This window comes from Salinivibrio sp. VYel1 (assembly GCF_009377945.1).
In the GTDB taxonomy this organism is placed as follows: Bacteria; Pseudomonadota; Gammaproteobacteria; order Enterobacterales; family Vibrionaceae; genus Salinivibrio; species Salinivibrio siamensis.
The window spans coordinates 1-57,509 of the sequence record NZ_RSAM01000016.1 but is presented as its reverse complement, the minus strand read 5'-3'; the positions used below and the strand labels follow the sequence as shown (position 1 = coordinate 57,509).

The window sequence follows — 57,509 nt, the reverse complement described above, 5'->3', positions numbered from 1 at the left end:
ATCAGCTTGAGGACACCATTGTACTCTTTCACCAATTTCTCAAGTGACTCGCCGTGCATCGCTGGCGCATCTGGGTTCACGAACAATGACGCATTCTCCAACGCCAATGCCACCTGATACTGCTCCATCGCCTCGTCATCTTTGATGTATTGCTCTTGCTTGCCCTTTTTCACTTTATAAAGCGGTGGTTGAGCAATATAAATATAGCCTCTCTCAATCAGCTCTGGCATTTGGCGATAGAAGAAGGTCAGCAGCAAGGTACGAATATGCGAGCCGTCGACATCCGCATCGGTCATGATGATGATGCTGTGATAACGTAGCTTGTCCGGATCGTACTCTTCCCGGCCAATCCCGCACCCCATTGCCGTGATCAGTGTCGCCACTTCTTGCGAGGACAACATCTTATCAAAACGGGCTTTCTCGACGTTGAGGATCTTACCTTTGAGCGGCAAAATCGCTTGGTTCTTACGGTTGCGCCCCTGCTTGGCTGAGCCGCCTGCAGAGTCACCCTCCACAATGTAGAGTTCAGATAGCGCCGGATCTTTTTCCTGGCAATCGGCAAGCTTGCCGGGAAGGCCAGCTAAATCCAACGCGCCTTTACGACGCGTCATTTCACGTGCTTTACGTGCCGCATCACGCGCACGGGCAGCGTCAATGATCTTGGTACACACTACTTTCGCATCGGCAGGGTGCTCAATGAGAAAGTCTGATAAGTGGCTGCTCATGGCGGATTCAACCGCCGATTTCACTTCCGATGACACCAGTTTGTCTTTGGTCTGGCTGGAGAACTTGGGATCCGGTACTTTCACCGAGACCACCGCGGTCAAGCCTTCACGGGCATCATCGCCAGACGTCGCGGCTTTGGCTTTTTTGGAATAACCTTCTTTGTCCATGAAGCTATTGAGCGTACGTGTCAATGCGCCACGAAAACCCGCAAGGTGAGTACCACCATCGCGCTGCGGAATATTGTTGGTAAAGCAGTAGATGTTTTCTTGATAGCCATCGTTCCACTGCATCGCCACTTCAACGCTAACCCCGTCTTCCCGAGTATGCTCAAAGTGGAAAACGGATGGGTGGATGGAGGTCTTCTTGTTGTTGAGGTGTTCGACAAACGCGCGGATGCCCCCTTCGTATTTAAAGTGATCCGCTTTGTCTTCTTCGCGCTCGTCAATTAACTTGATGGAGACACCCGAATTAAGGAAAGACAACTCACGCAAGCGCTTGGCAAGCACGTCATAGTTGAAGTTGATATCAGAGAAAGTCTCTTCACTTGGCCAGAAACGAATACGGGTACCGGTTTGGTCGGTCTCACCCATTTCAGCCAGCGGTCCTAGAGGCTCACCGTGCGCAAAATTAAGCTGGTGAACATGGCCATTACGCCAAATAGTCAACTCGAGTTTTTCTGACAAGGCGTTGACCACCGATACCCCCACCCCGTGAAGGCCGCCAGAGACTTTATAAGAGTTGTCATCAAACTTACCGCCGGCGTGGAGGACGGTCATGATCACTTGTGCGGCCGATACACCTTCTTCCTCATGAATATCGACCGGGATACCACGACCATCGTCGCGAACCGATACCGAGCCATCCTCGTGGATGGTCGCCACGATATCATTACAATGTCCGGCCAGTGCTTCATCGATCGAGTTATCGACCACCTCAAACACCATGTGGTGCAGGCCGGTACCATCGTCGGTATCGCCGATATACATTCCCGGACGCTTACGCACGGCATCCAAGCCCTTCAGTACCTTGATACTCGATGAATCGTATTCGTTGGACATTGAGTTACTCTCGCTTATTTATCCTGCGTTAATTTTGCCATGTTCCACATGAAACATCTTACTATTTTCGTCGCAAATTTCCGCGACTTGATCGGCACTAATGGCGCTAACAAAAACCTGAGCCCCAATGCGGGTCAACTCACTGGCCAATAGTGCTCGCCGGCGACTGTCTAATTCGGAGGCAAAGTCATCGATTAAGTAGATACAAGCGATACCTTGCTCCTCGCTATACAACTGGCCTTGTGCAAGCCGAAGTGCACATACCATTAATTTTAACTGTCCGCGCGATAGCACATCATCGACTGGCGTACCTGCCACCTTGATGCGCAAATCGGCTTTATGCGGCCCTGATACCGTGTATCCCATTTGCTGGTCGCGCTCAAAGTTCGCCGCCAACAATGCCTGATAGTCTGCGCCTCGCTCCCATCCTTGATAAAAACGAAACTGGATGGAAAACTCGGGAAGAAATGCTTGGCATAATGCGGTCGCTCGCGCGGAAACCGCATCAACGTAAGCCTGACGCCATGCGCTGATTTGTTCGGCAAGGCGTGCTAGTTCCGTATCCCATACTTGGATATCGCCATAGTGGCGCGCTGTTTTCAACGCGGCGTTGCGTTGCTTCGTTAGGCGCTTCACTCGTGTCCAAGCTTCAAAAAAACCTGGCTCAGAATGAAACACCCCCCAATCGATAAACGCACGACGAAACTTGGGCCCATCGGTTAATAACTCAAAACCTTCAGGGGTGATCAATTGCAATGGCAGCACTTTGGCCAGGGCCACCAGCTTTTGCCCTTTTTCTTGACCGATTTTAACATCTGCACTGCCGTCTCGGCGCTTTTGAATGCCGACCGGAAGCAAGATCCCATCTTGCGTTTTTACTCGACCATGTACCGTAAGATTGGGTTGCTGATGACGAATCACTCGGCTGTTAAGCACGCTACGAAAGGAGCGCCCATGACCGAGAAAGTGGATGGCTTCCAATACACTGGTTTTACCACTGCCATTGGGGCCAATTAAAAAGTTAAAGCCTGACGACAACTCAATATCGCAGGCTTCAATATTTCGAAAGTCGTGGACGACCAGTCGTGATAGCGCCATAACCTAGAGGCGAATTGGCATCACAACATACATGGCGTCTTCGCGATCGCAGTCCTCAATCAAGGTACTGCCCACCGCGTCTGTCATCGAAAAACGCACCTTGTCACAACGTAAAACATTGAGCACATCGAGCACGTAACTAACATTAAAACCGATTTCGATTGGCTCACCTTGATAGTCGACTTCCAAAAACTCTTCCGCTTCTTCTTGCTCAGGGTTGTTGGCGGAGATACGCAGCTCGCTACCTTCAATATTCATTCGCACGCCGCGAAATTTCTCGTTCGATAATACCGCGGCTAATGACAATGCTTGCTTGAGCTCAGCACAGTCGACCTCAAGCGTTCGGGAAGTGGATTGTGGCAACACACGCCGATAATCAGGAAAGCGTCCATCAACCAATTTAGAGGTAAAGGTCACATTGCCCACCACCGCACGAATATTAGACGCGCCAATTTGGATATTCACCGGGTGCTCGCTATCATCGAGCAAACGCGCCAACTCACTGACGCCTTTACGTGGCACAATCACTTGTTGTGCGGGCAACGCCTCTTCCATGGATAAATGACACACCGCCATCCGGTGGCCGTCCGTCCCAACGGTGCGCAGCGTATGCCCATCGGTTTCGAATAAGAGTCCATTGAGGTAATAGCGTACATCTTGGTTCGCCATCGAAAACTGCGTGGCGTCAATCAGATGACCCAGCTTGCTTTGCGGTACTTGTAAGCTCACTTCGGCATGCCAGTCTTCGATGTTGGGATAATCTGAAGCCGGTAAGGTCGATAATGTAAAGCGGCTTCGTCCCGCTCGCACCACCACGCGGTCACCTTCTTGCGCCACAGTGATACGAGCTTCGCTATGTAAGCCTTTGATGATATCCATAAACTTACGCGAAGGCACAGTGATCGCCCCATCAAGATACTCACCGTCCAGCGGTGCGGTGGCATTGAGCTCGACCTCCATATCGGTCGCCGTCAGCTTGAGTTGCTGCTCCGACACTTCAATCAATAGGTTACTTAAAATCGGCAAGGTACTACGCCCGCCTAGTGCCCCAGTAACTTGCTGAAGTGGTTGAAGTAATTGCTCACGCGTAAGAGTAAATTTCATAATTAGGACGACAACGTTCGAATCAGGTTAGAGTAGTCTTCTTTAATATCGTGACTTTCTTCACGCAGCTGCTCAATCTTACGACAAGCATGCAATACGGTGGTATGGTCACGACCGCCAAATGCATCACCAATTTCCGGTAAGCTGTGGTTGGTCAGCTCTTTTGCTAGCGCCATCGCCATCTGGCGGGGTCGCGCCACCGAGCGAGACCGACGCTTAGACAACAAGTCTGCCATCTTGATTTTATAATATTCAGCCACGGTTTTCTGGATATTATCAATGGTGACCAACTTTTCTTGCAAGGCGAGCAAATCCCGCAACGCTTCTCGGACGAAATCGATGGTGATCGCACGACCGGTAAAGTTGGCATTGGCGATCACGCGGTTAAGCGCCCCTTCAAGTTCACGCACGTTAGAACGTAGTCTTTTCGCGATAAAAAAGGCCACTTCATCAGGCAAACGAATGGCATGATCTTCCGCTTTTTTCATTAAAATCGCCACCCGGGTTTCCAGCTCTGGCGGCTCAATCGCGACGGTCAGCCCCCAGCCAAACCGCGATTTTAAGCGGTCCTCGACCCCGTTGATCTCTTTGGGATAGCGGTCGGAGGTGAGAATGATTTGCTGGTTACCCTCAAGCAACGCATTAAAGGTATGGAAGAATTCTTCTTGCGAGCGCTCTTTGTTGGCAAAGAATTGGATATCATCAATCAATAGCGCATCGACACTGCGGTAATAACGCTTAAACTCTTCGATAGCATTATTTTGCAGCGCTTTCACCATATCTTGCACAAAGCGCTCTGAGTGCATGTACACCACGCGCGCATCCGCTTTGCGATCAGAAATGGCATTACCCACCGCATGCAACAAGTGCGTTTTACCTAAGCCCGTTCCGCCATAAAGAAAAAGGGGATTATAGGCCGCCCCCGGGTTATCCGACACCTGACGCGCGGCTGCCAAGGCTAACTGGTTCGATTTACCCTCAACAAAGTTATTGAACTTGTGTTTGGGGTTGACGTTGGAGCGATGATTAACATCCGATTGCACCGGTGAGGGAGCAGGCTCCCACACTCGTCCTTGCGGCGGCGCTGGCGCCGCTTGTTGCGGAGCGGGCGCAGCAGCAGGCCCGGCAGGGGCAGCTTGTGGCGTTGCGGCAACCGGTTTGCTCCCCACCTCAAAGCGCAGCATGGGTACGTCGACACCACAAAACTCGTTCAGTAATTGATTAATTTGATGCAGATACTTATCTCGCACCCAATCAAGCACAAAACGGTTTGGGGCAAAGAGGGTCAACGTATTGTCATTGAGCTCGGCTTGAAGTGGCCGTACCCACATACTGAATTCTGTCGCAGGTAAATCATCTTGAAGACGTTCAAGACACTGCAACCAAAGCGATGATGACACGTTTGACTCCACGCAGTTGTACCGAAAAGAGAAAGGTCACAATGGTACTCCTGTCGCGCCCAGATCGCTACCCACAAGATCCCGAAATCAGTGAATAAGATCCGAGTTATTCACATAGATCCCACAGAAATACGTGAGATCGCCACAGCAAACCCATGTTTTACTCACAAGAATAGGATCAGATTGGCCAATGATCCTGTTCTTTCCTTGTGCATAATTTTGATCAATGTGGGGTTTATCCCAGGAATTACACGACAACTTCGGTGAATAAGTTATTACTCATAACAAGAAGGTATTTCTCGCCTGCCACTGCCACCCTCTATATTACGCACCTTATCAATATCGATGTGGTTACTACGGAGCTTTTCATGACTAAATGGTTCATCAACGCCCTGCTCAGCGTGAGCATGATTCTCACTGCCCCCGCCTTTGCTTCTGAAACAGTAAAAGTGGGCATGTCTGGCCGCTACTTTCCGTTTACGTTTGTTAAACAAGACCAGCTACAAGGTTTCGAAGTCGATTTGTGGGATGAGATTGGCGAGCGCAACGACTACGATGTGGAGTATGTCACCGCTAACTTCTCAGGACTGTTTGGTCTGTTACAAACCGGCCGTATCGACACCATTTCAAACCAAATCACCATCACCGATGAGCGCCAAGCGAAATATCTATTCACTGACCCGTATGTGGTGGACGGCGCACAAATCACGGTTCGTAAAGGCAATGATGCCATTAACTCGGTCGCCGATCTGAAGGGTAAAACCGTGGCCGTTAACTTAGGCTCGAACTTTGAACAACTGTTGCGTGAACACCCAGCCGCTGATGATATCAACATCAAAACCTACGAAACCGGGATTGAACACGATGTGGCCTTGGGTCGTGCTGATGCCTTTATTATGGATCGCCTCTCCGCGCTACAATTGATCAAAGAGTCAGGTCTGCCCCTACAATTAGCTGGACAACCTTTTGAAACCATTGCTAATGCATGGCCGTTTGTCGACTCAGAGCGTGGTCAACGCTTACGTGATGAAGTCAATGCTGCGCTAAACGCGATGCGTGAGGACGGCACCTTGGCGGATATCTCAACCAAATGGTTCGGTGGCGATATCACTAAAAAGTAAGTGTTTACTTTCATTTAATAAGCCCGCGCAGGCGGGCTTTTTTGTTTAAAGGTCAATCATGGCGTTCGATTTTGATTACATGGCCTCCTTGTTTCCCCTGCTGCTGCGTTATTTGGGGATCACCATGGAGATGGCTGTACTGGGCCTCATCTTCGCCCTCGCCTTGGCAGTGGCGATAGCCTTGATTCGCGTGTTTCGCATCCCTGGGCTCAATGGTATTGCACAGATCTTTATTAGCTTCTTCCGTGGCACCCCGCTATTGGTGCAACTGTTTCTACTTTATTACGGTCTCCCTCAGGTCATCCCCGCCTTAGTGGGAATGGAAGCCTTTACCGCCGCAGTGATCGGAATCAGTCTGCATTTTTCTGCGTACATGGCCGAGTCAATCCGCGCCGCCATTACCGGGGTGGATCGCAGCCAGATGGAAGCCAGTCTGGCGGTGGGCATGACCACCCGCCAAGCGATGCAACGCATCATCTTGCCGCAAGCGGTGCGTATTGCCCTGCCATCGTTGATGAACTACTTCATTGATATGATTAAAGCCACGTCACTCGCCTTTACGCTCGGGGTCGCGGAAATCATGGCACAAGCGCAAATGGAAGCGTCATCCAGCTTCAAGTTCTTTGAAGCTTACTTAGCGGTGGCACTCATCTATTGGGCCGTGGTTGTGGCATTAACACGCGTTCAGTATTGGGCAGAGGCACACCTTAATAAGGCGTATCAACGATGATAAAGATAGAAAAGCTAAAAAAAATCTATCAAGGCGTTGCGGTGCTCGACGGCATCGACCTCACTATCGACCGAGGCGAAATAGTTTGCATTATTGGTCCTAGCGGCACCGGTAAATCGACCTTATTGCGTTGCATTAATTTTCTCGAGCGTGCCGAGCAAGGGATCATCGAAATCGGGGAGCAACGCGTTGATAGCGGCAATATGGCCACCCGTAAGCAGGATATTCTGGCGTTGCGGCGTCAAACTGGCTTTGTTTTCCAAAATTATGCGTTATTTGCTAACCTCAATGCTCGTGACAACATTGCCGAGGGGCTGCGCACCGTTAAGGGATGGGCGAAAGACAAAGCCCGTGAGCGTGCCCAGCAAATTCTCGATGATATTGGGCTTGGCGATAAAGGGGATCATTACCCGGCCTCTTTATCGGGTGGACAACAGCAACGGGTTGGCATCGGCCGGGCGATGGCGCTGGAGGCTGAGCTGCTGCTGTTTGATGAGCCCACGTCAGCCCTCGATCCAGAGTGGGTTGGCGAAGTGTTGGCGTTGATGAAAAAGCTCGCCACTCGCCACCAAACCATGCTGGTGGTCACCCATGAAATGCAGTTCGCTCGCGATGTGGCGGATCGGGTGGTATTTATGAACGACGGCCATATTATTGCCCAAGGGACACCGAATTGGTTATTTAACCAATGCGACGATCCCCGTTTGCATAAGTTTTTGAATCAAGTCGGGATCGCTCCCTAGTCGACGATCGCTTGGGGATCGATCCTTGCGATCTGTGCCCAAGTGCTTATAATTCACCGCCCGGAGTGGCGTCGGTTAGTGATTGACTAATCGTTAGTCAATGGCTACAATCCGCCCTCTTTGTTGAGAGGCGTCGGAGTCAAGCCTAGTGCTACCCTCCCACGTCGGGTTAACAAACCTAACACTGATCAGTAATAAAGGTAGAAACCATGAAACGCACTTTTCAACCTTCAGTTCTAAAGCGTAAGCGCACTCACGGTTTCCGTGCGCGCATGGCGACTAAGAACGGCCGTAAGGTCATTGCCGCTCGCCGTGCGAAAGGCCGCAAGCAGCTTTCTAAATAATCCGCAGTGATTTGTGAATAAGCTCGCTTATCCTCGGGAGTTACGTCTGCTAACTCCCGAACATTTCAGTGCCGTCTTCCAGCAACCGCATCGCGCCGGTTCGCCGCACTTAACTATACTCGCCAGAAACAACCCACTCGGCCATCCACGTCTCGGTCAAGCTGTACCGAAAAAGCAAATCAAACTTGCTGTTGATCGCAACCGCTTTAAACGTGTGGTCCGCGAAAGCTTTCGTTTACGTCAACATCAACTGCCGGCGAAAGACTTTGTGGTGATCGCGAAAAAAAGTGCTAACAACCTAAGCAATCAAGCGCTGCGAGACGAATTGGACAAGTTATGGCAACGTTTGTCGCGACCGCCGCGCAAAAAGCGCTCATCGCGCTGATTCGGGGATACCAACTGGTTATAAGTCCACTTATTGGACCACGATGCCGGTTTACACCAACCTGCTCTCACTACGCCATCATGGCGATTCAATCCCATGGTGTGATAAAAGGGTGTTGGTTGGCAGGCAAACGTCTATTAAAATGCCACCCTTTGAATGATGGCGGTTACGATCCTGTGCCGCCTTGCGACCACCATAACAGAGACAATTAACAATGGATTCCCAACGCAATATCCTGTTGATTGCCCTATTGTTCGTTTCTTTCATGCTTTACATGGAATGGAACAAACCAGACTCCCCGCAACCGCAGGGACAGGGCGTTGAGCAGCAGCAAACCACTCACAGTGACGTGCCAAGCAGCAATGACGGTGATACCACGTCTCTTGATGCACAGCCTGTCTCTGACAAGCTTGTCACCATCAACACTGACGTTTTAACACTGAAAATTGATACGCAAGGCGGTGATGTTGTCCACGCCGAGCTCCCGCAATATGATGCGGAGCTGGATTCTGACAACGCCTTCACGCTGTTGCACAGCAAACCTGATCATACCTTTGTGGCACAAAGCGGCTTAATTGGTGCCAACGGCATCGATACGGCAGAGGGACGCGCACAATACCAGGTGACGCAAAACAACTTCTCGCTCTCGGACGATCAAGACACCCTACGGGTGCCAATGACGGTTGAGAAAGATGGCATTACCTACACCAAAACCTTCGTGTTTGAGCGTGGTAGCTATGCGGTGGATGTTGAACACACTATCAACAACCAAACCGATGCCAACGCCAGTGTCACTATGTACACCCAGCTTAAGCAAAACTTGCTGGACGATGGCGGCAGTTTGACCATGCCGACTTATCGCGGTGGCGCCTACTCCACCGACGACAAGCGTTACGAAAAGTACAGCTTTGATGATATGCAAAGCAAAAACCTGAACGTGACGTTTGACCAAGGTTGGGCCGCGATGATCCAGCACTACTTTGCTACCGCGTGGATCCCACGGGCGGACAATAATGTGCTGAGCACCCGTACCACGGCTCAATACGGTTATATCCAAACCAAGACCCGCGATACCATTGCCGCTGGCACCAGCAAGACGCTGACAGCAACCTTATGGGTCGGTCCGAAACTGCAAGAACAAATGGCCGCGGTGGCACCAAGCCTGGATTTGGTGGTCGACTACGGCTGGCTATGGTTTATCGCTAAACCGCTGCACTGGTTGCTCTCCACCATTCAAACCTTTGTGGGGAACTGGGGTCTGGCCATCATCATGCTAACCTTCATCGTGCGTGGCGCCATGTACCCGCTCACTAAAGCGCAGTACACCTCGATGGCGAAAATGCGCATGCTGCAGCCTAAACTGCAAGAAATGAAAGAGCGTATCGGTGACGATCGTCAACGCATGAGCCAAGAGATGATGGAGCTCTATAAGCGTGAGAAGGTCAATCCGCTTGGCGGCTGTCTGCCATTGGTTCTGCAAATGCCGATCTTTATTGCCTTGTACTGGGCACTGATGGAGTCGGTAGAATTGCGCCATGCGCCATTCTTTGGCTGGATTCAAGACTTGTCGGCACAAGACCCATACTATGTGCTGCCGCTGTTGATGGGTGCATCCATGTTCTTGATTCAGAAGATGAGCCCCACCACGGTCACCGATCCGATGCAGCAGAAGATCATGACCTTTATGCCTGTGGTCTTTACGTTCTTCTTCTTGTTCTTCCCATCCGGTCTGGTTCTATACTGGCTGGTATCGAACGTGGTCACGCTTATCCAACAGACACTGATTTACAAGTCGTTGGAGAAAAAAGGCCTGCATTCACGCTCGTAACTCAGGCCGCGTCACGTAATAATAAAAAGGCGACCCGGTGGTCGCCTTTTTTGTCGTTTATGGCCTAAAGGCCTGTAATTCAAATAAAGAGTGTGCACTATGGCTCAAACCGACACTATCGTGGCACAAGCCACTGCAACTGGCCGCGGCGGCGTAGGGATTGTCCGCGTGTCTGGCCCGCTCGCCCATGAGATTGGTACAAAAATGACGGGACGTGATCTGGCGCCTCGTCGTGCAGATTATTTGCCCTTTCTCGACCAAGAGGGTCAACCTATCGATCAGGGCATTGCTTTATTCTTTAAAGGCCCTCATTCGTTCACAGGCGAGGATGTGCTTGAACTGCAAGGCCATGGTGGCCCAGTGATCATGGACATGCTTATTCAGCGCATCAGTGCCTTTTCTGGGGTGCGTGCCGCACGACCCGGAGAGTTCTCCGAACGCGCGTTTTTAAACGACAAACTGGATTTAGCCCAAGCTGAAGCCATTGCCGACTTGATTGATGCCAGCTCCGAGCAGGCCGCCCGCTCGGCCTTGCAATCGCTGCAAGGGGCCTTCTCTAGTCAGGTGAATGCGCTGGTGGAAAAAGTGATTCACCTGCGTATTTACGTTGAAGCCGCAATTGACTTTCCCGATGAAGAAATCGACTTTCTCTCTGATGGCAAAGTCGCCAGCGATCTCACGCAGATTATCGAGCACCTCGCCACATTGCGCAAAGAAGCCAACCAAGGGGCGATTATGCGTGAGGGAATGAAAGTGGTGATCGCAGGCCGCCCCAACGCCGGAAAATCAAGCTTATTGAATGCCTTATCAGGGAAAGATAGCGCGATTGTCACGGATATCGCCGGTACGACTCGGGATGTCTTGCGTGAGCACATTCATATTGACGGTATGCCTTTGCACATTATTGATACGGCAGGGCTACGCGATACCGCTGATGAGGTCGAACGTATTGGTGTCGAGCGGGCATGGGATGAAATTGAGCAAGCCGATCGCGTCTTGTTTATGGTCGATGGCACCACTACCAACGCCACTCATCCTGCGGAAATTTGGCCAGACTTTGTTTCACGTTTACCTAAAGCGATGGGCATGACAGTGATCCGCAACAAAGTCGATATGACCGGCGAGCCAATGGGACACGATAGTAACCATGATCCCGCACTCATCCGCTTAAGTGCCAAAACGGGCGACGGCATGGACGCATTACGTCAGCACCTCAAAGCCTGTATGGGCTACGCCGGCGGCAGTGAAGGCGGATTTATGGCGCGTCGCCGTCACCTCGACGCGCTTGCTAATGCCGCACATCACTTGGACATCGGTCAGGCGCAGCTAGAAGGTTATATGGCCGGCGAGATTTTAGCAGAAGAATTACGCCTCACTCAGCAACACCTCAATACCATCACCGGTGAGTTCAGTGCCGATGATTTGCTGGGGAAAATTTTCTCTTCATTCTGCATCGGGAAGTAATTATCCCCAACCTGATCACGGGATCCTTCTACTAAGGATCCCTTGTAATACCTCGTCTGATCCCCTTTATCCTCATTATTCGATCGTAAGTTATCCACGTAGTTTTCACCATGATCAGCTACGCTTTAACGAGGTGTGGATGGAGGTACTATGCTGGCAAGTTTTAACCCGATCTTATCAATAGGCCTGAGTGAACATAATCAACTGATGCGGCATCAGATCCGCATGACCAATCTACTCACGGTGATCTGCGTGGTTGGCACGATCATTTTCTCCACCATGTACTGGCTTGCTTTCCAAACCCCGATCGCGGCTTGGCACAACGTCAGTTACGCCTTTTTGTACGCGGCAACCTGGCTGTTGATGTGGTCAGGACGCTGGTATATCGCTCGGTACTACCTTTTTTTCATGTTTTTTGCCCAGCAGTTCATCATGTCTTACTGGGTGTTTGCGGCACAAAGCCAGAACGAACTCTTGTTACTGGTCTCGCCCACTATCGTCTTATTGCTGTTTGACCCCAATGAGCGTCTGGCGCGTTACGGGCTATCACTGACAGCCATCGGCTTAATGTTTTCCATCCAGGTATTACCCACACCCGACCCCTTGGTGAACCTTTCCACCCTAAACAGCAAAACCATTTACCTTAGCGTTGTCCTGATATTTATTGCCTTATCAGTGATTTTAATGGACTTTTATCTCCATGATCTCTACACCCTCAACCGGCAGGCACGGCAGTACATTCAGCGCGAGCCCCTAGCGCAAACATGGAATGCAACCCAGTTTTATCGCCGACTGAGCACGGAGTGCCAATCATCGACCGACAAGCCGATCGCAATCCTTTGCATTAATATTGATCATTTTCAGCATTTTAATACGCAACATGGCCACTCTATTGGTGATCAAAGCTTACAGTTCCTGGCCGGCCTACTTCATCGTCATCTACCACGCGATGCCCTACTTAGCCGCACTCACGCCGATCAGTTTTTAGTCATGCTAAAAGAAAATGATTGCGCCGATGCCCCAAAATGGGCGGTTAAATGTTATCACGCCATCGCAGAGACCCCCTTTACCTTTCATGGCGGCGCCCATGCATTCACCGCCTCGATAGGCATCGTTCAGCACTTTTCCGGAAACGGTCAAGCGATCGAGTTAATTGACCAAGCCTGCCAAGCCATGACGGAGGCGAAACAAGCGGGCGGCAACCAATGTGTCTGTCAACTTAGCCAGATGACGGCTAGCCAAGCGGTTTAAGCGGAGATTGACTCCTTGAGGTAAGGTCGAAATACTAGGGATGAATACCTTAACGATGAGGAAAGCATGGCAACTATCACTATTATTACCGGCAGTACCCTAGGTGGCGCTGAGTATGTCGGCGATCATCTCGCAGATCTCTTGCAAGCAAAAGGCCATCACCCTCAAGTGGTCAACGAGGGGCTCATTGATGATGTGCTCGGTGCCTCTACCCTATTGATCGTCACGTCAACCCATGGCGCAGGGGACTTTCCAGACAGCATCGCTCCCTTAATGGAACAACTGATCACCGAGCGCCCGATGCTACGCGACGTTCACTATGGCGTGGTCGGGATTGGGGACTCGAGCTACGACACGTTTTGCGAAGCAGGCATGAAAGCAGACGCGTTATTACAAGACTTGGGCGCAATCAAAGTCGGTGAGCGCATTGATATCGATATTCAAGCGCATCCGGTCCCAGAAGATGAAGCCGAACGCTGGTTAACAGACTGGGAACCACAACTTCACGCGCTCAAGTGAACAAAAAACAACCAACCTAACTGTGGATAACTAAGGAATAACCCAGTGATCTTCCTTTAGTTATCCATTTAATACTTTTCAACCCCTGCCCCCTATGTGGATAAGTACCCATTTTGATCCCAGGTGATACAGGATCGGATCCAAGGCCACCCACAGAAAGTGATCGTTTCAAGATCCTTGATCTCTATGATCTTTTTTTAGTTATCCACTAAGATCCCTTTCCCTAATAGTAGATCTAACAAAGGATCTATATAAAGATCTTATATATATAAAGCCAATGCGCTCTAACGATCCGGATCAAGGTTTGGTTCCCTGTTGGCAGAAAAAGCGCTAGAATGTCGCCCCTTTTGCTTAGTTCATGCGCAAACACTTAACCAGGTTGAGGCTTTAATCATGTTTTACCAGGATCACTTTGACGTCATCGTTGTGGGTGGTGGCCATGCTGGTACCGAAGCGGCACTCGCTGCTGCCCGGATGAATCAAAGAACACTGTTGTTGACCCATAATATCGACACCTTGGGACAGATGTCGTGTAACCCCGCGATTGGTGGGATCGGGAAAGGACACCTGGTAAAAGAAATTGATGCCCTGGGTGGTGCCATGGCGCAAGCCACCGACAAAGGCGGGATCCAATTTAGAACGCTGAATGCATCTAAAGGACCGGCGGTACGCGCGACACGAGCTCAAGCTGATCGCGCACTTTACAAAGCGGCGATCCGTCATACCTTGGAGAACACGGCAAACCTTTCTTTGTTTCAACAAGCGGTGGTCGACCTGATCGTCGAGCAGGATCGTGTTACAGGCGTAGAAACAGAAATGGGGCTGAAGTTCAGCGCGACCACGGTTGTGCTAACGGTCGGAACCTTTTTGGGTGGGAAAATCCATATCGGTATGGATAATTACGCCGGTGGACGTGCCGGTGATCCGCCGTCAAACAAACTTGCGGATCGCTTACGTGCATTACCGTTTCGCGTTGATCGACTGAAAACCGGCACACCTCCGCGCATTGACGCACGCTCGGTCGATTTTTCAGTGATGCAAACCCAACATGGTGATACCCCTTGCCCGGTATTTTCATTCATGGGAAATGTCCAGCAGCATCCGCAACAAATCCCGTGCTATATCACCTACACCAATGAAAGAACGCACGACGTCATCCGCGAAAACCTTTCTCGTAGTCCGATGTATTCTGGCGTGATTGAAGGTATTGGGCCGCGTTATTGTCCGTCGATTGAAGACAAGGTGATGCGGTTTGCCGACAAAGACAAACATCAAATCTTTGTGGAACCAGAAGGATTGACCAGCAATGAGTTGTATCCGAATGGCATCTCCACCAGCTTGCCGTTTGATGTGCAAATGGGCATTATCCAGTCGATCAAAGGGTTTGAAAACGCCAAAGTGATCCGCCCTGGCTATGCGATCGAGTATGATTTCTTTGATCCTCGCGATCTCAAACAAACGCTAGAAACCAAATTTATCGACGGGTTATTTTTTGCGGGACAAATCAACGGCACCACCGGTTATGAAGAAGCCGGGGCGCAAGGTTTGCTCGCTGGGTGTAACGCGGCATTACAAGCTCAAGGCAAAGAAGGCTGGAGCCCACGTCGCGATCAAGCCTATATGGGCGTGTTGATCGACGATCTCTCCACCATGGGCACCCAAGAGCCTTACCGCATGTTTACCTCTCGTGCCGAGTATCGATTACTATTGCGCGAAGACAATGCTGATATGCGCTTAACCGAAAAAGGGCGCGAGCTTGGTTTGGTCGACGATGCTCGCTGGGCGCGTTTTAATCAGAAAATGGAAAACATGGAGCAAGAGCGTCAGCGCCTGCGTGGGACTTGGATCCATCCACATTCGGACGATGTTACTGCGCTTAACGCTATGCTGAAAACCTCCTTAGCACGTGAAGCCAATGGCGAAGATTTGCTGCGTCGTCCCGAGCTGCGTTATCAAGATATTGTGGCGTTACCGACCTTTGGGCCGGCCCATCAAGACACGCAAGCCAGTGAGCAAGTGGAGATCCAAGTGAAATATGCCGGTTACATCGACCGTCAGCAAGATGAAATCGCCAAGTCGCAGCGTCATGAACATACGACACTGCCAACAGACCTCGATTATGAGCAAATCAAAGGCTTGTCCAATGAGGTGAAAGGGAAGCTTGCCGATGCACGCCCGGAAACCGTGGGCAAAGCGTCTCGCATTTCTGGTGTGACACCCGCTGCCATCTCTATTTTGCTTGTGCACTTGAAAAAACAAGGCATGTTGAAGAAAGGGGCATAAATGGAATCACAACTACAACAAGGGCTTGCCAAAGCAGGCCTGGTTTTGTCTGCACAACAACAGGCTCAGCTCCTTGCCTATGTGCGCCTGTTGGATAAATGGAACAAGGCGTACAACCTGACATCTGTCCGTCGTCCCGAAGACATGGTGGTGAAACATATTCTTGATAGTTTGGTTGTTTCCCCCCATCTTGACGGCGATCATTTTATCGATGTGGGGACAGGTCCAGGATTACCAGGTATTCCTCTGGCTATTGCGAATCCGGATAAACACTTCACCTTACTAGACAGTTTAGGGAAACGGATCCGCTTCATTCGCCAAGTGTTGCACGAACTAGAAATAGACAATGTCACGCCGGTACAAAGCCGCGTCGAGGACTTTATCCCCGATAATGGCTTTGATGGCGTCTTGAGCCGGGCGTTTGCTTCCATGAACGACATGGTGAGCTGGTGCCAACATCTTCCTCATGCTGAGGGACAATTTTACGCGCTGAAAGGGCAAGTGGACCAGCAGGAGCTGGATGCCTTGCCTGCTGCTTGTTCTGTGACCGATATCAAAGCTTTGAAGGTACCGGGATTGGAAGGGGCGCGTCATCTAGTAATCTTGAGAGCAAAGAGTAACGAATAGAGGTCGAGAGCACGTGGGTAAAGTTATCGCGGTAGCAAACCAGAAAGGCGGCGTGGGGAAAACCACCACCAGTGTCAACCTTGCAGCGTCACTGGCTGCCACCAATCGCAAAGTGCTACTGATTGATTTAGACCCACAGGGCAACGCGACCATGGCCAGTGGGGTGGATAAATACGATGTGCATGCCACTGCCTACGACCTCTTAATTGAAGACACACCGTTTGAGCAAGTCGTGGTGGAAGACACGGCAGGCAGCTATCACCTGATTGCCGCCAATGGCGACGTGACCGCCGCTGAAATTAAGCTGATGGAAGTATTCGCTCGCGAAGTTCGCCTGCGCACCATGCTTGAGCCGGTGGTGGATCGCTATGATTATATTTTTATTGATTGCCCACCTTCGCTCAACTTGCTGACTATTAACGCAATGACCGCTGCCAACTCTGTGTTGGTTCCCATGCAGTGTGAGTACTTTGCCCTGGAGGGATTAACGGCATTGATGGATACCATCAGCAAGCTTGCCAGTGTGGTCAATGCTGAGCTTCACGTGGAAGGGGTGTTGCGCACCATGTACGACCCGCGTAACCGATTAGCGACCGAAGTATCGGATCAGATCAAAAAACACTTCGGTGATAAGGTGTATCGTACCGTGATTCCTCGCAACGTGCGGCTTGCGGAAGCGCCAAGTCATGGCCGACCCGCCATGTACTACGACAAATTATCGAGCGGTGCCAAAGCCTACCTCGCCCTTGCGGGTGAAATCCTGCGTCGCGAAGAGCAAGCACGCTCCTCGCCAGACGCTGTCAATGCCTGAGGAAAACAATGAATTCAGCGAAACGCGGTCTTGGAAAGGGCCTGGATGCCTTGTTGGCGACCAGTGCACATGCACAGTCATCCACCCAAGCTTCCCCTGAGTCCACCAATACGAGTAACAGCGAATTACAGCAGTTGCCCGTTACTGCGTTGGAGCCAGGTCAGTATCAGCCACGTCAAGATATGGCTGAGGAGGCACTGGAAGAGTTAACCGAGTCCATCCGCGCGCAAGGTATTATTCAGCCTTTGGTTGTCCGTCAAGTGGCAGCCGGGCGCTATGAAATCATTGCCGGTGAGCGTCGCTGGCGTGCCGCTAAGCAAGCAGGGCTTAACAATGTCCCCTGCTTGGTGCGCGAGATGAGCGATAAGGTCGCCAGTGCGGTCGCCTTGATTGAGAATATCCAGCGCGAGAACCTGAATGCGATGGAAGAAGCTCAGGCACTCGCGCGCTTAGTTGACGAATTTGAACTGACTCACCAACAGTTGGCGGAGTCACTCGGTAAATCTCGGGCCACCATTAGTAATCTACTTAGGTTAAATGGATTGGAGTCCGGTGTGCGGCAATTGCTGCTTAACAAACAACTCGAGATGGGTCACGCACGTGCCCTGCTGGCGCTCGAAGGCGACGCACAAATCGATGCGGCGCTGACCGCCGTCAATAAAAAGATGACGGTTCGCCAGATAGAAAAACTAGTAAAAAAGATGCTTTCGCCTCCTGTTGAAACGGAAAAGCCTAAATTATCACCTGAAGTCGAAGCGCTCCAGCAACGACTTGGCGATAAGCTAGGAGCCAGTGTCGCGTTAACACAACAGAAAAACGGTAGTGGGAAATTGGTGATTAATTTTGAAGAATCTGAAAAATTAGCGCAAATTCTTGCAATTTTCGACGAAGAAATGTGACCTATGCCATTCGCTTTTTGTTACATAAAAGCGCTTACTGTGATCAGGTTACTCTGTTGTAAAATTTTCCCCGCTTTTTTACATCGATGCGATTGCATTAGTTGGGGCGAAACGTATAATTTTTGCTGTTTTCCCAGCACGGCAACAGTGCTAAGTGGAACGGAATCGAGGAACAAATACATGGTATCGACGCTCGCGCGGCCGGGTCGTGAAATCGCGACAAAATTGGTGCTTTTGCAAGCTGGCGTCGTATTAGCAACGGCAATCGTGATGGCGCTTGCTATCAGTGTCGACTGGGGAAAATCCGCGCTAATCGGTGGAGGCATCTTTGTGGTTGCCAATGCTGCCTTTGCGGCGTGTGCTTTCCTTTTTAGTGGGGCAAGAGCTGCGAAATTCGTAGTCGCGTCCTTCTTTAGCGGTGAAGTGTTGAAAATTTCACTGACTGTCGTCTTGTTTGTCCTTGCTTACCTGTATGTCGAGGTGGAATTGCTTCCCCTCAAACTGGCCTATTTGCTGGCATTAGGGGTTAATATCCTCGCGCCAGTTTTATTCATTAACAACAACAAATAGGATGAGTTATGGCTGCGTCAGGTGATGCGCTTACACCGTCTGGCTATATCACTCACCACCTGACACACTTGTCAAGCGGTGAGGGGTTTTGGGCGGTTCACATTGATAGCCTGTTTTTCTCTGTCCTCATCGGTATTGTCTTCCTAGGCCTTTTCCGATCGGTGGCAAAGAAAGCATCGACAGGTGTCCCGGGTAAGTTTCAGTGCTTCGTTGAGATCTTGGTTGAGTTCGTTGATGACAACGTCCGCGAAACCTTCCATGGACGAAATCCACTGATCGCACCTTTGGCCCTGACTATCTTCGTCTGGATATTCTTGATGAATACGATGGACTTAATCCCTATCGATTTTCTACCGTATCCGGCGGAACACTGGTTAGGCATTCCTTACTTGAAAGTGGTGCCAACTGCAGACGTAAATATCACCCTTGCGATGGCGCTGGGCGTGTTCTTCTTGATGATTTTCTACAGCATCAAGATTAAAGGTGTGGGTGGCTTTGCCAAAGAGCTGGCGCTACACCCGTTCAATCACCCTATCATGATTCCGTTCAACCTCCTGTTGGAGATAGTTTCGCTACTGGCGAAGCCTATTTCACTCGGGATGCGTCTGTTCGGTAACATGTTTGCCGGTGAGGTGGTATTTATTCTTATCGCGGCGTTGTTGCCGTGGTGGGCGCAATGGCTGGGCTCTGTGCCGTGGGCAATATTCCACATTCTAGTCATTACGATTCAAGCCTTTGTCTTTATGATGTTGACCATCGTGTATCTCTCGCAGGCACACGAAGACTCAGATCATTGATGACATTTTTTAGAAAGCAATTTGTTAGTCATTATTGGCTCAAAGCCGACAACGAAAACTGGAGATAGTGATGGAAACTTTATTGAGCTTTTCTGCAATTGCCGTGGGCATCATTGTAGGTCTTGCTTCCCTTGGTACTGCGATTGGTTTCGCCCTGCTGGGTGGTAAATTCCTTGAAGGTGCAGCACGTCAACCTGAGATGGCTCCTATGCTGCAAGTTAAGATGTTCATCATCGCGGGTCTTCTTGATGCGGTTCCAATGATCGGTATCGTAATCGCACTGCTGTTCACGTTCGCGAACCCATTCGTAGGTCAACTGTAAACTGGCTAATAGCTGAACAGACCCTTTAGCTTATGATTAAGGAGGCGCCGTTGTGAATATCAACGCAACTCTGCTAGGCCAGGCAATCGCGTTCACTATCTTTGTGTGGTTCTGCATGAAATATGTATGGCCACCATTGATGCAAGCGATTGAAGAACGTCAGAAAAAAATCGCTGACGGTCTCGCGGCGGCTGATCGCGCCGCCAAAGACCTGGATTTGGCCCAGGCGAATGCTTCTGATCAATTGAAAGAAGCGAAGCGCAACGCAACTGACATTATCGAGCAGGCCAATAAGCGCAAAGCACAAATCCTCGATGAGGCACGTGCAGAAGCGGCTGCTGAGCGCGACAATATCCTCAATCAGGGTAAAGCCGAGCTAGAAGCCGAGCGTAACCGTGCTCGCGATGAGCTGCGTAAGCAAGTTGCATCGCTCGCTGTTATTGGTGCCGAGAAAATTATTGAGCGCTCTATTGACGAGAATGCTCATAAAGATCTTCTCGATAAAATCACTGCAGAACTGTAACAAGGAGGGGCAGCAATGTCTGAACTGACAACACTCGCTCGCCCCTACGCGAAAGCAGCCTTTGATTTTGCGGTAGAAAAAGGCGAGTTAGCTCAATGGGCTGAAATGCTCGCCTTTACTGCTGAGATTGCCCGTGATGAACGTGTTCAACATATGTTGGATGCCTCTTTCTCTGCTGACACATTGGCAGAGATGTTCATCACAGTTGGCGGTGATCAGCTCAATGATTTTGGTCAAAACCTGATTAAGGTGATGGCTGAAAACAAGCGCTTAAAAGCTCTTCCTGAGGTTTGTGAGCAGTTCCTCGCGATGCGTCTGGAACTGGAAAAAGAAGTTGAAGTTCAAGTGATTTCAGCGACGGCTCTTTCCGAAGAGCAACAACAAGCCATCAGTGACAAGCTCGCCGCGCGTCTTGAGCGCAAAGTAAAGCTGAACTGTAGTGTAGACGAAACCCTGGTTGCCGGGGTTATTATTCGAGCTGGAGACTTGGTCATCGATAACTCAGTAAGTGGCCGTATGCGCCGCCTGAGCGATGCATTGCAGTCTTGATTTGGGGAATTGGAGCATGCAACTTAATTCCACGGAAATTAGCGATTTGATCAAACAACGCATCGAGAAATTCGACGTTGTGAGTGAAGCGCGCAACGAAGGTACCATCGTGTCAGTCAGCGACGGTATCATTCGCATTCACGGCCTTGCTGATGCGATGCAAGGTGAAATGATTGAACTGCCTGGCAACCGCTATGCACTTGCATTGAACCTTGAGCGTGACTCAGTGGGTGCGGTTGTGATGGGTCCTTACTCGGACCTGCAAGAAGGCATGAAGGTGACCGGCACAGGCCGTATCCTTGAAGTACCAACAGGTCCTGAACTATTGGGCCGCGTGGTAAACACCCTGGGTGAGCCGATTGATGGTAAAGGCCCTATTGAGGCAAAAACCACGTCGCCAGTCGAAGTGATCGCCCCAGGTGTTATCGCACGTCAATCCGTTGATCAGCCAGTGCAAACCGGCTACAAAGCGGTTGACTCGATGATCCCTATCGGCCGAGGCCAGCGTGAGCTGATCATCGGTGACCGCCAAACCGGTAAAACGGCGTTGGCGATCGATGCGATCATTAACCAGAAAAACTCGGGTATCTACTCCATCTATGTGGCGATTGGTCAGAAAGCCTCGACCATTGCTAACGTGGTGCGCAAGCTGGAAGAACATGATGCACTGAAAAACACCATTGTGGTGGTGGCATCAGCGTCTGAAGCCGCAGCATTGCAGTACCTCGCGCCTTACGCGGGTTGTGCAATGGGTGAGTACTTCCGTGACCGCGGTGAAGATGCGCTGATTGTCTACGATGACCTGTCTAAACAGGCTGTTGCATATCGTCAGATCTCACTATTGCTACGTCGTCCACCGGGTCGTGAAGCTTTCCCGGGTGATGTTTTCTACTTGCACTCACGTCTTCTTGAGCGTGCGGCACGTGTTAACGCCCACTATGTGGAAGAGTTCACTAAAGGTGAAGTGAAAGGCAAAACCGGTTCATTGACGGCGCTGCCTATCATTGAAACCCAAGCCGGTGACGTATCGGCGTTCGTACCGACTAACGTTATCTCGATCACCGACGGTCAGATCTTCCTACAAACCGAGCTGTTTAACGCGGGTATTCGCCCAGCGGTTGACCCAGGCATTTCGGTGTCGCGTGTGGGTGGTTCTGCACAAACCAAGATCATGAAGAAATTGTCAGGCGGTATTCGTACAGCCCTTGCACAATATCGTGAATTGGCGGCCTTTGCGCAATTCTCTTCTGATCTGGATGACGCGACCAAGAAGCAATTGGATCACGGTCAGAAAGTGACCGAGCTGATGAAGCAGATGCAATATGCTCCTATGTCTGTGTTTGAGCAGGCGTTGGTGATCTTTGCGGCTGAGAAAGGCTACTTGGAAGATGTTGAGCTGAACAAGATCGGTGACTTTGAACGTTCCCTGCTGGCCTTTGCGAAGAGCCAGTACGCTGACCTGGCTGCTCAAATTGAAGAGTCTGGTGCTTACAACGATGACGTTGAAGCACAGCTGAAAAAGCTGTTGGATGACTTCAAAGCGACCCAGACTTGGTAACACGTAGGTGACCACTTCGGTGGTCGCCCACTAATGGAGAGTAACTATGGCCGGCGCAAAAGAGATTCGTAATAAGATCGGAAGTGTGAAAAACACACAGAAGATCACTAAAGCGATGGAAATGGTGGCAGCCTCCAAAATGCGTAAAACGCAAGAAGCCATGGAGTCGTCACGTCCATACGCTGTCACTATGCGCAAAGTGATCGGTCATCTTGCACTGGGTAACTTGGAGTACCGCCATCCGTATTTGGAAGAGCGGGAAGCCAAGCGCGTTGGTTACATCATCATTTCTACTGACCGCGGACTGTGTGGTGGCCTGAACATTAACTTGTTCAAAAGTGTCATCAACGATATGGAAAGCTGGAGCCAAAAAGGTGCCGAAATCGACATGGCACTGGTTGGGGCGAAAGCCACCGCTTTCTTTAACAGCTACGGCGGCAATGTAGTGGCACAAACTTCTGGCCTGGGTGACACCCCAGTACTGGAAGACCTCATCGGTACTGTTGGGGTGATGCTGAAAAAATATGATGAAGGTGAGCTGGACCGCTTGTACCTGGTTTTCAATAAGTTTGAAAACACCATGGTGCAGACCCCAGTGATCGATCAATTGCTGCCTTTGCCAAAGTCAGACGACGAGGAGATGCAGCGCAGCCACGCTTGGGATTATATCTATGAACCTGAGCCGAAGCCGTTGCTCGATACCTTGTTGGTTCGCTATGCCGAATCGCAAGTGTATCAAGGTGTGGTAGAGAACCTCGCCAGTGAGCAAGCGGCACGTATGGTGGCAATGAAAGCTGCGACCGATAATGCGGGGAATCTGATTGATGATCTGCAGTTGGTCTACAACAAAGCCCGTCAGGCTGCGATCACCCAGGAGCTGTCAGAAATTGTTTCTGGCGCGAGTGCGGTGTAAAGGCAAGGGTTAACGAACTAGTTTAGAGGAATAACGATGGCTACAGGTAAGATCGTTCAGATCATCGGTGCGGTAGTCGACGTAGAGTTTCCACAAGACGCAGTACCTAAGGTATACGATGCGTTGAATGTGAAACGTGAAGGCGAGCGTCTGGTGCTGGAAGTTCAGCAGCAGCTTGGTGGTGGCGTCATCCGTGCCATCGCAATGGGCTCATCTGATGGTCTGCGTCGTGGAATCGAAGTAGAAAATACAGGTAAAGCAATCGAAGTCCCTGTGGGTGAAGCCACACTGGGGCGTATCGTCAACGTTTTGGGTGACGCGATTGATGAGCGTGGCGATCTGGGTGAGAAAGAGCGTTACTCTATCCACCGTGAAGCGCCAAGCTATGAAGAGCAGTCAAGTGCAACCGAACTTTTGGAAACCGGTGTGAAGGTTATCGACCTGATTTGCCCGTTTGCGAAAGGGGGTAAAATCGGTCTGTTCGGTGGTGCGGGTGTTGGTAAGACCGTTAACATGATGGAGCTTATCAACAACATCGCATTGCAACACTCAGGTCTGTCTGTTTTCGCAGGTGTCGGTGAGCGTACTCGTGAGGGTAATGACTTCTACTACGAAATGCAGGAAGCCGGTGTTGTAAACATCGAGAACCCAGAAGAATCGAAAGTGGCCATGGTCTATGGTCAGATGAACGAGCCACCAGGTAACCGTCTGCGTGTTGCACTGACCGGCCTGACCATGGCGGAAAAATTCCGTGATGATGGCCGTGATGTACTGCTGTTCATCGATAACATCTATCGTTACACCCTTGCGGGTACCGAAGTATCCGCCCTGTTGGGTCGTATGCCATCAGCGGTAGGCTATCAGCCAACGTTGGCGGAAGAGATGGGTGTACTGCAAGAGCGTATTACCTCAACCCGTACTGGATCTATCACCTCGGTACAGGCGGTTTACGTGCCTGCGGATGACTTGACTGACCCGTCACCCGCGACCACCTTTGCCCACTTGGATGCAACGGTTGTACTGTCACGTAACATCGCGTCGATGGGTATGTACCCAGCGATCGACCCATTGGACTCTACATCACGTATGTTGGATCCTCTGGTTGTTGGTCAAGACCACTATGATGTGGCGCGTGGCGTACAGTCTGTCCTTCAGCGTTATAAAGAGCTGAAAGACATCATTGCTATCCTGGGTATGGATGAGCTGTCTGAAGAAGATAAAATGACGGTTGCACGTGCACGTAAGATTGAGCGTTTCTTAACGCAGCCTTACCACGTCGCCGAAGTCTTCACCGGCCAGCCAGGTGTTTATGTTTCGCTGAAAGATACCATTGCAAGCTTCAAAGGCCTGCTAAGTGGTGAGTACGATGATATCCCAGAGCAGGCATTCCTGTACTGCGGTAGCATTGAAGAAGTGCTCGAAAAAGCGAAAAACCTGTAAGGCTTGAGTAGGAGGCGATATGGCAGCGATAACCTTCCATCTGGATGTGGTCAGTGCAGAGCGACAATTGTTCTCTGGTCGTGCTGAGCATATTCAGGTGACCGGTAGCGAAGGTGAACTGGGTATTCACGCAGGACACACACCGCTGCTGACCGCTATCACGCCTGGCATGGTTCGCATCGTCAAACAAGGCGGTAGCGAAGAGATTATTTATCTTTCTGGTGGCACGCTTGAAGTGCAGCCTGGCACAGTCACTGTGCTGGCTGACACCGCAATTCGTGGTGAAGAACTGGACCAAGCTAAGGCGGAAGAAGCGAAGCGCCGCGCTGAGGATAAAATCCACAATCAGCATAAAGACGTCGACTTTGCTCAAGCGGCCAGTGACCTGGCTAAGGCGATTGCGAAGCTTCGAGTGATCGAGCTGACCAAGCACAAGCGTTAATCAGGCACTTACGGTGAGAATAAAAGCGACGCTTCGGCGTCGCTTTTTTATTGCCTGCAAAGGCCACCTTGCAGGCTGTGATTCGCGTGAAAGCTAAAACGCGTTACACTAAGGGCAACTTAATAGACAAGCCTCTTTTATCACGGAAAGACTATGCAATACAGTGCAGTTATTCTCGCGGCCGGTAAGGGCACGCGTATGTATTCACAAACCCCTAAGGTGCTTCATACCCTGGCGGGTAAGCCTATGGTTGAGCACGTTATCGATACCTGTCACGGCCTTGGCGCCTCGCAAATCCATTTGGTTTATGGCCATGGTGGCGACACTATGCAGCGCGTTTTAGCTCACACACCGGTGAACTGGTGCTTGCAAGCGGATCAATTGGGCACCGGCCATGCCGTGCAACAAGCCGCGCCGCATTTTGCTGACGATGAGCAAGTGTTGGTGCTGTATGGCGATGTGCCCTTGATTTCAGAGCAAACCTTAACGCGTTTGCTTGAAGGGCAGCCTGAAGGTGGGATTGGTTTATTAACTGTGCATCAGGACGATCCGACTGGTTACGGCCGTATTGTGCGTGAAAACGGGGAAGTGGTGGCGATTGTTGAGCAAAAAGATGCCACTGACAGCCAGCTTGCCATCACTGAAATTAATACCGGTGTGCTGGTGGCCACTGGGCGTGACTTGCGCCATTGGTTATCGCAACTTGATAACAACAACGCGCAAGGCGAGTTTTATCTCACCGATGTGATCGCGCTGGCACATCAACAAGGCCGCTCGATTCAAGCCGTCCATCCTGTAAGTGCGGTGGAAGTGGAAGGGGTGAATAATCGCCTTCAGCTTTCGCGCCTTGAGCGAGAATACCAAAAAATGCAGGCTGAACAGTTGTTGCTCAGTGGTGTGATGCTCAAAGATCCCACCCGTTTTGACTTGCGTGGTCAGCTGCAATGTGGGCAGGATGTCACCATCGACGCTAACGTGATCATCGAAGGCAATGTCACCTTAGGGGATAACGTGACCATCGGGGCCGGGAGCGTACTGATTGATTGTGAGGTTGATGATAATACATTGGTACGTCCGTATAGCGTTATAGAAGGGGCTAGCGTCGGTGAGGATTGTACCGTTGGTCCGTTCACACGGCTGCGTCCGGGCGCCGAGATGGCGCGCGATACCCAAGTGGGCAACTTTGTCGAGATGAAAAAGTCTCGCTTAGGCGAAGGCTCGAAAGCCAATCATCTGACTTACTTGGGTGATACCGACGTTGGCCGCGGCGTGAACATTGGTGCCGGCGTGATCACCTGTAATTACGATGGTGCCAATAAACATAAAACCGTGATTAAAGATAACGCCTTTATTGGCTCGGACTCTCAGCTGGTGGCACCTGTGGTGATCGGCGAAGGGGTGACCGTTGGGGCTGGCAGCACCATCAGCAAAGATGTCGCCGATGGTCAACTTATCATCACTCGTGCTAAACCAAGGACAATTGAGGCTTGGCAACGGCCGAAAAAAAAGTAGAATACTGATGGTTGAGCGCGCACAGGCGGCTTTTTAGCTTGAAAGGCGAAAAGTTGTGCGGTTGGTAAAATCAGGTATTGACTCCCGATAAAAACCAGCCTATTATGCGCGCCTCAGTTGGGGTATCGCCAAGCGGTAAGGCAACGGGTTTTGATCTCGTCATTCCCAGGTTCGAATCCTGGTACCCCAGCCAACGCGTCCGTAGCTCAGCTGGATAGAGTACCTGGCTACGAACCAGGCGGTCGGAGGTTCGAATCCTCCCGGACGCGCCATCTTTCTTCAGCTACCATGAAGTCAGATGAACAACTTGGAATGCGGAAGTGGCGGAATTGGTAGACGCACCAGATTTAGGTTCTGGCGCCGCAAGGTGTGAGAGTTCAAGTCTCTCCTTCCGCACCATTATTTAAACATGTGGCATTTAGCGGCATGAAAATTGGGGTATCGCCAAGCGGTAAGGCAACGGGTTTTGATCTCGTCATTCCCAGGTTCGAATCCTGGTACCCCAGCCACTTTAGGTTGGCTACGTAGCTCAGTTGGTTAGAGCACATCACTCATAATGATGGGGTCACAGGTTCGAATCCCGTCGTAGCCACCATTATTCCGATTTGTTGCTAACGCAGTAAATCGCACCGATTTGCGGCGGTGGCGGAATTGGTAGACGCGCTAGCTTCAGGTGCTAGTGTCCGAAAGGACGTGAGGGTTCAAGTCCCTCCCCCCGCACCAAGACAATTGATACTCGGCCCGCCCGCCGATCTATCATACAAATTTGCGGAAGTGGCGGAATTGGTAGACGCACCAGATTTAGGTTCTGGCGCCGCAAGGTGTGAGAGTTCAAGTCTCTCCTTCCGCACCATATCAAGCCCATCAGCATTTGCTGGTGGGCTTTTTTCGTTATTGCCCTACGCTGAATACTCCTCTTCTTTGTTTTGCCACACTTTTAGCCGCGTTATCTTGATCTTTGTTTTGTTTGCTCTACCATAAGTTTCGAATCGAAACTTTGGTTGTTATATGTCGAAACGAAATACCCAACAACGTCGCCATACCATCGTCAGTTTATTGACCGAGCAAGGCCAAGTGAGTGTTGATGCGCTCTCGCAACGCTTTGAAACCTCAGAAGTGACGATCCGTAAAGACTTGGCGGAGCTTGAGAAGAATGGCTTGTTACTGCGCCGTTATGGCGGTGCAGTCCCCGTGCCACAAGAAATGGTGTCGGAGCAGGCGGTCAAGGTATCGAAACAAAAGCAAAGTATTGCCGATGCGGCCGCTGCGCGCATTCGTGACCATAACCGGATTGTGGTCGACAGTGGTACCACCACGGCCGCTTTGATCCCTTTACTGAATAAGAAGCATGGTCTTGTGGTAATGACCAACTCGCTACAGGTCGCCAACGCGATACGTGAACTGGAACATGAGCCAACGCTATTGATGACTGGGGGCACCTGGGACACCCATTCTGAATCGTTTCAAGGCCAAGTGGCCGAACAAACCTTGCGCGCGTACGACTTTGATCAGCTTTTTGTCGGTGCCGATGGCATTGATGTGGCACGGGGTACCACGACCTTTAATGAAATGACCGGTCTCACACGCGTGATGGCGGAGGTCGCACGAGAAGTGGTGGTGATGATTGAGTCGGAAAAAATTGGCCGTCGGATCCCCAATCTAGAGCTTGCGTGGTCAAGCATCGATACCCTGATCACCGACAGTTCGCTTGACGATGATCTTAAACACGCCATAGAACAAACCGGCACAGATGTGATCTGTGCTGACCAGTAATAAGACCAGTAAGGAAAGACTATGTGTGGAATTGTAGGGGCGGTCGCGCAGCGTTATGTCGCCGAGATTTTAGTAGAGGGGCTGCGTCGCCTTGAGTATCGCGGTTATGACTCGGCCGGGGTCGCGATCACTGATTCGGCAACCGGGCAGCTCACACGTGTGCGTCGTCTTGGTAAAGTGGCCGCGTTGTCAGATGCGGTGACCGAGACAAATCCTACCGGTGGTACCGGTATCGCACACACACGTTGGGCCACCCATGGCGAGCCCAGTGAAGTGAATGCCCACCCACATATGTCTGGCGAGACGATTGCAGTGGTACACAATGGCATTATTGAAAACCACCAAATGCTGCGTGAACAGCTGCAAGCGCGAGGCTATCAATTCCATTCACAAACCGATACTGAAGTGATTGCGCATTTGGTTGATTGGGAGCTTAAGCAAACCTCTGATTTGCTTGAAGCATTCCAACGTACAGTCACCCAGCTCGAGGGCGCTTACGGTACTGTGGTGATGGATAAAACTCAGCCTGAGCGCTTGATTGCTGCGCGTTCGGGCAGCCCACTAGTGATTGGTTTGGGGATTGGCGAAAACTTTCTCGCCTCTGATCAGTTGGCGCTGCTCAATGTCACGCGTCGTTTCATCTACCTCGAAGAAGGCGATGTGGCCGATATCTCTCGCCGCGAAGTGACCATTTATAATCAAGAAGGCACACCGGTGGAACGTGAGGTGCATGAAGCCAGTGCTCAATACGATGCGGCGGATAAAGGCCAATATCGCCACTATATGCAAAAAGAGATTTATGAGCAGCCAACGGCACTCACCAATACCATGGAAGGCCGCTTGGGCAGCGATCATGTGATTGTCGAGGCAATTGGCAATGGGGCCAGTGATATCCTCGCCAAAGCGCAGCACATTCAAATTATCGCTTGTGGCACCTCGTATAATGCGGGCATGGTGGCGCGTTATTGGTTTGAGTCGCTGGCAGGGGTCAGTTGTGATGTGGAGATTGCCTCGGAGTTTCGCTATCGCCAGTTCGTCACTCGCCCAAATAGCGTGCTGATCACCTTGTCACAGTCTGGCGAAACGGCCGATACGCTGGCGGCGCTGCGCTTAGCCAAGGAGCGTGGTTATATGGCGACTATGGCGATTTGTAACGTTGCGGGCTCCTCATTGGTACGAGAGTCGGATCTCGCCTTTATGACCCGAGCAGGGACAGAAATAGGCGTGGCATCGACCAAGGCCTTTACCACCCAGCTGTCTGCGCTGCTGATGCTGGTCACCGCGCTGGGCAAAATGCAAGGGTCGATTCATCGTGATAAAGAACGTGAGATTGTTGATGCCTTACACCATCTGCCTTCTAGCATTGAGCAAGCCCTGACGTTTGATAAAGCAATCGAACAGCTTGCTCAGGATTTCGCGGACAAACATCATGCGCTATTTTTGGGACGTGGTGAATATTACCCGATTGCCGTTGAAGCCGCGCTCAAGCTAAAAGAGATCTCGTACATTCATGCGGAAGCCTATGCGGCGGGTGAGCTTAAACATGGTCCATTGGCGCTGATTGATGCGGATATGCCAGTGATTGTGATTGCCCCCAATAACGAGCTGCTGGAAAAGCTGAAATCAAACATTGAAGAAGTGCGTGCCCGCGGTGGCCAATTGTATGTGTTTGCCGATCAAGACGCCGGCTTTGCTCCTGAGGAGGGGATGAATATTATCGCCATGCCACATGCCGATGAGATTATCGCTCCCGTGTTCTACACCATCCCGATGCAGCAGTTGTCTTATCACGTCGCCTTAATCAAAGGCACAGACGTTGACCAGCCTCGTAACCTCGCCAAAGCGGTGACGGTTGAGTAATCCTGCCCAATAATCACCACGCTCTGACCAGGAGCGTGGTTGATCTTTTATCAATTACTGTCCTCTTTCTACAAAAATGCGATCTGCATAGGTTTTGTTGCAAAATGCAAATCATTTTGCATTTAATCTCAGGCATGGCGTCTGGAAAATTAAACAGAACGTCATTCTGTGTTTTAAATGATTGATATTTTTGATCTTTATAAGTGCCTAATAACTTGGCCTACATTGTGCATACTCAGGGTATAACGACTAACATCGACCAGTTATAGAGAGGAAGCAATGATTGACTCTAAAACCCAAGTAGCAAAACGCATCAAAGAAGCGCGTGAGTGGAAAGGCATCACCCAAGTTAAAATGGCTAAGTTGCTTAATGTGGCCCGCCAAACCTACTTGGATATCGAAAATGGCAAGACAGAGCCGCGTGTTCGTATGTTGTCCAACATTGCTGAGCTGACTGAGCGCCCATTGGTATGGTTTGTCTACGGTGACGAAGATGTCGAAATGCACGATGTTCAGTATAAGCAAGACGTGAATCGCCTGCTTGAGCATTTCTCTCGCTTACCGCACGAAGCCCGTACTGCGATCTTAAACCAAAGCGTGAACATGGCTTCGTTCTTGGTGAACTATTCTAAAGCGGCCCAGCGCGCATAAAAGTACTGCCTGCTCGACTAGATATGCGGGTAAGTGCTTGCTTACTGAGGTAGGCATCAAAAGCGTAGTGTCACACTATCGGTGTGCGCCACCATGATACGCCTGCCGAGCCATGCATAATGCAGGGTTGGTGTTGTGACGGGCTGTGTTTAATACAGCTCGGGTAGCAGAAATGAGGCATGAACCATGGTGATTTCGACCGCGCGCATGGCGCAACGGATCCGTGAAGCACGGGAATTTAGTAAAATAACCCAAGTAGACATGGCGAAGCGTTTGAATGTCGCGCGCCAGACCTATTTGGATATGGAGTCGGGGAAGACGGATCCGAAAATCCTCGCGCTGGTCATGATTGCCGATATTACCGGCCGTCCCTTTAATTGGTTCGTGCATGGCGAAACGGACGAGCGAGACATTGCGTTCTCTCACCGTGATGATTTAGCCGCATTGACGAGCTTGCTGAGTCAGCTCCCGCAAATGGCACGACAGACGGTGATGGATAACGCCCTATCGATCGCCGAATATGTGGTCACATTGGCCCCAGAGCCGCCAGACGAATAAACCAAGCCCGACATTAATGTCGGGCTTTTTGTTATGGGTTAATCGGTGGTTTTTGACAGGAAAAAACGGTAAGCCGGGTTCGATGTCTCATCTTTCCAGCCATACCCGAGCTCACGCAAATGGGCAGTAAAGGCGAGCAAGTCTTTGTCGCCAATTTCAAAGCCGCACAGTACGCGACCGTAGTCAGACCCATGGTTACGATAATTGAACAGGCTAATGTTCCAATGGGTGCCCAAGGTTTGTAAAAAGTGCAGCAATGCTCCCGGGTATTCAGGAAACTCAAAACTGTAAAGCCGTTCACTGAGGTTGGCCAATGGTCGACCACCAATCATATAGCGCACATGCACCTTAGCCATTTCATCATCGGACAAATCTTCGACCGGATAGCCGGCTTGGCGCAAATCGCGCAAGATATTGTCCAACTCTTCTTGCCCGCCAAGTAACCTGACACCGACGAAGATATTGGCGAGATGATCATCGCCATACCGATAATTGAATTCGGTGACGGCGCGATCGCCCAATATCTGACAAAAATTGAAAAAGGCGCCGGTTTGCTCTGGGATGGTGACAGCCAGTAAGCCTTCACGTTTCTCACCCAGTTCCGCGCGCTCAGAGACGTAGCGCAGCGAATGGAAATTGGTATTGGCACCAGACAACACGGTCGCAAGCTGTTTATCTTTGAGTTGGTGTTTTTCCACGTATTGCTTCAGGCCGGCTAATGCCAAGGCGCCGGAGGGCTCGGAGATAGCCCGCGTGTCCTCAAAGATGTCTTGCACCGCGGCACAGATAGCATCACTCGATACGGTGATGCTGTCATCTAAGTACTGCTGACAAAGCCGGAAAGACTCATCGCCGATACGTTTCACTGCTACACCGTCGGCAAAGGTGCCTACGCGATCAAGGGTCACGGGGAAGCCAGCATCTAACGCCGCACGCAAACAGGCGGAGTCCTCCGCTTCTACCCCGATAACTTTAATGTTGGGCATCAGTTGTTTGATAAGGACGGCCACACCCGCAGCGATGCCCCCGCCTCCAACGGGCAGAAAAATATAATCGAGGTGACCATTTTGTTGCACAAGCTCCAAGCCAATAGTGCCTTGTCCGGCAATCACTTGGGGATGATCAAAAGGTGGCACAAAGGTGTAGCCATGTTCGTCGGCGAGCCTTTGTGCCATGCCTTTGGCCTCATCGAAATTATTGCCGTGCAGTACCACATGGCCGCCAAAGCCGCGTACCGCGTCGACCTTGATGGCTGGCGTTGTACGGGGCATGACGATGGTCGCCTTCACCCCAAGACGGCTACCTGATAAGGCAACGCCTTGTGCATGGTTACCCGCCGATGCCGCAATCACACCGGCTTTTTTTTGCGCCTCGGTGAGCTGTGCCATCATGTTATGCGCGCCGCGTAATTTAAACGAGTGGACGGGTTGGCGATCTTCACGCTTGAGCTGTACCTGATTATTGAAGCGCTCAGATAAGCGCTTCATGGTTTGAAGAGGCGAGGTAATCGCCACTTCATAAACAGGCGCGCGCAAGATATCCCTAAGGTAATCAGCACCGTCCATCGGTTGTGCAGTTGAGGGTTGCGCCTGTTGCATGCTTATTCCTCCAATTTACTGCGATCGCGCACCGCACCTTTATCGGCGCTGGTGGCGAGGCTGGCATAGGCTTTTAACGCGTAAGACACCTGACGTTGACGGTCTTTGGGTTTCCAACCGCGAGCGTTCACTTCTGCGCGGCGGGTGGCCAGTGTCGCTTCGTCCACCAGCAGACTGATTTCGCGGGTGGGGATATCAATACGAATACGATCACCGTTTTCCACTAACGCGATGGTGCCGCCGTTCGCTGCCTCGGGAGACACATGACCAATGGATAGCCCAGAGGTACCGCCAGAAAAGCGCCCATCGGTGAGCAGCGCGCAGGATTTGCCCAATCCCATCGATTTTAAGTAGGTGGTGGGATAGAGCATTTCTTGCATGCCTGGTCCCCCTTTCGGCCCTTCGTAACGGATCACCACCACATCACCGGCTTTGACTTCACCACCGAGGATGGCTTCCACCGCGTGGTCTTGACTTTCAAACACCACAGCTGGCCCCTCGAAGGTCAGAATACTTTCATCGACCCCAGCGGTTTTGACGATACAGCCATTGAGCGCGATGTTGCCTTGTAGCACGGCTAAGCCACCATCTTGGCTAAAGGCATGTTCATGGGCGCGGATACAGCCTGATTGGCGATCATCATCCAGGGTGTCCCAGCGACAGTTTTGCGAGAAGGCTTGGGTGGTACGAATGCCCGCTGGCCCGGCGCGATAGAAGGCTTTAATCGCTTCATCATCGGTTTGTACAATGTCATATTGCGCCAGTTGCTCTTTGAGGCTCATGCCCAGTACGGTTTGTTGCTCGACGTTGAGCAGGTTAGCGCGCTGAAGCTCACCGAGGATCCCCATCACCCCGCCAGCACGGTGCACATCTTCCATGTGATATTGCTGCGTCGATGGCGCCACTTTGCAAAGGTGAGGCACTTGGCGTGACATCCGATCAATATCATCCATATCGAAATGGACGTCGCCTTCTTGCGCAGCCGCCAGTAGGTGCAAGACTGTATTGGTAGAACCACCCATGGCAATATCCAGCGCCATCGCGTTTTCAAACGAGGCGCGGTTGGCGATATTACGCGGCAGGATGCTGTCATCGTCTTGCTCATAATAGCGCTTGGTCAGCCCGACAATCCGTTTGCCGGCGTTGATGAATAGCTGCTCACGGTCAGCATGGGTGGCGAGCATCGACCCATTACCTGGCTGACTCAGCCCCAGCGCTTCGGTGAGACAGTTCATCGAGTTGGCGGTAAACATGCCAGAGCACGAACCACAAGTGGGACACGCGGAGCGCTCAATTTGCTCGCTTTGTTCATCGGACACAGCTGGGTTGGCACCTTGCATCATGGCATCGACCAGATCGAGTTTTAGGATCTGATCGGACAGCTTGGTTTTGCCGGCCTCCATTGGGCCACCGGAGACAAAAATCACCGGGACATTGAGGCGCATCGAGGCCATCAACATGCCCGGGGTGATTTTGTCACAGTTAGAAATACAGACCATGGCATCGGCACAATGGGCATTGACCATATACTCGACCGAGTCTGCGATAATCTCACGGGAAGGCAGTGAGTACAGCATGCCGCCATGACCCATGGCGATACCATCATCGACAGCGATGGTATTGAACTCTTTGGCGATGCCGCCTGCTTTTTCGATTTCCTTGGCGACCAGCTGACCCATGTCTTTGAGATGGACATGGCCTGGCACAAACTGGGTAAATGAGTTGACGACGGCGATAATCGGTTTGCCGAAATCATCATCTTTTACGCCGGTAGCGCGCCACAATGCACGCGCGCCAGCCATGTTGCGACCGTGGGTAGTAGTTTTGGAACGATAGGTTGGCATATTACGACTCCTTTGCCTTATGCGCTCTGGTCTGGGTAAACCGGGTCAAGCCAGCCCCATTTGTCTTCGGTGGTACCATCAAACAAGCCAAAGAAGGCTTGCTGTAGTGAGGCGGTGATCGGGCCACGTTGACCTTCACCGACGGTGATCTGATCGACGCTACGCACAGGCACAATTTCTGCCGCGGTACCGGTCATAAAGACTTCATCGGCCAGGTACAGTGCTTCACGCGCAATCGGCTCTTCGCAAATGGTGAGTCCTTTCTCTTTCGCCAGCGTGATGATGGCGTCACGCGTGAGCCCCGGTAAAATGGCGCTGGTAGCCGGGGGGGTGCTAATCACGCCGTTTTTAATAATAAAGAGGTTTTCACCGGCCCCTTCGGACAGGTAGCCGCGGACATCCAAGGCAATGCCTTCGGCATAGCCATGACGACGGGCTTCACCACCTACCAACAGAGAAGATAAGTAGTTCCCGCCGGCTTTGGCCGCAGTCGGAATGGTATTGGGTGCCGCTCGGTTCCAGCTCGACACCATGGCATCCACCCCTTGGGCGAGCGCTTCTTCCCCTAAGTAGCTCCCCCAGCTAAAGGCGGCGATGATGATATCCATTTGTGTATCAGGTGGCGGGCAGACCCCTAAGCCTACATTGCCCACAAAGCCAAGCGGGCGAATGTAGGCAGAGCGTAGCTGATTGACGCGCAAAGTTTCACGGCACGCTTGCATGAGTGCATCGACGCTGTAGGGGATCGGAAAACGGTAAATTTTGGCAGAATCTTTTAAGCGCTGCATGTGCTCGCGATGGCGAAACACCACTGGGCCGTTCGGTGTGTCATAGCAGCGGATCCCTTCAAACACTGAGGTGCCGTAGTGCATGGCGTGCGTGAGTACGTGCACGGTGGCATCCTGCCAAGCGATCATTTCACCGTTAGACCAAATGTAATCAGCGGTATTTGTCGACATTCTTTTCTTCCTTTTTGGTTATGCGCGTAGGGATTGTTGCTGGGATGAGGACATCATGACCTCAGCCACATCCCATAGCTTAGTCAGTTGTGGTCGCAAGGTCTCGATCGCTCTTTGGCTTTCGACGGTGACATCAAAAATGACGTGGCCGTTGTCCGCGGGCAAAGACATGTTGAACTGGCAAACCGTAAAACCGCGATGACGGATCACACGCAAAACACGCTCGAGCAGTTCAGGGCTGTGGGTCGCATGAATAGAAAACTGGTGTTGCATCATAAGTCTTGCTCCATCATTTGTTGGTTTGCCGCGCCGGGTGGTACCAGCGGCCATACATTTTCCATTTCATCAATGGCAACATGCAGCAAATAAGGACCTTGATGTGTCATCAAGGTGTTGAGCGCGTCCTCGACCTCATCTTTACGCTGGATACTGTGTCCAGGAATATCAAAGGCGCGCGCCAGGGTGAGAAAATCCGGGTTATCAGACAGGTCGGTTTCACTATAGCGTTGCTCGAAAAACAATTGTTGCCATTGACGCACCATGCCCAAACGCTGGTTATCCAGCAGGATGATTTTTACCCCGATGCCGCGACGCTTGAGCGTACCGAGCTCTTGGACGTTCATCATGAATGAGCCATCTCCGGACACGAGTACCACTTCATCCTCGGGGCGAGCTACTTTGGCGCCCATTGCGGCAGGCAAGCCAAACCCCATGGTGCCCAGTCCTGCGGAGGTCAGCAGATTCTCGGGTTGAGAGGGACGAACATGTTGCGCGACCCACATTTGATGTTGGCCCACATCGGTGGCAACGACTGTGCTTGCCGGCATGCTATCGGACAAGCTTTTGAGCAATGCGGGTGCATAGATGGCCTCGCCAGGGTGGTCGTAGCGCCACGCGTGCGAGGTCTGCCATTCGGTAATTTGTTCCCGCCATGCCGGTGACGTGTCAGGGCATGCGAGTGCAGGGAGTACTTGATTGAGTGGGGCGCAAACCGGTGCTTGCGCGCGGCGCAGTTTGTTGATTTCGGCCGCATCAATATCAAGGTGCACCACGTCGGCATGAGGGGCGAAGGTATCGAGCTTGCCGGTCACCCGGTCATCGAAACGTGCGCCAACCACAATCAGTAAGTCGGACGCCTGCACCGCGAGGTTCGCCGCTTTGGTGCCATGCATACCGAGCATCCCAAGGTAATGCGGATAGTTTGATTCAACCGTGCCCAAGCCTTTTAGTGTGCTGACCACTGGGAGCTGACTGCGTGCCAAGTAATCGCGTAACGCCTCGGTGGCTTTACCTAATACCACACCGCCACCGAGGTAAACCATAGGGCGCTCACTGGTACGAATAAGCGCATTGGCCTTTTCGAGTGCTTGGCTATCGACAGGGGCAGTATGTGAAACATGAACCTTAGCCTCAGTGTTTGGGATCAGTGCTTGTTGCACATCTTTAGCGATATCCACCAATACCGGGCCAGGACGGCCTGATTGTGCTATTTCGAATGCCTGCGCTAAAGTCGTCGTAAGCTCGGCCGGATCGGTGACCAGAAAACTGTGTTTGGTGCAGGCGAGAGATAAGCCGAGGACATCAATCTCTTGGAACGCATCCGTCCCTATTAGTGGGCTGGCGACCTGGCCGGTGATCGCGACTACGGGCACCGAGTCCATCATCGCATCGGCAAGCCCGGTGACTAAGTTAGTGGCGCCCGGTCCCGATGTCGCCAGGCAGACGCCAGGACGGCCACTGGCGCGGGCATACCCGATGGCGGCCATCGCTGCCCCTTGTTCGTGGCGACATAAAATATGTTCAACCCCACCATCATAGAGGGCATCATACACAGGCATGATGGCGCCGCCTGGATACCCAAATACGGTTTCAACGCCTTGCTTACGTAAGGCTTCCACAACCCATTGTGCACCTGTCATCCTTGTCCCTCCCCGTATGAACGGGGAGGGCAGGCGGGCGAATGATCTGTCTCTGCGCTCTCCATCATTGTTGCTTCCGTTGTCGCGTGGCGTCGCCACATGAATGAAAAAAGCCCCCGAACCTGTTGGTTGCGGGGGCTTGGTTGCGATGTTGCTGCTGTATTTCGCGTACCTAAACCCCTCGCGGAATAATGACCACGATGAGGCGAATAATTAGGACGATAGCGAAGTTAAGCATTTGTCTGTCTTTTCTTGTCGTTAGCCCATTTTATGGGCTTTTTGTTAATTGTGTTTTTGTTTACGCCTGCTTGTTACAGGTCAGTCACGAACCCGATCTGTCGCCGAGTCTCGTGTTTAATTGTTGTGCATTTGTAGTGGTATCACAGACCTCACTCGCATGACAAGAAAAAAATACTCTTAATCATAAATTGGCTCGGCACTATAAGAGTCGGGTTTCATAGTGGTTAACAAGGGTAACGCGGAGAGAAAATGGCATTAGCGATAGTGCACAGTCGAGCCTGTGTGGGCGTGCAAGCACCGAATGTGACTGTAGAAGTACACATATCTAACGGTTTACCTGGGTTTGCGCTGGTGGGGCTGCCTGAAACCACGGTGAAAGAAGCGCGGGACAGGGTGAGAAGTGCAATTGTGACGTCGAACTTTGAGTTCCCATCACGCCGGATCACCGTTAACCTTGCACCGGCTGACTTACCCAAAGAAGGTGGACGGTTTGATTTGCCGATAGCGCTCGGGATCTTGGTTGCATCTGGGCAGCTGCCGGAAAAGCGGCTCAACGAATTCGAGTTTTTGGGGGAGTTGGCTTTGTCCGGACAGCTACGGCCGGTTAAAGGGGCCTTGCCCGCCGCGCTTGCCTGTCAAAAAGCGCAGCGCGCACTGGTGGTGCCAGATGATAACGCCAGCCAGGTGGCATTGGTGGATAATGAGCGCCATGTGTCAGCGCCTGATCTGATTGCGGTGGCGCAGCACCTCATTGGTCAACAAAATCTCGGTTTGAATGCGACACAGGTAGAAGCCCCCGAACCTCCCTCAACACGGTGTTTGCGTGACATTATTGGCCAACAACAAGGAAAACGCGCGCTAGAGATCGCCGCTAGTGGTTCACATAATCTGCTTTTTGTTGGCCCGCCCGGAACCGGAAAAACCATGCTAGCCTCGCGGTTGTGTGATTTGCTCCCGCCTATGAATGATGAAGAGGCATTAGCGTCAGCCGCGGTCACGTCGTTGACTCAGCAACCTTTGCATGAAGGAAACTGGCGTCGGCGCCCGTTTCGTAGTCCACACCACTCAAGCTCGATGGCGGCATTGGTTGGGGGTGGCACCGTTCCGCGCCCGGGAGAGATCTCTTTGTCTCACCATGGGGTGCTGTTTCTCGATGAGATGCCAGAGTTCGAGCGCCGGGTGCTTGATGCCCTGCGTGAGCCGCTAGAGTCGGGGGAGATTATTATCTCCCGCGCCAATGGCAAAACCCGCTTTCCCGCACGCTTTCAGCTGATAGGTGCATTAAACCCCAGCCCCACAGGCCATCATGAAGGAGAGCTCGCGCGCTCAAACCCACAGCAAATCTTGCGCTATCTAGCCCGTTTGTCTGGGCCATTATTGGACAGGTTTGATATGTCGATTGATATTCCGGCACTGCCAAGAGGGAGCCTCTCCAGTGGTGGTGAGCGCGGTGAGTCAACGGTCGTGGTAAAAGCCCGAGTTGAAGCGGCGCGAGCCAGGATGTTGGCGCGTCAAGGTAAGGTTAATGCGTTGCTGAGCAATCGAGAAATGGAACAACATTGCCAACTGGCTCAAACCGATGCCGCTTTTTTAGAACAAGCCCTGCATCGTTTGGGACTGTCTGTACGGGCATACCATAGGATCATTAAAGTGGCGAGAACCATTGCCGATTTGGCCGATGTTGATACCATCCAGCGCCCTCACCTTGCTGAGGCGCTGGGGTATCGGGCGATGGATGGCTTATTACGCCACCTCAACGCCCAAGTCAGCTAATTACTTTTGGGTAAGCAAAAAGTTGATCAACTGAAAATATTCTTCGGGGGTTTCCACGGTTTTCGGTGTGACATGATACTTGCCGTTCACGACCACGGCAGGTACGCCGCGCAGGCCCGCTTTTTCGAACGATTGGTCAAAGCGCTTCGCCATTGAGTTGGCCGCAAAGCTGTTGTAAGCACCATCAAACTCTTGGCCATCAATGCCGTTATCAACGAACAGTTGGCGCACCTCGGCCAATGATTTGGGTGGGTTTTGCGCCACGTGAATGCGATCGAACATCACTGGAATAATGGTGTCTTGTGCATTCAGTACCACGGCGGTTGCGTATGCACGGGTTAGGACACTGCCCATATCCCCGCCCATAAAGGAGACGTGATTTTTCACCACTTTGGCGTTGTCAGGCACCTGCTGTTTGAGCTGTTGAACCAGTGGCTCAAATTGATAGCAGTGAGGACAGTAGAAGGAGAAAAACTCAGTGACTGTGGGCGTATCCGTCGCTGGCGTGTCCAGCACTTGGTAGTCTTCCCCCGCCTTAAAGCGTCCCGGCTTAGCGTCAGCCACTTCCATAGGCGCGGTGGATTCAGACTGCGTTTGTGTGGACTCTGCCGTTTGCGTGGTTTGTGATGACGTTTGTGTCACGCTTTCAGGCTCAGAGCAGGCGGTTAAGCCGAGGATGAGTAGCACAGGAAACAGTTTCTTTAACATGATTGAATGACTCTCCGTTATCGATTGAGCGCTTACGGGTACAGCGTAAGCGGTGGCGCTTCTAAGGTGGCAAGTTGTTCTTTAAATGCAAGCACCTGACCTTCCCAGTATTTTGCATCAGCAAACCAAGGGAATGCACGTGGAAATGCCGGGTCTTGCCAGCGTTTTGCTAGCCAAGCCATATAGTGCACCATTCTCAGACCACGCAACGGCTCGATCAGTTGCAATTGATCGGCGGGAAATTCACGAAACTCGCGATAACCTTCTGCCAAGGTATCGAGTTGGGCGAGCTGATCGGCACGACTGCCGTTTAAAAACAGCCACAAGTCTTGAATCGCAGGGCCGTTACGCGTGTCGTCAAAATCCACAAACAGCGGACCGTCGCGCCACAGAATGTTGCTGGGGTGGCAGTCGCCGTGCAAGCGGATCGCCGGCCAATTTGTATGCCAGCGTGCGGCAATGGCGTCAATTAAGCGGTCAAGATCAGAGAAAAAGGTTGCCTGAATGCCTTCTGGGATCAGATTTGCCTCATTTAACACCTGACGAGGTTGATAAAGATGACTGTCGAGATCAAACTTTGCCCGTTGTTGGAAGGGGGTCGCCGCGCCCACTTGGTGTAGGCGGCCGAGGTAACGGCCGACCGCCTCAAGTTGATCCCAATTATCCACTTCAAAACCCCGGCCGCCGACACTGGGAAATAACGCAAAGCGAAACCCCTCGGCGGTAAAAAGGCTTGTACCGTCGCGGTAGATTGGGGCTACCACGGGAATATCGGCCTGGGCGAGCTCATGACAGAATGCGTGCTCTTCGAGAATTTGCGCGTTAGACCATCGCCCGGGACGGTAAAACTTCACCACATAGCGCTGGCCATCATCAGCGACAAATTGGGCAACACGGTTTTCATAGCTGTTCAGCGCAAGCAAGCCTGATTGAGGGTAGATCCCCACCGACTCAATCGCATTTAACTGAACATCTGGCGTTAGTGTATGAAAGTCAAAGCCATGGTCAGTCATGAGCATTCCGTTTGTGTGGCAAAACGCCATGGTAACAAATAAAAAGGGCGCTGCCTGCGCCCTTTCATTGAGGATTAAAATGACGATTAGAGGTCCGTGATAAACCGACTCTCTGCCGTGACCACTTTTTGCTCCTCACCCGACTCACGTTCCATCACAAAAGTGATGTCGGCAATACGCTGTTCCATCTCATAGGTATCAACGGCGAGGCTGATGGGTAATGAGAACACTTCCCCTGCTTGGACATTGACCGTTTGCGGGCCATGCCATTCCACATCGTTCAGCCCATTCACCGACAGTTGGTACGTCTCATCCGATTGGGTTTTATTGAGGATTTTTAAGGTATAAGTGTTTTCCACCAACCCTTGGTTATTGATGCGATAAAGCTGGTTTCGGTCTCGAATCACATCCAGCTCCATGGGCATCACGGACATCGCTAAGTAGATAAACATAGCCGTGACAATGGTCATAACGACGCCATAACCGACCAGTTTGGGTCGCATAACTGCCGTCTTCTTCCCTTCAAGCTTATGCTCGGTGGTGTAGCTAATCAGTCCACGCTCATAGCCCATCCTATCCATGGTTTCATCGCAAGCATCGATACAGGCACCACAGTTGATACATTCGTATTGCAAGCCGTCACGAATATCGATGCCTGTTGGGCAGACCTGCACACACAAATTACAGTCAATGCAGTCACCGAGCCCCAACTCTTTCGGATCTTTTTTGCGAGGACGAGGGCCGCGTTTTTCGCCGCGCTTAGCATCATACCCGACAATGAAGGTGTCTTTGTCGAACATCGCCGACTGGAAGCGTGCGTAAGGGCACATATGAATACACATAATCGAGCGCATCCAGCCTGCATTGCCATAAGTACAAGCGGCAAAGAAGATCACCCAAAAACCGACCCAGAAGCTGGTATCAAAGGTGACTAAATCGATAGCTAACTCGCGCATTGGCACAAAGTAGCCAACGAAGGTCATCCCGGTAATCAAGGAGATCGCCCACCATGCCGCGTGTTTAGCGGTTTTGCGCGCGGCTAGCTCAGGCGTCAGTTTTAACGAGTCTTGCTTACGACGTTTATTGGCCGCGCCTTCGAGTTTTTCCTCAAACCAAATGAACAAAAAGGTCCACACGGTTTGCGGGCATAAATACCCACACCACACGCGGCCAAGAAAGGTGGTGATAAAGAAAAGGCCAAATGCCGCGAGCATCAATAGTGCAGCCAGCAAGGTAAGGTCTTGTGGCCAGAGTGTGGTGCCAAAAAAGGTAAATTTCTGATTACCGATGTCGAGTAAGATGGCTTGGCGTCCTTGGTATGGGAGCCATGGAATGGCGAGGAACACCAGCATGAAAAACCAGCCCATATAGCGTCGCATACGCTGGTAATAGCCTTTTACCGCACGCACATAAATACGATTGCTTGGGTTGAAACGGTCGTCAGCCCCTTTGTGAGTTTTGGGGTTGTACTCTTTTGCAGTCACGTCTTTGACGTTGATTTTTTTATCGCTCATGACATTGGCTTTCCTTGGGGTACGGGTCCATGGTGCGTTGCCAGGCCCTGATTATCATTGTTGCCTGTGATTGTAGCGCAGCGAACTCCTTGAATACGCTACCAGAGTCATAGTTTGCAACATAGCCACAAACTCAATGAAATCTAGCTATAACAGACGATTAGCCAGACTGCTTTCACGACGATTGCTGAGGCGGGATCCCGCGTGCGCGCAAAATCGCGGCTTTAAAATCGTCTTCACAATCTTTGGCTAGCCCAGGAATGGGGGCATCAGTATCTTCTAGTCGCATCTTAAGCTGATAGATCAAGGTATCGTCTGACAGTGTGGTGATATCCTGACCATGACCGGCTTCATCAGCGATCTGGATGAGCATTTGCATCAGAGAACAGTCAGGGGTTTTTTGCCAAGATTGATTGAGTAGGTCGAGCAGCTCATTGATACGGTGGCATTGCATATGGGCGTCCTCAGTGTGGCACGTAAAAAATGCCATTGTGCCCGACCACACTGAGGTGAAACTTAGCCAGGATCAATTTCCGCTCAGGTGGTGATTAATTAATCGGCATCACGCGATTACGGCCTAGGTTTTTAGCTTGATACAGGTGCTGATCGGCACGGTAAATCAGATCTGCGCCGCTCTCACCTTTATATTCGTCATACTCGGCGACGCCTATCGATACGGTAATGCTGTCTAGAGTGCGGCCACGACGCCGGTCTTTGATCACCATGCGGTCAATCGCCGCCCGCAATGTTTCAGCGGTGCGCTTGGCCGTGCTGAGGCGTTTTTGCGGCACCAGCAAGGCAAATTCTTCGCCCCCGTAGCGAAAGGCTTGTACGCCATCGCGACAGTAGTCGAGGATCCGTTTAGAAACTTGCTTTAAGGCAATGTCACCGAGCACATGGCCGTAGGTATCATTGAGGTGCTTGAAGTGGTCGAGATCGATCAGTACCAAGCAGAACGGCCAGGTTTGTGGGCTATCAATGTAGGCGGCGAGTTCGCGCTCGAAGGCGGCCCGGTTAAGCAAACCGGTTAGGCCATCATGAGTGGCTTGTTCGGTCATCTCAGCCAAATTTTGCTTTAATTGCGCAATCTCTTGCTGCGCGTCATTAAGCTGGTGTTTAAAGTAGCGGGTCGACTGGGTAAGCGCTTGCGAATCTTTGACCACGTTGCGAACCACGGCAATGGTCTCATCAATGGATAACCCTTCATTTTCGACCCGTGACAGCTGTTCAAAGGTGTTATCGAGAACCGAATGGAAAGCGTCAGTATCTTGAATAGTATCTGACATTGAGTGGCTCATCTCGGTCATCATCGATTCTAAGCTTTGCTTTAACGCATTGATGTCTCGGCTATGCTTATCGGCCATGTGTTTTTGGTAAAGCATGTCGCTTTGCAGCGGACTACAGGTACCGTGCTCATCGACGGTGGCATCGACATCCGCATTAAGTTTGGCGTCGGTATTGGCGACATAGGTGTACCACAGGGCATAGTTGGTGGGCGTGGTGGGCACCTTGTATTTCATCATCAAAGGCACAGCTTTTTTGAGGAAGCTGGTAGATTGCTGAAACTTATCGTCCGACATGGCGTTCCTTTGTGTGTCATCGATACCGAGAGAACTTTTATTAGTGTATACCCAAAGTGATTGGAACGGCAGTAGACAGCGAAAAAGCGTGAGCCTGCAGGCAACAACGCCTGCAGGCGAGGATCATAGGAAGAAGGGACTGGGCTGGAACAGGCGTTCAACGTCAGGAATATATTTTTTGTTCACCAAGAACAAGACCACATGGTCATCTTGCTGGATCACGGTTTTATCGTGCGCAATTAACACTTCGTCACCGCGCACCACAGCACCGATGGTGGTACCGGGGGGCAGTTTTATCTCGCCGATGGCGCGCCCGACCACTTTGGATGTCGACGCATCCCCATGGGCGATGGCTTCAATCGCCTCAGCGGCGCCGCGTCGTAGTGACGAGACATTAACAATGTCTGCGCGGCGCACATGGGTGAGTAGCGCAGATATCGTCGCCTGTTGAGGGGAGATGGCAATATCAATCACCCCGCCTTGCACCAAGTCCACATAAGCGCCGCGCTGGATAAGCACCATGACTTTTTTCGCGCCAAGGCGTTTCGCCAACATAGCCGACATAATATTGGCTTCATCTTCGTTGGTGACCGCGATAAACACATCAATCTGATCAATGTGCTCTTCACTGAGCAGTTCTTGATCAGAGGCATCGCCACAAAACACCGTGGTTTCTTCAAGTAACTCAGAAAGGTGCTCCGCACGGGAGGGGTTACGCTCAATCAACTTCACGCTGTATTGACGCTCCAACGCCATCGCGAGGCCGGCACCAATGTTGCCACCACCAACAATCATGATGCGTTTGTAGGGTTTTTCAAGGCGCTGTAATTCACTCATCACCGAGCGAATATGGTTACTCGCGGCGACGAAAAAGACTTCATCATCGGCTTCGATGATGGTGGTGCCTTGTGGACGAATGGGCCGGTCACGACGGAAAATAGCGGCGACACGGGTATCGACATGCGGCATATGCTCACGCAAGGCGGACAAGGCTTTACCGACCAAAGGTCCGCCGTAATACGCCTTAACCGCAACCAGACCGACCTTTTTGTCGGCAAAGCTGACTACCTGTAAGGCGCCTGGGTATTCAATTAGACGACGAATATAACGAGTGACCAGCTCTTCAGGGGCGATAAGATGGTCAACCGGACAGGCGTCGCTGTTAAACAGTTGCTCTTTCACCGCCAAGTATTCAGGGCTGCGGATCCGAGCGACGCGGTTTGGTGTATTAAAACGTGTATACGCGACCTGACAGGCGATCATATTGGTTTCGTCTGAGTTGGTCACCGCGACCAGCATATCTGCATCTTGAGCGCCGGCTTCTTGCAGCGTGGTTGGGTGACTGGCAAACCCCTGTACCACGCGTAAGTCATACTTATCTTGTAGCTCACGCAGTCGTTCGGGGGCGCGGTCAACAATGGTGATATCATTGTTTTCCCCTACCAGGTTTTCTGCTAGGGTGCCGCCGACTTGTCCTGCACCCAAGATGATGATTTTCATGCTACTGTCACTCCCTGCCTAGTCGCACAAAGGCTTCTCTAGGCATGCATAATAGAAACCGTCCATGTCGTCTTCGCCTGGCAAAATCTGGCGACCAGGCTGCGCTTGCGAGCCGGTGCGCAGTATCGCGGAAGGTTCACGGGCTAAAAAGGCACGGATTTGCTCGCGGTTCTCATCCGGTAACACTGAGCAGGTGGCGTAAACCAGCGTACCGCCTGGCGCCAATTGCTGCCACATTGTGTCTAAAATCTCTGCCTGTAACGTGACCAGAGCGTGAATGTCACTATCACGGCGTAGCCACTTAATGTCGGGATGACGCCGGATCACGCCTGTGGCTGAACAAGGGGCATCCAGTAATATACGATCAAACGCAGGCCCTTGATGCCAAGCGCTCGGCTCACGGGCATCCGCGTGTTTCACATCAGCATTCAGCCCTAACCGTGACAGGTTCTCTTTGATCCGGGATAAGCGGTTTTCATCGGCATCAATGGCCGTCACGATGGCACCAGGCTGGTGCTCAAGGATATGACACGTTTTCCCTCCTGGCGCGGCACAGCAGTCGAGAATATGTTCTGCAGACGCGGGTTGGAGGTAATCGACAGCCAGCTGCGCGGCGGCATCTTGTACCGACACCCAGCCCTGGTCAAAGCTGGGGAGGCGAGACACATCACACGGCGCGTCGAGTTTCAGAGCGTCCATGGCATCTGGATGGGCACTGGCACCAATACCGGCCTGTTGCAGCTGCGCTTGATAACTGTCTCGAGAATGGTGCTGGCGGTTGACGCGCAGCCACATCGGCGCTTTTTGATGATTTGCCGCCACAATGTCTTGCCAATTGGATGGATAGGCGGTCTGAAGGCGTTTGAGCAACCAGCCGGGATGGCAGTAATGACCAGCATCATGCGCTTGGCTGGCTTGGTCTAGCGCATCTTGATCGCGTTGATAATTGCGCAAAATGGCGTTAATCAATCCACGTAATTGTGGGCGCTTCAATGGCTTGGTGGCATTCACGGTTTCAGCCACGGCGGCATGGGCCGGGATGCGCATATAGCCTAATTGATACAACCCGACCAGAATGAGGTGATGAAAGACTCGTTGTTTGCCTTTCAGTGGCTTATCCATCAGGGCTTGCACGATATGCTCTAATCGCGGTAACCAGCGCAAGGTGCCATAGCAAATCTCTTGCAACAAAGCAGCATCACGCGGGGCGACCTTCTGTTGAGCGAGGGGGAGCTGCTGGGACAATGACTGGCCCTGATCAACCACTTGATACAGAACGCGGGCGGCCGCGGCTCTTACATTCATATGTTTACCTATTCAAAGGCCAAATTGGCATCAGACGATAGTGTGGGTCAGATTAAAAAAGGCCAGCGTACTGGCCTTCTTCTCACGTATCGGTGGCACGCTATAGTTGGGTGCCTGTTTCAAACCATTCACGACGTGCATTCAGTAGTTCATGCGCTTGCATGGCTTTTTTGCCCGGGGGTTGTAGTTGGGTCAGCTGGATCACGCCTTTTCCGGTCGCGACCTGAATGCCATGTTTGTCAGTGTTGACCACTGTGCCTGGCGCCGCGTCCACGTCGATATCTAGTGCGTTAGCGCCCCACACCTTGATGTTTTGCTCACCTAAGGTGAAGTAGCTGACCGGGCGCGGGTTAAATGCCCGTACACAACGTTCGATAAACGCGGCGTTTTGATGCCAATCGATCTGCGCTTCTTGCTTACTGAGCTTTTCGGCATAGTTGGCTTTGGCATCGTTTTGTGGCTCAGCAAGAATAATGCCGTTAGCCATGTCATTAAGACAATCAATCAATGCCTGCGGACCCAGCTCCGCAAGACGCAAATATAGGCTACCACTGGTTTCTTTCTCATCAATGGGCAGGGTCGCAATTTTAAGCATATCGCCCGTGTCGAGCCCTTCATCCATCTGCATGATGGTGACCCCCGTCTCATTGTCACCAGCCCATACTGCTCGTTCGATAGGAGCGGCGCCACGCCAACGTGGCAGAATGGAGCCATGCACATTAATACACCCTAACTTTGGGGTGTCCAATACGGGCTTGGGCAGAATCAGCCCGTAAGCGACCACGACCATCACGTCGGCGTTCAAGGCAGCCAGCTCCGCTTGTGCTTGTTCATCACGCAACGTGCGAGGCTGATACACGGGTAAGTCATGCTCAAGCGCAAGCTGTTTAACGGGGCTTGCCGTGAGCTTCTTGCCTCGGCCAGCGGGTTTATCTTCACGGCTATAAACCGCAATCACCTCATGCTCACTATCGAGCAGGGCTTGTAAATGGCGCGCGGCAAAATCCGGCGTGCCCGCAAATACTATACGCAGCGGTGTGCTCAAAGTGACCTCAGCTTGCTTTTTGGTTAGCGCGTTTGATTTTTTCCATCTTTTGCTTGATGCGCTGACGTTTCAGCGGCGATAGGTAGTCCACAAACAGCTTACCTTCTAAATGGTCAAGCTCATGCTGAATACAAATCGCTAGCAGGTCGTCGGCATCAAACTGGATAGCGTTGCCGTCGCGATCCAGCGCTTTTACGGTCACTTCTGCCGCACGCGGAACCAATGCGCGTGCACTGGGCACAGATAAGCATCCTTCTTCAATGCCATCTTCACCGCGCTTTTCGATGATTTCTGGATTTATAAGCACCATGGGCTGATCGCGGGTTTCGGAGACATCAATCACCACCATGCGTTGGTGAAAATCAACCTGAGTGGCCGCGAGACCAATACCATCTTGGGCGTACATGGTTTCAATCATGTCATCAGCCATTTTCTGGATCTCAGGTGTGACAGCGTCCACCGGCTTGGCCACGGTGCGAAGGCGCTCATCTGGGAATGTTAATACGTTCAGTAAAGCCATAACGTCTCATAAAAATTGAACTGTGCCGAAAGCGGCACGGGGTAATTGGGTTAATTCTAGACATTTTGCCAGCCAATTGACAGCATCAGCATCATTCGTCGGGTGAGGAAGACATTGATGACAAGAAAGCTATTCAATCTCGCCGCCGCTGGGCTATTGGCTATCGCGCTACCAGTGCTGGCAGCCGGCCCTGCCGAGAGTCAGCGATACGTGGTTGAGCGGGGGGATGCCCTGTGGGATATCGCCGCCACCTTTTTCGATAATCCTTGGCAATGGCGTGACGTATGGTACGCAAATCCGGCTATAAAGGATCCCAATCTTATTTATCCTGGCGATGTGCTCACCCTCACATGGCAAGCGGGGAAACCGGCCGTCAGCTACAAGCCTAGGCGCGCGATTGCAGCAAAGGGAGATGCACCCAAGACGTCAGCGCTGAGCAGTGTCGATCCTATGCTGCTGCCCTATTTACAACAGGATATGCTGGTCGAAAAGGCGCGTTTGGTGGCGCTGCCTCGTGTTCTTGGCTCTACAGATGGGCGTCAATATCTGTCAGTGCACGATACCCTGTATGTGGATGCGTCGCTGGGTGCCAAAAATTGGCAGGTTTTTCGGGTTGAGAAAACCTTTTTACGCCCTGCGACGTCAGAGGCTAGCGCCGAACCGATCGCTATGGTGAGCTTAAAACATGTGGCTGACGGACGTATCCGTGCGCGAAGTGAAGGGCGCAGTGTGATGACACTGACACGCGTGGTGCAGGAAGTACGGCCCAATGATGTCTTGTTACCTTTGCCCGAGAACACGCATGCGCGCTTTTGGCCCCAAGCGGCTCAAACCGACGCGAGGTTATTAGGGCATCTTTATGGCAGTGAGTATGTCGCGAATGGTCAGCTGGTGGTGCTCGATAAAGGTGCCAATGATGGCGTGACGACCGGACAAATGTTTACTGTCACCAAAGGGGGGGCCAAGGTGTTAAATGACCCCGGTGAGTATCGCTATCAAAACGCGAACGAAAGTACGACACAATCCATCACACCCATGCCTGATGTGACGGTGGGACAAACCATGGTCGTTCGGGCTTACCCTTGGGTTAGCTTGGCGGTGATCACCCAAGCGCGTCAGCCGATCAAAGCCGGCATGCATGCGGTACCGCCATCCTCTCAACCGGCCTATGCACGATAAATCGCTGCGAGGATGGTTGACGCTGACTCAAGTGCCGCGGTTGCGCGTCCCGCAGCGGCGCGCGCTGTTAGCTAAAATGCCCATCGACGCATTGTGTGACCAAACCCATCATGAGCTTGCCGCGGTTGGCTTAAACGCTGAGCAATGTCAGGCCATTATGCACCCCAATCATGCCATGATTGAGCGTAGCCTTGAGTGGGCGAGGCAAGAGAATTGCCACCTGATTGGCTTTGACCATCCAGCTTATCCTGCACTACTCCGAGAAATCGCACGGCCGCCTTTGGTCTTGTATGTGCAAGGCGATCTGACTTGCTTGGCGATGCCTCAATTGGCGATGGTGGGCAGCCGTCACGCGACCCCACAAGGTTTAGAGACAGCGTATCAATTTGCTAAACAACTGGTTGAGCATGGTGTTGCGATCACCAGTGGGCTTGCGCTCGGCATTGATGGCCGAGCACACAAAGGCGCACTCGAGGGCGGCGGAAAAACCTTGGCGGTGCTGGGAAGCGGACTGGCCAATGTGTATCCCGCCCGGCATCGCGCATTGGCCAAGCGGATTGAAGCGCAGGGGGCGCTTGTTTCAGAGTTTTGGCCGGACGCCCCGCCAAGAGCCGAACACTTTCCGCGCCGCAACCGGTTGATCAGTGGGTTGTCGGCAGGCGTATTAGTGGTAGAGGCCGCACCGCAAAGTGGGTCACTGATCACGGCACGTTATGCGCTAGAGCAAAACCGGAGTGTGTTTGCGATTCCCGGTCCCATAGACCAAGTCCAATCGCGAGGTTGCCACCAATTGATAAAACAAGGCGCCGTGTTAGTCGATTGTGTTGATGATATTATAAGTGATGTGGATAGCTTGGTTCAGTTTGCTGTGAGTCAGCAAAACAAATTATTTAGTGATGCACCCAAGTTAGATACTCACGAAGGATTGCCATTTTCTGCGCTGTTGGCTAACGTAGGGACTAACGCGACGTGTGTCGACGTACTGGCTGAGCGCTGCAACCAACCGGTTCACGAAATCATGATGCAGTTGTTAGACTTAGAACTCCAGGGGCTTGTAGCAGCAGTACCCGGTGGCTATGTCAGAACGAGGAGGGGCTAGCCATGATGGACATTCTTATGTACCTGTTCGAAACCTACATCCACAGCGATGTGGAAGTGATGATCGATCAGGACGAGTTAGCAGATGAATTGTCCCGCGCGGGTTTTCATCAAGACGATATATATAAAGCCCTGAACTGGCTTGAAAAGCTGGCACAGTTGCAAAATGCGGATAAACAGCCTTATCTATCAGGCAGTGCCCAAAGCTCGATTCGAATCTATACCGAGCAAGAAACACGCTTTATCGACCAAGAAAGCCGAGGCTTTCTCTTATTCTTAGAGCAAGCCGGGGTGCTTTCACCGGAAACGCGTGAAATGGTCATCGATCGGGTGATGGAACTTGAGACCCAAGAATTTGGTCTTGATGATCTAAAATGGGTCATTTTGATGGTGCTGTTTAATGTGCCCGGTAACGAGCGTGCGTATACACAGATGGAAGAAATGCTGTACGACGCACAAGAGGGATACGTGCACTAACGCTTATCAATGACAGTAAAAGGTGTGAATGAGTAAAGATAACACCCCGAACACCCACGAGCGCTGCCCTGAATGTGGCAGCGCTCTTGCGTTTAAATCGGGCAAACGAGGCCCGTTTCTGGCCTGTACGGCCTACCCAGACTGCCACTATACCAAAGCGTTACATCATGGTGATGGCCACATAGTAAAAGCGCTTGGCGTGGCTTGTCCGGCGTGTCATCAGGGAGAATTGGTGTTACGCCAAGGTCGATTCGGTATGTTTATTGGCTGCGATCAGTTCCCGCAATGTACGCATATCGAAAAACCGGATGAACCCGATCATACTACCCTCACCTGTCCATCCTGCCACAAGGGTGAGCTGGTGGAGCGCACCTCGCGTTACGGCAAGCGCTTTTTTGCCTGTGACCAATACCCTAAGTGTCATTTTGCGGTAAATGCACAACCGATAGCCGGCACCTGCGAGCAATGTGGCTTTGCGCTGCTGGTGGAGCGTAAGAAAGGTGGCAAGACAGTACACCAATGTGCCGATAAGTCCTGCAGCGCGATTCAAGGTGAATCGGCTGCAGAATCGGAGAGCGAAGGCTAATCGGTTTGCGCGGCGAGAGCCAATGCAGCCGATTTCAAACCGTGAAAAGCATCGTCGGGGAGATAGCTGGCGAGACTGGCTAACTTGGTGGCAAGCGCCGCGTTCGATGTGGCCGTGACATTAATATGGCCCACTTTGCGCCCCGGACGAGGCGTTTTGTTGTACCAATGTACATGGGCATCACGATAGGTCGCAAGCGGGACACTGCCTTGGCCTAAGATATTGATCATCGCCGTCGGCTGGATTAACTCGGTCGGGCCGAGGGGTAAGCCGCTGACGGCGCGCAGGTGGTTTTCAAATTGGCAACACGCGCTACCTTGCTGTGTCCAGTGACCGGAGTTGTGCACCCGAGGTGCTATCTCGTTCACCAGCAAGCTGCCGTCTACATCAAAGAATTCCACCGCGAGCACCCCCACATAGTTCAGCGCGCTGGCAATCTTTTCTAACATGTCCGCGGCTTGTGTTTGCAAAGCATGCTCATCTGGGCGCACCACAGACAAGGTGAGTATCCCATCATGATGGTGGTTTTGGGTCAGGCTATAGCTGGCAAATTCACCATTCGCGCCACGCACACCAATTAGTGACACTTCTCTGTCAAAAGGGATCATGGCTTCGGCAATGATGGCTTGGCCATCGCGCTGTTCGGGCGCGGTGAGAAAGGCGTCGAGCTCTGCCCACAATGCGTGAAGATCATCGCCGTCACGATAGCGCCACTGTCCTTTGCCGTCATAACCATCCAAGGTACTTTTGAGGACCAAGGGCGCGCCCAGTGCGTCGACTGCCTTTTCTAAATCCGCCTGTGTATACACCACACGGTACGGTGCATTGGCGACACCTGCTTGCATCAGCAGCGCTTTCTCAATTTGGCGGTCACCACCGGTTAGAATCGCTTGGGCATTGGGGCGTAACTTCCCGCTTTGCTCGCAGTGATGCAAGATATCAGCGGGGATATGCTCAAATTCCGCGGTGATAATATCCGCGCCGGCGATGGCCGTATTGAGACCGTGCCCTAGTGGTTGCAGCGTCAGTGGGTGAACAATGTCGCCACTACGCACATCATAGGCGCTGACGATAAGGTTGAGCGGCGCACCGGCCAAGGCCATCATCCGAGCCAGTTGTCCCGCGCCTAACACCAGAATATTCATGGCCTTACCCTTGTGGGTTGGGTTGAGCGAGAACGGCTTCAGTTTGCGCTTGGCGAAACGCATCCACTTTTGCCATCAAATCAGGGTCGGCCGTTGCGAGAATTTGTGCCGCAAGGAGGCCTGCATTCGCGGCGCCTGCGTCACCAATGGCGAGCGTGCCCACTGCCACGCCCTTGGGCATTTGAGCAATAGAAAGCAATGAGTCCATACCCTTTAACGCTTTTGACTGGACCGGCACGCCGAGCACCGGCAGGCTGGTGTGTGCGGCGGTCATCCCAGGCAAATGGGCGGCCCCCCCGGCGCCGGCAATAATCACTTTAATCCCGCGCTCGGCCGCTTGTTGGGCGTAGTCGGCAAGTAACTGTGGTGTGCGATGGGCGGAGACAATACGGGTTTCGTAAGGGATGGCAAAATGATCCAACATAGCCGCTGCATGTGTCATGGTAGGCCAATCGGATTGCGAGCCCATGATGATACCGACAGTCATAATACGTCCTTCTTGATGACAAGCGTGAATAAGATAAGCTGAGCGTGGCGCGAATTATACCCAGATTTCACCGCAAGGAAAACGTTTGCGTCGGCGATGGGGGATGAAATTCCGTCAAGATCCCACTGCGTGGATCAGGTAAAGTACGCATATAGTCTCAGTAACAAAGGATGTGAGCGTGGCACACGGTCAGTCGACAATTGATAAGCAAGCCGTGAAGGCTTTTTTCCTCCAGCTTCAAGATGATATTTGCCAACAGCTTGCGCAAGAAGATGGTCAAGCGCATTTTATTGAAGATGCGTGGGAGCGTGAGAAAGGGGGCGGTGGTCGCAGTCGCGTCCTGCGTCAGGGCCAAGTATTTGAGCAAGCGGGAGTGAACTTCTCGCACGTATTTGGCGATCAAATGCCTGCCTCGGCGACCGCGCATCGCCCAGAGCTCGCCGGGCGCTGTTTTGAGGCCATGGGGGTGTCGTTAGTGATCCATCCTCACAACCCGTACGTGCCGACCTCGCACGCAAACGTACGGTTTTTCATTGCTGAAAAGGAAGGCGCCGACCCTGTGTGGTGGTTTGGCGGCGGCTTTGACCTTACGCCTTTCTATCCGTTCGAGGAAGACTGCCAGCACTGGCATGAGACCGCCAAAGCCTTGTGCGCGCCCTTCGGTGATAGCGTGTACGCTGATCACAAGGCGTGGTGCGATCGCTATTTTTATCTGCCCCATCGCGGTGAAACCCGTGGCGTCGGCGGGCTTTTCTTTGATGATTTGAACCAGTGGCCATTCGAGCAGTGCTTTGCCTACACCCAAGCGGTTGGAAAAGGTTTTATCGATGCTTACCTGCCGATTGTACAGCGCCGCAAAGCCACACCCTATGGTGAGCGTGAGCGAGATTTCCAGCTTTACCGCCGCGGACGCTATGTCGAATTTAACTTGGTGTATGACAGAGGTACGCTATTTGGCTTACAAAGTGGTGGGCGTACCGAATCTATCCTGATGTCGATGCCGCCGATGGCACGTTGGGAATATAATTGGTCACCCGATGAAGACGCGCCGGAAGCGAGACTCTATCGCGACTACCTTAAACCGAGGGAGTGGTAACAGATGACCGATCGTTATTGTGTGGTCGGCCACCCGATTGGCCACAGTAAGTCGCCGCAGATCCACGCCGCATTTGCGACGCAAACCCAACAAGACATCGACTATCAAGCCATTGAAGCGCCGCTCGAAGGCTTTGTGACCAGTATGCAGGCGTTTTTTGCGCAAGGAGGGCGCGGCGCCAATGTGACCGTGCCTTTTAAACAGCAAGCGTATGATTGGGCTGATACACTGACAGAGCGTGCCCGCCGCGCCGGTGCCGTGAATACGCTGGTTAAGCAAAGCGATGGTTCCCTACTGGGTGATAATACGGATGGGGCAGGTTTGGTGACTGACTTACACTACCATCATGTGGCACTGCGCGATAAGCGCATTATGGTTGTGGGAGCAGGCGGTGCAGCACGGGGTGTGTTGCTTCCTTTACTGGAGCAAGAGCCAGCATCGCTGATGATTGTGAATCGCACCGAGCAAAAAGCCCAGCAACTAGCCGCTACATTTGGTGAGGCCGGACCGATCACCAGCCATGCCGTGGATAAACCCATGGCGGCGCCGGTCGATGTGATCATTAACGCGACCTCGGCGAGTTTACATCAAAGCTATCCTCCTCTCCCTCATGGCGCGATTGGTCCAGCGACCACTGTCTATGACATGGTGTATCAAGCTGGCTGCACAACCAGCAACCAGTGGGCGCAACGCCAAGGAGCAGGGCGGTGTTTAGACGGCTTGGGCATGCTGGTGGAACAAGCGGCGGAAAGCTTTGCTATATGGCGCGGCTGTCGGCCACAAACCGAATGTGTGCGTGAGCAGTTAAGAGAGGCACTCAATCAATGAATCAATCCCTTATTCTGGCTGCGGACCAAGCGCAGGTCGACACGGCAAAGGCCCGTGTTTGTTTTTACGGCCAACTTAATGGTGCATTGTTACCATGCGCTGTCCGATTTACCACCTTATCCGCGCTCGCCGGCTGTGCGGTGGACACGGATAATGCGCAGGCGATTGTCGAACAGGTTTGGTTTGATATTGAAGAGCACATGGAAGCGGCCATCGAATCAGAAGCGTTTGAAGCCGATGGCAGCTTGCTGATCTAGCACTCGCAGCGGTAGATGTCTTTGGTGTCGACATAGTTTTGCGCTGAGCGTGCAAAATAAGCACGCTCTTTGTCGGTAAGGGGGCGAACTTGTTTGACCGGTGAGCCGACATACAGATAGCCACTCTCTAAGCGTTTTCCGGGCGGGACTAAACTGCCAGCGCCAATCAGCACTTCATCTTCTATCACAGCGTCATCGAGAATAATCGTCCCCATTCCCACTAGGACTCGGTTGCCAATCCGACAGCCGTGTAACATGACTTTGTGGCCGATTGTCACTTCTTCGCCAATGATCAGCGGGTAACCTTGTGGGTTTTCGGCATTTTTGTGAGTAACATGAAGGACTGAGCCATCTTGTACATTGGTCCGTGCGCCAATCTGGATATGGTTCACGTCACCACGTGCCGCAACCAACGGCCAAATACTCACATCATCGCCTAGCGTAATATCGCCAGCCAATACACTGAATTCATCAATATAGACGCGCTCGCCAAGCTGAGGCGTCATGCCTTTATAGGCGCGCAGCTGTTTTACCATCACAGATCCCTCTTTTCTCTCTTAACAGTGCTAAATAGCGGCGAGTTTGATACCAGTTTTACACCCTAGCGAGCAAAAAAACAGCGAGTGACAGTTTTTTTCTAAAAAACACCTAAAAAGGACTTGCCAACCTGATCAGCTTCTCTATAATGCGCCTCCATCGACACGGCACGCAGGGCAAGCGCTCAGCGAGCATGTCGAAGTAAAAAATCGAATAAAAATAAACGCTTGACGTGAGTTTTTAAAAGATTAAGATAGCCGTCCACTTAACGCTAGGCGTTAGGGAAGTCAAAAAGAGGTTTTGTTTCACCCGGCTGGGTTGAAAATAAAAGATAAAATTTCTTCTTGACTTTAACGGCAAGGCGCGTAAGATACGCAGCCCTGACCAAGCGAAGCGCAGCTTCGCATCGTCAACGCTCTTTAACAATTTGACCTATGCAATC

Annotated in this window: 57 protein-coding genes and 7 tRNA genes (1 of these 64 running past the window's edge); 43 read left to right on the top strand and 21 right to left on the bottom strand. The window is 51.9% G+C overall.

Annotation, left to right across the window (positions count from 1 at the left end):
* The 4 genes in view from gyrB to dnaA are tightly spaced (at most 18 nt apart) and all read right to left on the bottom strand, a layout consistent with a single transcriptional unit that may run on beyond the window.
* Positions 1-1,784, bottom strand: partial view of a DNA topoisomerase (ATP-hydrolyzing) subunit B gene (gene gyrB, locus EHW58_RS14085; RefSeq protein ID WP_077579396.1) — the 5' portion only. Its footprint begins 634 nt before the window's first position; 1,784 of the gene's 2,418 nt are visible here — the first part of the coding sequence; its start codon is at positions 1,782-1,784; its stop codon lies off the left edge, out of view.
* Between the two features lie 18 nt (positions 1,785-1,802).
* Complete coding sequence (gene recF, locus EHW58_RS14080; RefSeq protein WP_152797090.1) at positions 1,803-2,882, bottom strand: DNA replication/repair protein RecF; 1,080 nt, start codon at positions 2,880-2,882, stop codon at positions 1,803-1,805.
* Positions 2,883-2,885: 3 nt separating this feature from the next.
* The gene (gene dnaN, locus EHW58_RS14075) at positions 2,886-3,986 is read right to left on the bottom strand and encodes a DNA polymerase III subunit beta (protein WP_152797089.1); all 1,101 of its coding nucleotides are present in this window, start codon (positions 3,984-3,986) and stop codon (positions 2,886-2,888) included.
* Between the two features lie 2 nt (positions 3,987-3,988).
* Positions 3,989-5,386, bottom strand: coding sequence for a chromosomal replication initiator protein DnaA (gene dnaA / locus EHW58_RS14070; protein ID WP_046074846.1), 1,398 nt, complete (start codon positions 5,384-5,386; stop codon positions 3,989-3,991).
* Positions 5,387-5,754: 368 nt separating this feature from the next.
* Here dnaA and EHW58_RS14065 point away from each other — a divergent pair, with 368 nt between their 5' ends.
* The 35 genes from EHW58_RS14065 to EHW58_RS13895 all read left to right on the top strand — a co-directional run bounded on the left by EHW58_RS14065 (position 5,755) and on the right by EHW58_RS13895 (position 31,859).
* On the top strand, positions 5,755-6,507 hold the full coding sequence (locus EHW58_RS14065) for an amino acid ABC transporter substrate-binding protein (RefSeq protein ID WP_046074847.1): 753 nt from the start codon (positions 5,755-5,757) through the stop codon (positions 6,505-6,507).
* Between the two features lie 58 nt (positions 6,508-6,565).
* On the top strand, positions 6,566-7,237 hold the full coding sequence (locus EHW58_RS14060; RefSeq protein WP_046074848.1) for an amino acid ABC transporter permease: 672 nt from the start codon (positions 6,566-6,568) through the stop codon (positions 7,235-7,237).
* Entirely contained in the window at positions 7,234-7,980 is a 747-nt protein-coding gene (locus EHW58_RS14055; RefSeq protein ID WP_152797087.1) for an amino acid ABC transporter ATP-binding protein, read from the top strand. The genes EHW58_RS14060 and EHW58_RS14055 overlap by 4 nt, the downstream gene beginning before the upstream one ends.
* Positions 7,981-8,189: 209 nt before the next feature.
* Positions 8,190-8,324: a 50S ribosomal protein L34 gene (gene rpmH / locus EHW58_RS14050; RefSeq protein ID WP_025672864.1), complete on the top strand. Its 135-nt coding sequence runs from the start codon at positions 8,190-8,192 to the stop codon at positions 8,322-8,324.
* Between the two features lie 13 nt (positions 8,325-8,337).
* Positions 8,338-8,709: a ribonuclease P protein component gene (rnpA, locus tag EHW58_RS14045; RefSeq protein WP_046074850.1), complete on the top strand. Its 372-nt coding sequence runs from the start codon at positions 8,338-8,340 to the stop codon at positions 8,707-8,709.
* A complete protein-coding gene (gene yidD, locus EHW58_RS14040; protein ID WP_077456636.1) occupies positions 8,661-8,921 on the top strand; it encodes a membrane protein insertion efficiency factor YidD in 261 nt (86 codons plus the stop codon). The genes rnpA and yidD overlap by 49 nt, the downstream gene beginning before the upstream one ends.
* Before the next feature lie 2 nt (positions 8,922-8,923).
* Positions 8,924-10,537, top strand: a complete 1,614-nt coding sequence (gene yidC / locus EHW58_RS14035) for a membrane protein insertase YidC (protein WP_152797085.1) — start codon at positions 8,924-8,926, stop codon at positions 10,535-10,537.
* A 99-nt stretch (positions 10,538-10,636) separates the two neighbouring features.
* On the top strand, positions 10,637-12,001 hold the full coding sequence (mnmE, locus tag EHW58_RS14030) for a tRNA uridine-5-carboxymethylaminomethyl(34) synthesis GTPase MnmE (protein WP_152797083.1): 1,365 nt from the start codon (positions 10,637-10,639) through the stop codon (positions 11,999-12,001).
* 150 nt (positions 12,002-12,151) lie between these two features.
* Positions 12,152-13,252, top strand: coding sequence for a GGDEF domain-containing protein (locus EHW58_RS14025; RefSeq protein WP_052708062.1), 1,101 nt, complete (start codon positions 12,152-12,154; stop codon positions 13,250-13,252).
* A gap of 66 nt (positions 13,253-13,318) precedes the next feature.
* On the top strand, positions 13,319-13,771 hold the full coding sequence (mioC, locus tag EHW58_RS14020) for an FMN-binding protein MioC (RefSeq protein ID WP_046074853.1): 453 nt from the start codon (positions 13,319-13,321) through the stop codon (positions 13,769-13,771).
* Positions 13,772-14,164: 393 nt separating this feature from the next.
* A complete protein-coding gene (gene mnmG / locus EHW58_RS14015) occupies positions 14,165-16,054 on the top strand; it encodes a tRNA uridine-5-carboxymethylaminomethyl(34) synthesis enzyme MnmG (protein WP_152797081.1) in 1,890 nt (629 codons plus the stop codon).
* Entirely contained in the window at positions 16,055-16,681 is a 627-nt protein-coding gene (gene rsmG, locus EHW58_RS14010) for a 16S rRNA (guanine(527)-N(7))-methyltransferase RsmG (RefSeq protein WP_077579391.1), read from the top strand.
* A 13-nt stretch (positions 16,682-16,694) separates the two neighbouring features.
* A complete protein-coding gene (locus tag EHW58_RS14005; protein ID WP_046074855.1) occupies positions 16,695-17,492 on the top strand; it encodes a ParA family protein in 798 nt (265 codons plus the stop codon).
* Between the two features lie 8 nt (positions 17,493-17,500).
* A complete protein-coding gene (locus tag EHW58_RS14000; protein ID WP_046074856.1) occupies positions 17,501-18,391 on the top strand; it encodes a ParB/RepB/Spo0J family partition protein in 891 nt (296 codons plus the stop codon).
* Between the two features lie 180 nt (positions 18,392-18,571).
* Positions 18,572-18,961 (top strand): F0F1 ATP synthase subunit I, encoded by a 390-nt coding sequence (locus EHW58_RS13995; RefSeq protein WP_077607317.1) that lies wholly within the window; start codon positions 18,572-18,574, stop codon positions 18,959-18,961.
* Between the two features lie 8 nt (positions 18,962-18,969).
* A complete protein-coding gene (gene atpB, locus EHW58_RS13990) occupies positions 18,970-19,758 on the top strand; it encodes a F0F1 ATP synthase subunit A (RefSeq protein ID WP_077607318.1) in 789 nt (262 codons plus the stop codon).
* A 70-nt stretch (positions 19,759-19,828) separates the two neighbouring features.
* Positions 19,829-20,080: a F0F1 ATP synthase subunit C gene (gene atpE, locus EHW58_RS13985; RefSeq protein WP_025672872.1), complete on the top strand. Its 252-nt coding sequence runs from the start codon at positions 19,829-19,831 to the stop codon at positions 20,078-20,080.
* A gap of 52 nt (positions 20,081-20,132) precedes the next feature.
* On the top strand, positions 20,133-20,603 hold the full coding sequence (atpF, locus tag EHW58_RS13980; RefSeq protein WP_046074859.1) for a F0F1 ATP synthase subunit B: 471 nt from the start codon (positions 20,133-20,135) through the stop codon (positions 20,601-20,603).
* Between the two features lie 15 nt (positions 20,604-20,618).
* Positions 20,619-21,152 (top strand): F0F1 ATP synthase subunit delta, encoded by a 534-nt coding sequence (gene atpH, locus EHW58_RS13975; protein WP_046074860.1) that lies wholly within the window; start codon positions 20,619-20,621, stop codon positions 21,150-21,152.
* Positions 21,153-21,168: 16 nt separating this feature from the next.
* A complete protein-coding gene (gene atpA, locus EHW58_RS13970) occupies positions 21,169-22,710 on the top strand; it encodes a F0F1 ATP synthase subunit alpha (RefSeq protein WP_077579390.1) in 1,542 nt (513 codons plus the stop codon).
* A gap of 46 nt (positions 22,711-22,756) precedes the next feature.
* A complete protein-coding gene (gene atpG, locus EHW58_RS13965; protein WP_046074862.1) occupies positions 22,757-23,623 on the top strand; it encodes a F0F1 ATP synthase subunit gamma in 867 nt (288 codons plus the stop codon).
* Between the two features lie 36 nt (positions 23,624-23,659).
* Positions 23,660-25,063 (top strand): F0F1 ATP synthase subunit beta, encoded by a 1,404-nt coding sequence (gene atpD, locus EHW58_RS13960; protein ID WP_069362334.1) that lies wholly within the window; start codon positions 23,660-23,662, stop codon positions 25,061-25,063.
* A gap of 19 nt (positions 25,064-25,082) precedes the next feature.
* Positions 25,083-25,505, top strand: a complete 423-nt coding sequence (locus tag EHW58_RS13955; RefSeq protein WP_046074864.1) for a F0F1 ATP synthase subunit epsilon — start codon at positions 25,083-25,085, stop codon at positions 25,503-25,505.
* Positions 25,506-25,658: 153 nt separating this feature from the next.
* Positions 25,659-27,017: a bifunctional UDP-N-acetylglucosamine diphosphorylase/glucosamine-1-phosphate N-acetyltransferase GlmU gene (gene glmU, locus EHW58_RS13950; RefSeq protein WP_152797079.1), complete on the top strand. Its 1,359-nt coding sequence runs from the start codon at positions 25,659-25,661 to the stop codon at positions 27,015-27,017.
* Between the two features lie 118 nt (positions 27,018-27,135).
* Positions 27,136-27,210 (top strand) — tRNA-Gln (locus tag EHW58_RS13945).
* A gap of 2 nt (positions 27,211-27,212) precedes the next feature.
* Positions 27,213-27,289 (top strand) — tRNA-Arg (locus EHW58_RS13940).
* Positions 27,290-27,331: 42 nt separating this feature from the next.
* Positions 27,332-27,416: transfer RNA gene (locus EHW58_RS13935), tRNA-Leu, on the top strand.
* A gap of 35 nt (positions 27,417-27,451) precedes the next feature.
* Positions 27,452-27,526, top strand: a tRNA-Gln gene (locus EHW58_RS13930).
* Between the two features lie 9 nt (positions 27,527-27,535).
* Positions 27,536-27,612, top strand: a tRNA-Met gene (locus EHW58_RS13925).
* Between the two features lie 41 nt (positions 27,613-27,653).
* Positions 27,654-27,740 (top strand) — tRNA-Leu (locus EHW58_RS13920).
* A 45-nt stretch (positions 27,741-27,785) separates the two neighbouring features.
* A tRNA-Leu gene (locus EHW58_RS13915) sits at positions 27,786-27,870 on the top strand.
* A 155-nt stretch (positions 27,871-28,025) separates the two neighbouring features.
* Positions 28,026-28,790 (top strand): DeoR/GlpR family DNA-binding transcription regulator, encoded by a 765-nt coding sequence (locus EHW58_RS13910; protein ID WP_152797077.1) that lies wholly within the window; start codon positions 28,026-28,028, stop codon positions 28,788-28,790.
* Between the two features lie 21 nt (positions 28,791-28,811).
* The gene (gene glmS / locus EHW58_RS13905) at positions 28,812-30,650 is read left to right on the top strand and encodes a glutamine--fructose-6-phosphate transaminase (isomerizing) (protein WP_152797075.1); all 1,839 of its coding nucleotides are present in this window, start codon (positions 28,812-28,814) and stop codon (positions 30,648-30,650) included.
* A 279-nt stretch (positions 30,651-30,929) separates the two neighbouring features.
* Complete coding sequence (locus tag EHW58_RS13900; RefSeq protein WP_021022741.1) at positions 30,930-31,301, top strand: helix-turn-helix transcriptional regulator; 372 nt, start codon at positions 30,930-30,932, stop codon at positions 31,299-31,301.
* Positions 31,302-31,487: 186 nt separating this feature from the next.
* Complete coding sequence (locus EHW58_RS13895) at positions 31,488-31,859, top strand: helix-turn-helix transcriptional regulator (protein ID WP_046074868.1); 372 nt, start codon at positions 31,488-31,490, stop codon at positions 31,857-31,859.
* Positions 31,860-31,897: 38 nt separating this feature from the next.
* On the opposite strand, the gene ilvA is transcribed toward EHW58_RS13895, so the two are convergent.
* The 5 genes from ilvA to ilvG are packed head-to-tail and all read right to left on the bottom strand — an operon-like array spanning position 31,898 to position 38,179.
* Positions 31,898-33,457: a threonine ammonia-lyase, biosynthetic gene (gene ilvA / locus EHW58_RS13890; RefSeq protein ID WP_152797073.1), complete on the bottom strand. Its 1,560-nt coding sequence runs from the start codon at positions 33,455-33,457 to the stop codon at positions 31,898-31,900.
* A 2-nt stretch (positions 33,458-33,459) separates the two neighbouring features.
* On the bottom strand, positions 33,460-35,301 hold the full coding sequence (gene ilvD, locus EHW58_RS13885; RefSeq protein WP_152797071.1) for a dihydroxy-acid dehydratase: 1,842 nt from the start codon (positions 35,299-35,301) through the stop codon (positions 33,460-33,462).
* Positions 35,302-35,318: 17 nt separating this feature from the next.
* The gene (ilvE, locus tag EHW58_RS13880) at positions 35,319-36,260 is read right to left on the bottom strand and encodes a branched-chain-amino-acid transaminase (RefSeq protein ID WP_152797069.1); all 942 of its coding nucleotides are present in this window, start codon (positions 36,258-36,260) and stop codon (positions 35,319-35,321) included.
* A gap of 18 nt (positions 36,261-36,278) precedes the next feature.
* Positions 36,279-36,536 (bottom strand): acetolactate synthase 2 small subunit, encoded by a 258-nt coding sequence (gene ilvM / locus EHW58_RS13875; protein WP_046074872.1) that lies wholly within the window; start codon positions 36,534-36,536, stop codon positions 36,279-36,281.
* Positions 36,533-38,179 (bottom strand): acetolactate synthase 2 catalytic subunit, encoded by a 1,647-nt coding sequence (gene ilvG, locus EHW58_RS13870; RefSeq protein ID WP_152797067.1) that lies wholly within the window; start codon positions 38,177-38,179, stop codon positions 36,533-36,535. Before ilvG ends, ilvM begins: the two co-directional genes overlap by 4 nt.
* Before the next feature lie 489 nt (positions 38,180-38,668).
* Here ilvG and EHW58_RS13865 point away from each other — a divergent pair, with 489 nt between their 5' ends.
* A complete protein-coding gene (locus tag EHW58_RS13865; RefSeq protein ID WP_046074874.1) occupies positions 38,669-40,192 on the top strand; it encodes a YifB family Mg chelatase-like AAA ATPase in 1,524 nt (507 codons plus the stop codon).
* On the opposite strand, the gene EHW58_RS13860 is transcribed toward EHW58_RS13865, so the two are convergent.
* The 9 genes from EHW58_RS13860 to def form a co-directional block, all read right to left on the bottom strand.
* Complete coding sequence (locus EHW58_RS13860; RefSeq protein WP_046074896.1) at positions 40,193-40,762, bottom strand: thiol:disulfide interchange protein DsbA/DsbL; 570 nt, start codon at positions 40,760-40,762, stop codon at positions 40,193-40,195.
* 170 nt (positions 40,763-40,932) lie between these two features.
* On the bottom strand, positions 40,933-41,913 hold the full coding sequence (locus EHW58_RS13855) for a serine/threonine protein kinase (protein ID WP_152797065.1): 981 nt from the start codon (positions 41,911-41,913) through the stop codon (positions 40,933-40,935).
* Positions 41,914-41,999: 86 nt separating this feature from the next.
* Positions 42,000-43,427, bottom strand: coding sequence for a cytochrome c oxidase accessory protein CcoG (gene ccoG / locus EHW58_RS13850; RefSeq protein WP_152797063.1), 1,428 nt, complete (start codon positions 43,425-43,427; stop codon positions 42,000-42,002).
* Between the two features lie 175 nt (positions 43,428-43,602).
* Positions 43,603-43,881, bottom strand: coding sequence for a YihD family protein (locus EHW58_RS13845; protein WP_046074877.1), 279 nt, complete (start codon positions 43,879-43,881; stop codon positions 43,603-43,605).
* Positions 43,882-43,975: 94 nt separating this feature from the next.
* Positions 43,976-45,007, bottom strand: a complete 1,032-nt coding sequence (locus tag EHW58_RS13840) for a GGDEF domain-containing protein (protein WP_046074878.1) — start codon at positions 45,005-45,007, stop codon at positions 43,976-43,978.
* A 123-nt stretch (positions 45,008-45,130) separates the two neighbouring features.
* Positions 45,131-46,507, bottom strand: a complete 1,377-nt coding sequence (trkA, locus tag EHW58_RS13835; RefSeq protein WP_046074879.1) for a Trk system potassium transporter TrkA — start codon at positions 46,505-46,507, stop codon at positions 45,131-45,133.
* 18 nt (positions 46,508-46,525) lie between these two features.
* Positions 46,526-47,812: a 16S rRNA (cytosine(967)-C(5))-methyltransferase RsmB gene (gene rsmB, locus EHW58_RS13830; RefSeq protein ID WP_152797061.1), complete on the bottom strand. Its 1,287-nt coding sequence runs from the start codon at positions 47,810-47,812 to the stop codon at positions 46,526-46,528.
* Positions 47,813-47,912: 100 nt separating this feature from the next.
* The gene (gene fmt / locus EHW58_RS13825) at positions 47,913-48,857 is read right to left on the bottom strand and encodes a methionyl-tRNA formyltransferase (protein ID WP_152797059.1); all 945 of its coding nucleotides are present in this window, start codon (positions 48,855-48,857) and stop codon (positions 47,913-47,915) included.
* Between the two features lie 7 nt (positions 48,858-48,864).
* Positions 48,865-49,377, bottom strand: a complete 513-nt coding sequence (def, locus tag EHW58_RS13820; RefSeq protein WP_046074882.1) for a peptide deformylase — start codon at positions 49,375-49,377, stop codon at positions 48,865-48,867.
* Positions 49,378-49,494: 117 nt separating this feature from the next.
* On the opposite strand from def, the gene EHW58_RS13815 reads away from it, so the two are divergent.
* From EHW58_RS13815 to EHW58_RS13800, 4 genes are read left to right on the top strand one after another with little or no spacing between them, the layout of a single operon-like run.
* The gene (locus EHW58_RS13815; protein WP_152797057.1) at positions 49,495-50,556 is read left to right on the top strand and encodes a LysM peptidoglycan-binding domain-containing protein; all 1,062 of its coding nucleotides are present in this window, start codon (positions 49,495-49,497) and stop codon (positions 50,554-50,556) included.
* Positions 50,546-51,655: a DNA-processing protein DprA gene (gene dprA, locus EHW58_RS13810; RefSeq protein WP_152797055.1), complete on the top strand. Its 1,110-nt coding sequence runs from the start codon at positions 50,546-50,548 to the stop codon at positions 51,653-51,655. Before EHW58_RS13815 ends, dprA begins: the two co-directional genes overlap by 11 nt.
* A 2-nt stretch (positions 51,656-51,657) precedes the next feature.
* The gene (locus EHW58_RS13805) at positions 51,658-52,131 is read left to right on the top strand and encodes a DUF494 family protein (protein WP_046074885.1); all 474 of its coding nucleotides are present in this window, start codon (positions 51,658-51,660) and stop codon (positions 52,129-52,131) included.
* 28 nt (positions 52,132-52,159) lie between these two features.
* A complete protein-coding gene (locus EHW58_RS13800) occupies positions 52,160-52,717 on the top strand; it encodes a type I DNA topoisomerase (protein ID WP_152797053.1) in 558 nt (185 codons plus the stop codon).
* Here EHW58_RS13800 and EHW58_RS13795 read toward each other — a convergent pair.
* Together EHW58_RS13795 and purE are read right to left on the bottom strand one after the other, a co-directional pair.
* Positions 52,714-53,862: a 5-(carboxyamino)imidazole ribonucleotide synthase gene (locus EHW58_RS13795; protein ID WP_152797051.1), complete on the bottom strand. Its 1,149-nt coding sequence runs from the start codon at positions 53,860-53,862 to the stop codon at positions 52,714-52,716. The two genes, EHW58_RS13800 and EHW58_RS13795, sit on opposite strands and share 4 nt — an antisense overlap.
* A gap of 4 nt (positions 53,863-53,866) precedes the next feature.
* On the bottom strand, positions 53,867-54,349 hold the full coding sequence (purE, locus tag EHW58_RS13790; protein WP_069362358.1) for a 5-(carboxyamino)imidazole ribonucleotide mutase: 483 nt from the start codon (positions 54,347-54,349) through the stop codon (positions 53,867-53,869).
* Positions 54,350-54,527: 178 nt separating this feature from the next.
* Here purE and hemF point away from each other — a divergent pair, with 178 nt between their 5' ends.
* From hemF to EHW58_RS13775, 3 genes are read left to right on the top strand one after another with little or no spacing between them, the layout of a single operon-like run.
* A complete protein-coding gene (gene hemF, locus EHW58_RS13785) occupies positions 54,528-55,445 on the top strand; it encodes an oxygen-dependent coproporphyrinogen oxidase (RefSeq protein WP_370517866.1) in 918 nt (305 codons plus the stop codon).
* Positions 55,446-55,448: 3 nt separating this feature from the next.
* Entirely contained in the window at positions 55,449-56,273 is an 825-nt protein-coding gene (gene aroE / locus EHW58_RS13780) for a shikimate dehydrogenase (protein ID WP_152797049.1), read from the top strand.
* A complete protein-coding gene (locus tag EHW58_RS13775) occupies positions 56,270-56,530 on the top strand; it encodes a DUF1488 family protein (protein ID WP_077607333.1) in 261 nt (86 codons plus the stop codon). Before aroE ends, EHW58_RS13775 begins: the two co-directional genes overlap by 4 nt.
* Here the strand turns inward: EHW58_RS13775 and EHW58_RS13770 are convergent.
* Entirely contained in the window at positions 56,527-57,066 is a 540-nt protein-coding gene (locus EHW58_RS13770; protein ID WP_152797102.1) for a gamma carbonic anhydrase family protein, read from the bottom strand. The genes EHW58_RS13775 and EHW58_RS13770 overlap by 4 nt on opposite strands.
* Positions 57,067-57,509 lie beyond the last annotated feature (443 nt).

Excerpts from the sequence above, each read along its gene's own strand:
- recF (WP_152797090.1), bottom strand. The coding sequence starts at position 2,882 with ATGGCGCTATCACGACTGGTCGTCCACGACTTTCGAAATATTGAAGCC.
- dnaN (WP_152797089.1), bottom strand. The coding sequence starts at position 3,986 with ATGAAATTTACTCTTACGCGTGAGCAATTACTTCAACCACTTCAGCAA.
- EHW58_RS14065 (WP_046074847.1), top strand. The coding sequence starts at position 5,755 with ATGACTAAATGGTTCATCAACGCCCTGCTCAGCGTGAGCATGATTCTC.
- EHW58_RS14060 (WP_046074848.1), top strand. The coding sequence starts at position 6,566 with ATGGCGTTCGATTTTGATTACATGGCCTCCTTGTTTCCCCTGCTGCTG.
- EHW58_RS14055 (WP_152797087.1), top strand. The coding sequence starts at position 7,234 with ATGATAAAGATAGAAAAGCTAAAAAAAATCTATCAAGGCGTTGCGGTG.
- rpmH (WP_025672864.1), top strand. The coding sequence starts at position 8,190 with ATGAAACGCACTTTTCAACCTTCAGTTCTAAAGCGTAAGCGCACTCAC.
- yidD (WP_077456636.1), top strand. The coding sequence starts at position 8,661 with ATGGCAACGTTTGTCGCGACCGCCGCGCAAAAAGCGCTCATCGCGCTG.
- yidC (WP_152797085.1), top strand. The coding sequence starts at position 8,924 with ATGGATTCCCAACGCAATATCCTGTTGATTGCCCTATTGTTCGTTTCT.
- mnmE (WP_152797083.1), top strand. The coding sequence starts at position 10,637 with ATGGCTCAAACCGACACTATCGTGGCACAAGCCACTGCAACTGGCCGC.
- EHW58_RS14025 (WP_052708062.1), top strand. The coding sequence starts at position 12,152 with ATGCTGGCAAGTTTTAACCCGATCTTATCAATAGGCCTGAGTGAACAT.
- mioC (WP_046074853.1), top strand. The coding sequence starts at position 13,319 with ATGGCAACTATCACTATTATTACCGGCAGTACCCTAGGTGGCGCTGAG.
- mnmG (WP_152797081.1), top strand. The coding sequence starts at position 14,165 with ATGTTTTACCAGGATCACTTTGACGTCATCGTTGTGGGTGGTGGCCAT.
- rsmG (WP_077579391.1), top strand. The coding sequence starts at position 16,055 with ATGGAATCACAACTACAACAAGGGCTTGCCAAAGCAGGCCTGGTTTTG.
- EHW58_RS14000 (WP_046074856.1), top strand. The coding sequence starts at position 17,501 with ATGAATTCAGCGAAACGCGGTCTTGGAAAGGGCCTGGATGCCTTGTTG.
- EHW58_RS13995 (WP_077607317.1), top strand. The coding sequence starts at position 18,572 with ATGGTATCGACGCTCGCGCGGCCGGGTCGTGAAATCGCGACAAAATTG.
- atpB (WP_077607318.1), top strand. The coding sequence starts at position 18,970 with ATGGCTGCGTCAGGTGATGCGCTTACACCGTCTGGCTATATCACTCAC.
- atpE (WP_025672872.1), top strand. The coding sequence starts at position 19,829 with ATGGAAACTTTATTGAGCTTTTCTGCAATTGCCGTGGGCATCATTGTA.
- atpH (WP_046074860.1), top strand. The coding sequence starts at position 20,619 with ATGTCTGAACTGACAACACTCGCTCGCCCCTACGCGAAAGCAGCCTTT.
- atpA (WP_077579390.1), top strand. The coding sequence starts at position 21,169 with ATGCAACTTAATTCCACGGAAATTAGCGATTTGATCAAACAACGCATC.
- atpG (WP_046074862.1), top strand. The coding sequence starts at position 22,757 with ATGGCCGGCGCAAAAGAGATTCGTAATAAGATCGGAAGTGTGAAAAAC.
- atpD (WP_069362334.1), top strand. The coding sequence starts at position 23,660 with ATGGCTACAGGTAAGATCGTTCAGATCATCGGTGCGGTAGTCGACGTA.
- EHW58_RS13955 (WP_046074864.1), top strand. The coding sequence starts at position 25,083 with ATGGCAGCGATAACCTTCCATCTGGATGTGGTCAGTGCAGAGCGACAA.
- glmU (WP_152797079.1), top strand. The coding sequence starts at position 25,659 with ATGCAATACAGTGCAGTTATTCTCGCGGCCGGTAAGGGCACGCGTATG.
- EHW58_RS13910 (WP_152797077.1), top strand. The coding sequence starts at position 28,026 with ATGTCGAAACGAAATACCCAACAACGTCGCCATACCATCGTCAGTTTA.
- glmS (WP_152797075.1), top strand. The coding sequence starts at position 28,812 with ATGTGTGGAATTGTAGGGGCGGTCGCGCAGCGTTATGTCGCCGAGATT.
- EHW58_RS13900 (WP_021022741.1), top strand. The coding sequence starts at position 30,930 with ATGATTGACTCTAAAACCCAAGTAGCAAAACGCATCAAAGAAGCGCGT.
- EHW58_RS13895 (WP_046074868.1), top strand. The coding sequence starts at position 31,488 with ATGGTGATTTCGACCGCGCGCATGGCGCAACGGATCCGTGAAGCACGG.
- ilvA (WP_152797073.1), bottom strand. The coding sequence starts at position 33,457 with ATGCAACAGGCGCAACCCTCAACTGCACAACCGATGGACGGTGCTGAT.
- ilvD (WP_152797071.1), bottom strand. The coding sequence starts at position 35,301 with ATGCCAACCTATCGTTCCAAAACTACTACCCACGGTCGCAACATGGCT.
- ilvE (WP_152797069.1), bottom strand. The coding sequence starts at position 36,260 with ATGTCGACAAATACCGCTGATTACATTTGGTCTAACGGTGAAATGATC.
- ilvM (WP_046074872.1), bottom strand. The coding sequence starts at position 36,536 with ATGATGCAACACCAGTTTTCTATTCATGCGACCCACAGCCCTGAACTG.
- ilvG (WP_152797067.1), bottom strand. The coding sequence starts at position 38,179 with ATGACAGGTGCACAATGGGTTGTGGAAGCCTTACGTAAGCAAGGCGTT.
- EHW58_RS13865 (WP_046074874.1), top strand. The coding sequence starts at position 38,669 with ATGGCATTAGCGATAGTGCACAGTCGAGCCTGTGTGGGCGTGCAAGCA.
- EHW58_RS13860 (WP_046074896.1), bottom strand. The coding sequence starts at position 40,762 with ATGGAAGTGGCTGACGCTAAGCCGGGACGCTTTAAGGCGGGGGAAGAC.
- EHW58_RS13855 (WP_152797065.1), bottom strand. The coding sequence starts at position 41,913 with ATGACTGACCATGGCTTTGACTTTCATACACTAACGCCAGATGTTCAG.
- ccoG (WP_152797063.1), bottom strand. The coding sequence starts at position 43,427 with ATGAGCGATAAAAAAATCAACGTCAAAGACGTGACTGCAAAAGAGTAC.
- EHW58_RS13845 (WP_046074877.1), bottom strand. The coding sequence starts at position 43,881 with ATGCAATGCCACCGTATCAATGAGCTGCTCGACCTACTCAATCAATCT.
- EHW58_RS13840 (WP_046074878.1), bottom strand. The coding sequence starts at position 45,007 with ATGTCGGACGATAAGTTTCAGCAATCTACCAGCTTCCTCAAAAAAGCT.
- trkA (WP_046074879.1), bottom strand. The coding sequence starts at position 46,507 with ATGAAAATCATCATCTTGGGTGCAGGACAAGTCGGCGGCACCCTAGCA.
- rsmB (WP_152797061.1), bottom strand. The coding sequence starts at position 47,812 with ATGAATGTAAGAGCCGCGGCCGCCCGCGTTCTGTATCAAGTGGTTGAT.
- def (WP_046074882.1), bottom strand. The coding sequence starts at position 49,377 with ATGGCTTTACTGAACGTATTAACATTCCCAGATGAGCGCCTTCGCACC.
- EHW58_RS13815 (WP_152797057.1), top strand. The coding sequence starts at position 49,495 with ATGACAAGAAAGCTATTCAATCTCGCCGCCGCTGGGCTATTGGCTATC.
- dprA (WP_152797055.1), top strand. The coding sequence starts at position 50,546 with ATGCACGATAAATCGCTGCGAGGATGGTTGACGCTGACTCAAGTGCCG.
- EHW58_RS13805 (WP_046074885.1), top strand. The coding sequence starts at position 51,658 with ATGATGGACATTCTTATGTACCTGTTCGAAACCTACATCCACAGCGAT.
- EHW58_RS13800 (WP_152797053.1), top strand. The coding sequence starts at position 52,160 with ATGAGTAAAGATAACACCCCGAACACCCACGAGCGCTGCCCTGAATGT.
- EHW58_RS13795 (WP_152797051.1), bottom strand. The coding sequence starts at position 53,862 with ATGAATATTCTGGTGTTAGGCGCGGGACAACTGGCTCGGATGATGGCC.
- purE (WP_069362358.1), bottom strand. The coding sequence starts at position 54,349 with ATGACTGTCGGTATCATCATGGGCTCGCAATCCGATTGGCCTACCATG.
- aroE (WP_152797049.1), top strand. The coding sequence starts at position 55,449 with ATGACCGATCGTTATTGTGTGGTCGGCCACCCGATTGGCCACAGTAAG.
- EHW58_RS13775 (WP_077607333.1), top strand. The coding sequence starts at position 56,270 with ATGAATCAATCCCTTATTCTGGCTGCGGACCAAGCGCAGGTCGACACG.
- EHW58_RS13770 (WP_152797102.1), bottom strand. The coding sequence starts at position 57,066 with ATGGTAAAACAGCTGCGCGCCTATAAAGGCATGACGCCTCAGCTTGGC.